Below are 55,388 nucleotides of genomic sequence, written 5' to 3'. Positions count from 1 at the left end.
ACGCCGTACTACGCGTTGACCGGCGAGGACGCGGCGCGCCTGAGCTATGTCGCCGAGATCAGCCTCCACGGCGAGGGCGTGCAGGACCTGCCGGTGGGCGTACCCGTCACCGCGACCTTCCCGGCGGCAGGCGAGGAGGCGGCGGAATGAGGCGCGAGTGCCTGCCTGCGATGCTGCGCGCGACCTCCACCCGCCGGGCCGCCCGCGTCGGGCGCCGTATCGTGCTGGAGCGGGGCCGCGAGCGTGAGGGGCGCCGGCGTCGCGAGGAGGCGAGGGCGCTGCCCCCCGTCCTGCGCCCGGGCGACGCCTGCTGACATGTCGAATTCCAATGCCGACGACGATGCCGCGATCGCGATCCGCGCCCGCGGGCTGACCAGGTCCTTCGGCGACCTGGTCGCCGTCGACGCGGTCGATCTGAGCGTGCCCCGGGCGCAGGTGTACGGCTTCCTGGGGCCGAACGGATCGGGCAAATCCACCACCATCCGCATGCTGTGCGGCCTGCTGATCCCGACCCGCGGCGACATTCGCGTTCTGGGCCTGGACATCCCCGCGCAGGCCGAGGCGCTGCGGCAGCGGATCGGTTACATGACTCAGCGCTTCTCCCTGTTCGAGGACCTGTCGGTCCGCGAAAACCTGGAGTTCATGGCTGCCGCGCAGGGCGTGCCGCGACGGCGCACGCGCGCACGGATCGACGAACTCGTCGAGCAGTACCACTTCGGCGACCGGCAGGCTCAGCTGGCCGGCACCATGAGCGGCGGGCAGAAGCAGCGCCTGGCGCTGGCCGCGGCGGTGATCCACGCACCCGAACTGCTGTTCCTCGACGAACCCACCAGCGCGGTGGATCCCGAGTCGCGCCGCGACTTCTGGGAGAAGTTGTTCGAGCTGGCCGACGCCGGCACCACCCTCCTGGTCTCGACCCACTACATGGACGAAGCCGAGCGCTGCCATCGCCTGGCCATCCTCGACCGCGGCGTGCTGGTCGCCGACGGCACCCCGGCCGAGCTCACCGCGCGGCTGGCCGGCCGCACGCTCGAAGTGCAATCGTCGCGACCGCGCCGGGCCAAGCGCCTGCTGGTCGACCTGCCGGGCATCCTGAGCGTCGCCCAGATCGGCAACGCATTGCGGGTGCTGGCGGGCGATGGCGAGGATGCGCAGGCGCGCGTTCGCGATGCCTTGCGCGAACAGGACGGCGACGCCGCGGTCGATCGGGTCGAGCCCAACCTGGAGGACGTGTTCGTCGACGCCACGCGCGGCAGCCCGACCCACCGCGAGCTGCATCCGGGGCCGGATGCGGGAGGCGGGGCATGAACGGGCGCCGCCTGTGGGCGATCGTGCTGAAGGAACTGCGGCAGATGGGCCGCGACCGCGTCACGCTGGCGATGATCATCGGCATCCCGGTCATGCAGCTGGTGCTGTTCGGCTACGCCATCAACCTCAACCTGCGCGGGCTGGACGCCGCCATCGTCGACGAATCGGGCACGCGCGCCTCGCGCGAGCTCGTCATGGACATGCTGGCGACCGGCGTGATCGAACCGGTCGCCCGCGCCGACACGCCGGCGGAACTGGTCGACATGCTGCGTCGGGGCGAGATCAGCGTGGGCGTGGCGGTCCCGCGCGACTTCGAGCGCCGCCGCATCGAGGGGCGCGAACTGGTGCAGGTGATGGTCGACGGCAGCGATACCGTGGTCCAGAGCGCCGCGGTGCAGCTGGCGCAGATGCCGATCGCGTCGCCGACGGCCGGCGCCGCCGCCGCACCCGGGCGCGTGGCGCCGATCGGGGTGGTGGCCTTCTACAATCCCGAGCGACGTTCGGCGGTGAACATCGTGCCGGGCCTGATCGGGGTGATCCTGACCATGACCATGGTGCTGTTCACCGGCGTGGCGATCGTCCGCGAGCGCGAGCGCGGCAACATGGAGCTGCTGATCGCCACGCCGATCAGCCGGGCCGAACTGATGATCGGCAAGGTGCTGCCGTACGCGGTGATCGGCCTGGTCCAGACCAGCGTCGTGCTGCTGCTCGGCGTCTGGCTGTTCAAGGTGCCCGTGCTGGGCAGCGTGCTCGACGTCTACGTCGCCTCGATCCTGCTGATCCTGGCCAACCTCACCCTGGGCCTGCTGATCTCGACGCGCGCGCGGTCGCAGTTCCAGGCCATGCAGATGACGTTCTTCGTGTTCCTGCCGTCGATCCTGCTGTCGGGCTTCATGTTCCCGTTCGCGGGCATGCCGCGGCCGGTGCAGTGGCTGGCGGAGGTGCTGCCGCTGACCCATTTCCTGCGGCTGATACGCGGGGTCATGTTGCGCGGCGCGAGCCTGTGGGAACTGTGGCCCGACGTGCTTGCGCTGCTGGCTTTCACCGCCGTGATGATGACGCTGGCGATCCAGCGCTTCCGCAAGCGGCTCGACTGAGGCCGTGCTTCAGTCGGCCGCCTTGCGCAGGGCGACCGCGTTCATGCAGTAGCGCAGGCCACTGGGCGGCGGGCCGTCGGGGAACACGTGGCCGAGGTGGGCGTCGCAGGTGTTGCACATCGTTTCCACCCGCTGCATGCCGTGGCTCTCGTCCAGCCGGTAGGCGATCGCCTCCACCGTCGCCGGCTGCGTGAAGGACGGCCAGCCGGTGCCGGAGTCGAACTTCTCGCCGGCGTCGAACAGCAGGCTGTCGCAGCCGATGCAGTGGTAACGACCGGGCTCCAGCAGGCCGCACATCGGATTGCTGAAGGCCCGCTCGGTACCGGCCTGGCGGGTAACGCGGTACTGTTCGGGGCTCAGTTGCGCGCGCCATTCGGCCTCGCTCTTCTCGACCCGGCGCGCGGGCCTGGGGTTGCCGTCGCGGGCGAATGCGATCACGTCCTGCCACTTGAGCATGGGGGTTCCTGTCCGGTGAAGGGCTCCCCACTACTTTGTCACAGCGTCCCGGTTACCGTGCATGCACCGCCGTCACCCGGGGCCCGCCGATGCCGCGCCAGAAGTTCGAGTTCGCCAACGCAGAGGGCCAGACCCTGGCCGGGCTGCTGGAGACCCCCCTGTCGGGGCGCCCGGAAGACTGGCGCTACGCGGTGTTCGCCCACTGCTTCACCTGCGGCAAGGACATCGCCGCGGCCACCCGCATCAGCCGTGGACTGGCCGCGCGCGGGATCGCCGTGCTGCGCTTCGACTTCACGGGCCTGGGCGGCAGCGACGGCGACTTCGCCAACACCGATTTTTCGTCCAACGTGGCGGACCTGCTGGCCGCCGCGCAGGCGCTCGAGGCGCATCATTCGGCCCCCAGCCTCCTGGTGGGCCACAGCCTGGGCGGGGCGGCGGTGCTGGTGGCCGCGCAGTCCCTGCCCGGCGTGAAGGCCGTGGCGACGATCGGAGCCCCGGCCACCGCCGACCACGTCAAGCACCTGTTCGCCGACGTGGAAGAGCGCCTGCATCGCGACGGCGAGGCGAGCGTCACCCTGGGGCCGCGCCGCTTCAACATCCGCCGGCAGCTGCTCGACGACCTCGACGCGCACGCGTCCGCCGGCCACATCCGCAGGCTGGGGCGCCCCCTGCTCGTGTTCCATTCCCCGCTCGACGAGGTGGTGCCCATCGAACAGGCGGCGCGCATCTACGAAGCGGCCCTGCATCCCAAGAGCTTCATCTCGCTCGATCGCGCCGACCACCTGCTGTCGCGGCAGGAGGACGCCGAGTACGTCAGCGCCACCCTGGCCGCGTGGGCCGGACGCTACCTGGGCCTGATGGCGCCACCCACGCGGCCTGCCGGGACGGTGGAGGAGGGCGAGGTGCTGGTCACCGAGCTCGACAAGCATTTCCTGCGCGGCCTCTACAGCGCCTCGCACGCACTGCTGGCGGACGAACCGCTGGGGATGGGCGGGGGCAACCGCGGCCCCACGCCCTACGACCTGCTGCTGATGAGCCTGGGCGCCTGCACCTCGATGACCCTGCGGATGTACGCCGATCGCAAGCGCATCCCGCTGGAGGACGTCGACATCGAACTCGTCCACGAGCGGGTACACGCCCGCGACTGCGCCGAGTGCGCCGAGCGCGACGGCCACGTCGAGCGCATCACCCGTCGCGTGCGCCTGGTCGGCGATCTCGACGCGGCGCAACGCGAGGACCTGCTGCGGATCGCCGATCGTTGCCCGGTCCACCGGACCCTGGCCAGCGCTCCGGTGATCGTGACGCACCTCGTCGACTGAGCCCCGACCGGCGGGCTCCGGGCGGGGGCTTGATCCGGCGCCCGCCGCTCGCGCACAGTCGCAGGCCTGTCCGGAGGGAGATCGAGGATGCGCATTCGTTGCCTGGCCCTGGCGGCCGCCCTGGCGCTGTCGACCAGCACCGTCCACGCCGCGGACGTGACCGTGCTGCGTGCACGCACCATCCACACCATGGAAGCGGATGCACCCCGCGTGCAGGCCATCGCCTTCGACGGGAGCGGCCGTATCCTCGGGACCGGTCCGGCCGAGGCGCTCGCGGCCCGCTATCCGGATGCCGAACCGCTGGACCTGGGCGAGGCGACCGTGGTGCCGGGGCTGATCGATGCGCACGGGCATGTCGCTGGCCTGGGGATGACGAAGCTGACCGCCGACCTCGTGGGCACGCGCGACAAGAGCGAGGTGCTGGCGCGGTTGCGCGCGTTCGCCCGCGACCTGCCTGCCGGTACCTGGCTCATCGGTCGCGGCTGGGACCAGAACGACTGGCCCGAGCGGGATTTCCCGACCGCCGCCGACCTCGACGCGGCATTCCCGGACCGCGCGGTCTGGCTGGAGCGGATCGACGGCCACGCCGGCTGGGCGAACAGCGTCGCCATGCGGGCCGTGACGCGCGACCTGGCGGGCGACTGGCAACCCGAAGGCGGGCGCATCGTCCGGGACGCCAACGGCCAGCCGACGGGCATCTTCGTCGACGCCGCCTCGGCACTGGTCGACGCCGCGCGGCCGCCGCTGGACGAAGCACTCGCCGAACGCGCGCTGGTGCTCGGCATGCAGGACGCCGTGGCGCACGGCCTGACCGGGGCGCACGATGCCGGCGTCGACCTGGCCGGGCTGGAGCGCTACCGGCGCCTGGCCGACCGCGGCGCGTTGCCGATGCGCATCACCGCGATGGCCGCGGGTGATGGCGACGCGCTCGCGGCGCTCTGCCGCGACGGGCTCTACCGGCATCCCTCCGGGCGCCTGCAGATGCGCACGGTGAAGGTCTACGCCGACGGCGCCCTTGGCAGCCGCGGGGCGGCCCTGCTGGCCGACTACAGCGACGACGCCGGCAATCGCGGCCTGATGGTGACCTCGCCCGAAGGGCTGCATGAGGTCGCCCGCAAGGCGATGGATTGCGGCGTGCAGGTCGCCACCCACGCGATCGGCGACCGCGGCAACCACGAAGTGCTCGAGGCCTATGCCGACGTGCTTGGGGATCGCCGCGACGGTGAGCATCGCTGGCGCATCGAACACGCGCAGGTGCTTGCCGCCGAAGACCTGCCGCGACTGGCCCGCATGCACGTGATCGCCTCGATGCAGCCGACCCATGCCACCAGCGACATGCCGTGGGCGGAGGACCGGCTGGGTCCTGCGCGCATCGTGGGGGCCTATTCCTGGCGCCAGTTGCGCGACAGCGGCACGCGCCTGGCCCTGGGTTCGGACTTCCCGGTCGAGTCGGTCGATCCGCGCCTGGGCCTGCATGCCGCCACCACCCGCAGCGACGCGCAAGGCCTGCCCGTGGGCGGTTGGCGTCCGGAGGAAAAGCTCACCGCCTTCGAGGCCTTGCGTGGCTTCACCTTGGACGCCGCGTTCGCCGGCTTCGCCGAGAACGAGGTCGGCAGCCTGGCCGCGGGCAAGCGCGCCGACTTCGTGGTGCTCGCCGAGGACCCGCTGGCGATCGCGCCTGCGGACCTGCGCGAGTTGACGGTGCTGGCGACCTATGTCGACGGGCAGGCGGTATACCGCCGGCCCGAGTAGGCCGAGCCGGTCCGCGCCCTCCGGCTCAGGGGCGCGACACGCCGGTCGCGACGGCGCCCGGCGCATCCGCGCGCCGCGCCCCCCAGAGCCCGGCCCACCACGTCCCGGCCAGCGCGGTGGCCGCGCCGCCGAGCATGTCGATGGCGTAGTGCTGGCCGGTAGTCATGATCGTGGGGAACAGCAGTGCCGGCAGCCAGATCCAGCGTCGCGATGCCGGGTGCTGGGCCGCGAAGGCGATCATCACCACGACCGGGATCGTGATGTGCCCCGACGGGAAGCAGGTGTAGGGCTCGTCCAGCGCGTACAGGAGCTCCCATGCCCAGCGCGTCGCGCCGTCCAGTCCGTCGGGAAGGGCATGGCGCACGATGCGGGTTGGCCAGGCCAGCCAGACCAGCATGTTCAGGCCCATCGCCAGTGCATAGGCCTTGAACGCGGCCCACAACACCGCCTTCGAGCGCAGGCCCAGGGCGAGGAAGGGGTTGACGCACAGCAACAGCCAGTACGGCCAGATCGTCCACGCATGCCAACCCACCGCCTGGTCGAGCGCGGTGACCGGCAGCAGCGTGGGCGGCCGCGTGGGATGGGCATTGATCAGCAGGTAGAGCGCGGTGTTCAGGCAGACCACCGCGACGACCGCCAGCAGGCGGTGGCGTACGGCCAGTTCCGCCTCCGCTGCGCTCGCGTCGTCCGTCATCGACGCGTGGCCTCAGGCGGTCGCGTCTTCGTCGACGGCGACGACCCGGCCGCGCAGGGAGTTGCTCAATGCCCCGGTGATGGCCACGTCGACGAAGCGGCCCAGCAGGCGCGGGTCGCCGGGGAAGTTCACCGAGCGCATGTTCTCGGTCTTGCCGGTCAGCTCGTTGGCATCCTTCTTCGATGCGCCAACCACCAGCACCTTCTGCACGCTGCCGACCATCGCCTCGGAGATGCGCTTGGCATTGGCGTTGATCGCGGCCTGCAGGCGCGACAGTCGGGCATGCTTCTCCTCGCTCGACACGTGGTCCTCGAGGTCGGAGGCCGGCGTGCCCGGGCGGCGCGAGTAGATGAAGGAGAATGACTGGTCGAAGCCCACGTCCTCGATCAGCTTCATGGTCTTCTCGAACTCCGCCTCGGTCTCGCCCGGGAAGCCGACGATGAAGTCGGAACTGATCGAGATGTCCGGGCGCACCGCGCGCAGCTTGCGGATCTTCTGCTTGAACTCCAGTGCCGTGTAGCCGCGCTTCATCGCCGACAGGACGCGATCGGAGCCTGACTGCACCGGCAGGTGCAGGTAGTTGGCCAGCTCCGGCACGTCGCGGTAGGCCTCCACCAGCGAGTCGCTGAATTCAAGCGGGTGCGAGGTGGTGAAGCGGATGCGGTCGACGCCGTCGATCTCGGCGATCGTGCGGATCAGCAGGCCCAGGTCGGCCACGTCGGCCTCGTCGCCTTCGCCGTACGGGCCCCGGTACGCGTTGACGTTCTGGCCGAGCAGGTTGATCTCGCGCACGCCCTGCGCGGCGAGGTCGGCGACCTCGACCAGGACGTCCTCGAAGGGGCGGCTGATCTCGGTGCCGCGGGTGTAGGGCACCACGCAGAACGAGCAGTACTTGGAGCAGCCCTCCATGATCGACACGAACGCGCTGGGACCTTCGGCGCGCGGCTCGGGCAGGCGGTCGAACTTCTCGATCTCCGGGAAGCTGATGTCGACCTGCGGCTGCCGCTGCTCACGCCGGGCGCGGATCAGTTCCGGCAGGCGGTGCAGGGTCTGCGGACCGAACACGAGGTCCACGTAGGGCGCGCGCTTGATGATCGCCTCGCCCTCCTGGCTGGCGACGCAGCCGCCGACGCCGATCAGGACGTCGCGACCGCCCTGCTTGAGGGCCTTCCAGCGGCCGAGCTGGCTGAACACCTTCTCCTGCGCTTTTTCGCGGATCGAGCAGGTATTGACCAGGATCACGTCGGCTTCTTCGACGTTCCGGGTCAGTTCCAGGCCGTCGGAGGCGGCCAGCACGTCGGCCATCTTGGCCGAGTCGTACTCGTTCATCTGGCAGCCGTGGGTCTGGATGAAGAGCTTGCCGGAGGGCCGGTCGGGCGCCGCGCGCACGGGCACGGAGGGGGCCGAGGCGGTCGGCAGGGTATGGAGGTCGGACATGGGGGATCCCGGGGGTTCGGTGGTTATTCCGTGCCGGACAGCACTGCAGGGGCGCTGATTGTAGCGGCCGGAACGGGCCGGAAGTCGCGTTTTGTCGGACAGGTATTGGCAATTCAGGCGATTTGGAGTGACACTCGCGCCCATGAAGGGGGGCTTCACACTACTGGGGATGATCTGCCTGCTCGCGGCCACGCCGGCCGTCGCGGGCACGATTTACCGTTGCGAAGGCGCCGACGGCGTCCCGAGCTATGTCAGCAAGAAGGTCGCCGGCGCCCGCTGCTCGGCGGTCACCAGCTACCGGCCGGGCCGCAGCGCGCCCTCGGTGCCGGTGACGACTTCCAGCCTCTCCCAGCCCTCGCGCCCGGCCACGGTGGGCAGTGCGACGCCCGCCAACCCGGTCGCCGGTTCCCCCGCATCGGGGACGGTCCAGGCCAGCGACAGTCCGGCGATGACCAACGCGGCCCCCATCCAGACCGTCAACCGGGGCTCGTCCGGCTCCCGCGTCGTGTCCGGCCAGGTGTACTCGTACATCAAGGACGGCGTCCGCCACTACACCAGCCGCAAGCCGGCCGGCGTGGCCAATGCCAGCGCGGTGCGGACCATCAAGTACAGCTTCATCGAGACCTGCTACGCCTGCTCGGCGAGCAGCGGCGTCAACTTCGGCTCGATCCGACTCAACACCGCGGCCTACAGCAACGAGATCGCGGCGGCGGCCCGCCGCCATGGCGTCGACGAGGCAATCGTGCGGGCGGTGATCCACGCCGAGTCGGCGTTCAACCCCAATGCACTCTCGCATGCCGGTGCCCAGGGGTTGATGCAGCTGATCCCCGCCACCGCCCGGCGTTTCGGGGTCAGCAATCCCTTCGACGCCAGCCAGAACATCGAAGGCGGCGTGCAGTACCTGGCGTGGCTGCTCAAGCGCTTCAACGGCGACCTGACCCTCGCCGCGGCCGGCTACAACGCCGGCGAGGGCGCGGTGGACAAGTACAACGGCGTCCCGCCCTACAGCGAAACCCAGCGCTACGTGCAGCGCGTGGGCGTGCTGGCCGAGCGCTACCGCGCGGCCACCCTGCAGCGCTGAAACCCCCTTGTCGTCGCGGGAAGGCCGTCGCAGCGGCCTTTGCGCCCGTCCGGGCGCGCGGCGGGAGCGTGACGGGCATCGCGGATGCATCCAAGGATTGTCGGCTCGTTAAGGCTTCCGTTACACTTTCCCGTCTTTATAAGCCGCGAGCCGTCGCCAGTGGCGCGCCCGCGGTGAACTTCGATATCAAGATTTGCGGAGTGCCGGATGGCCAACCAAGGGGTCAACGATCCTATCCATGAACCCGTCAACACCGGCCGCCGCCGGTTCCTGACGGCGACCACCGCCGTGGTCGGCGCCGTAGGCGCGGGTGTTGCGGCTGTGCCGTTCATCAAGTCCTGGAACCCCAGTGCGCGCGCCAAGCTGGCCGGCGCACCGGTGACCGCGGACATCACGGCGCTGCAGGAAGGCGAGCGCCTGGTGCTGGAATGGCGCGGGCAGCCGATCTGGATCGTCAAGCGGTCCAAGGCGATCCTCGAGGCGCTGCCGACCCTGGACAGCCACCTGCGCGACCCGATGTCGGAGAACCCCGAGCAGCAGCCGGCCTACGTGCTCGAGCAGGATCCCGAGCTGCGCTCGATCAAGCCCGAGGTCTCGGTGCTCGTCGGCCTGTGCACCCACCTGGGCTGTTCGCCCGAGATGAAGGCCGAGATCCGGCCCGAGCCGTTCGATCCGGAATGGAAGGGCGGTTACTTCTGCCCCTGCCACAAGTCGCGCTTCGACATGGCCGGCCGCGTGTTCGAGGGCGTCCCCGCCCCGACCAACCTGGTGGTGCCGCCGCACTACTACGAGAACGACACCACCATCGTCATCGGCGTCGATCCGCAGGGGGCCGCGTAAGCCATGTCCAACATCATCACCCGTACCGCCAACAACGTCTTCGACTGGGTCACCGCACGCGCGCCCGGCATGATGCCGGCCTACCGCAAGCACATGACCGAGTACTACGCGCCGAAGAACTTCAACCTCTGGTACTACTTCGGCTCGCTCGCGATCGTGGTGCTGGTCAACCAGATCCTGACCGGCATCTTCCTGACGATGCACTTCAAGCCGTCCGCGGCCGAGGCGTTCTCGTCGGTCGAGTACATCATGCGCGACGTGGAGTGGGGCTGGCTGATCCGCTACATGCACTCCACCGGTGCCTCGCTGTTCTTCATCGTGGTCTACCTGCACATGTTCCGCGGCCTGATGTACGGCTCGTACCAGAAGCCGCGCGAGCTGGTGTGGATCCTGGGCATGCTGATCTACCTGGTGCTGATGGCCGAGGCCTTCCTGGGCTACGTGCTGCCGTGGGGCCAGATGTCGTTCTGGGGCGCCAAGGTGATCATCTCGCTGTTCGGCGCGATCCCGGTGATCGGCGGCGGACTGGTCGAGTGGATCATGGGCGACTACCTGCCCGGCGACGCCACCCTCAACCGCTTCTTCGCGCTGCACGTCATCGCGCTGCCGCTGGTCCTGCTGCTGCTGGTCGTGCTGCACCTGGGCGCCCTGCACGAGGTGGGTTCGAACAACCCGGACGGCGTCGACATCAAGAAGGGCCCGAAGGGCAACCGCTGGGACGCGAACAAGCCGAAGGACGGCATCCCGTTCCACCCGTACTACACGGTCAAGGACCTGTTCGGCGTCGGCTTCTTCCTGATCATCGCCGCCTTCATCATCTTCTTCGCGCCGGCGTTCGGCGGCTGGTTCCTCGAGCACGACAACTTCGTCGAGGCCAACCGCCTGGTGACCCCGGAGCACATCAAGCCGGTCTGGTACTACACCCCGTACTACGCCATGTTGCGCGTCGTGCCGGACAAGCTGGGCGGCGTGGTCGTGATGTTCTCGGCGATCGCGATCCTGTTCCTGGTGCCGTGGCTGGACAAGGCCAAGGTCCGGTCGTACCGCTACCGGGGCGTCTTCTCCTGGGTGATGCTGCTGGCCTTCGCCTTCGCCTTCGTGTGGCTGGGCAAGATCGGCGCCGGCCCGGGCACCGATCCGGTCGAGACCATCGTCGGCCGCGTCCTGACCTTCTTCTACTTCGCTTTCTTCATCTCCATGCCGCTTTGGACCAAGCTCGACCGGACCAAGCCGGTGCCGGAACGGGTGACGATGCATGACTGACACCAACGCCAAGCACCGAACCGACCGAACCGACCGGACCATGACCATCGTGAAGAAGTTCACCCTGTCTCTTGCTGGCGTCCTCGTTGGCGCGCTGCTGGTTTCCGCCAGCGCCGCCGCCGCTTCGGGCGGCGCCGTCGAACAGGCCGGCACCGACCTGGGCGACCGTGCGTCCCTGCAGCGCGGCGCCCACCTGTACATGAACTACTGCTCGGGCTGCCACTCGCTCAAGTACCTGCGCTACTCGCGCATGGCCGAGGACCTGGGGCTCACCGAGGAAGAGGTGATGGAGAACCTCAACTTCACCGGCGCCAAGTTCGGCGAGCAGATCCAGGTGGCGATGACGGCCGAACACGCGAACGCCTGGTTCGGCAAGATGCCGCCGGACCTGAGCCTGATCGCCCGTTCGCGCGGCAGTGACTGGGTCTACACCTACCTGAAGTCGTTCTACCTCGACGAGTCGCGTCCGCTGGGCTGGAACAACAAGCTGTTCCCCAACGCCTCCATGCCGAACCCGCTGTGGGAGCTGCAGGGCCTGCAGCACGCCGAGTACGGCGAGCCCGACGAGAACGGCGAGCGCCACGTCACCGGCCTGAAGGTCACCGAGGCCGGCACGCTGGACACCGCCGGCTTCAACCAGGCGGCGCGCGACATCACTGCATTTCTCGAGTACGCCGGCGAGCCGGCCGCCCTCAAGCGCCACAGCCTTGGCGTCTGGGTGATCCTGTTCCTGACGGTGTTCACGCTGCTGGCCTGGGTGCTGAAGAAGGAATACTGGCGCGACGTGCACTGACCCGGGGGAACCGCCGGTGCGCCCTGGCCCCGGCCGGGCGCATCGCAGCCGTCGGGGGCTTTACTGACAGGCGGCGGGCAGGCAGTCTCGAGACCGTGGCGACCGACCACAAGGGGTGGGCGGCGTCTTGATGACGGGTGGGCGCGGCAGTGCCCGCCGGTCCCAGGAGAGGTCGATGATGGCGGCAAGTCCCCGTATGCGAAATGCCCTGACACTGTTTTCCTCGACCGACTGCGTCCTGTGCCATCGGGTCCGTCTGGTGCTGGCCGCCAAGGGTGTCACCTACGATCTGATCCCGGTGGACCCGCAGAACCCGCCGGAAGACCTGATCGACCTCAACCCCTACCACTCGGTGCCGACCCTGGTCGAGCGCGAACTGGTCCTGTACGCCGCCAGCGTGGTCAGCGAGTACCTCGACGAGCGCTACCCGCACCCGCCGCTGATGCCGGTCGACCCGCTGTCGCGCGCGCGGCTGCGACTGGCGATGCTGCGGCTGGAACACGACTGGGTGCCGCAGGTGCAGGCCATCCAGCTGGGCAACAAGGCCCAGGCCGATGCAGGGCGCAAGCGCCTGAAGGACCTGCTCACCGCCTCGGTCCCGCTGTTCAAGGCCAGCAAGTTCTTCCTGAACCCGGAAATGAGCCTCGCCGACTGCGCGATGGCGCCCATCGTCTGGCGCCTGCCGGCCCTGGGCGTTGCCTTGCCCAAGGACGCGAAGGCGATCGAGGACTACGGCAACCGCATCTTCCGCAGCCCCGGCTTCTCGCGCAGCCTGACCGAGGACGAGCGCAAGCTGAACGAATTGCCGGTCTGATCACACCGGCCCTGCGATGATCCGACGGGGCGTCGCATCGACGTCCCCGGCAGGCCTGCCTGCCGCGCTCCCCGTGCTGACGAAGGGGTAAGGATCATGAATACGCAGATGTGGCTGACCGGCCTGTCGTTGGCCGTCGTACTGGCGTTCGTGCCGGCCCATGCGGGCGTGCTCGACTCGCATTGCACGCCCGCCAAGGCCGCCAAGAGCGCCGCGGCCAAGGCGACGGTGGGCGTGGGCGGTCGTTGCGATGCCAAGGAAACCCTCAAGGACACCGCCGACGACGCCATTGACCTCGACCTGGATGCGGACGACGCGAAGGACACGCTCGAGGATGTCCGCGACAAGGCGGACGACGCCCACGACACGCTCGACGACGCCGTCCACGACCGGGGCGATCGCGACGACTGAGGTTCCGGGCCGATGCCCGCGCACCGGCCCGCCCCGTCCCTGGCATCGACAAGCGCCCCCCGGCCCTTCAAAGTAGCAGGGCCCGCGAGCGGGCGCGCGGCAACGTTTTTTCTCTGGACCCGGCAGTAGATGCGCAATGACTGATGACTCACCCGGCATGACCAGCCACCGCCCCTACCTGCTGAGGGCGCTGTACGAGTGGATCGCCGACAACGACATGACCCCGCACCTGCTGGTGGACGCCACCCGGCAGGGCGTGCGGGTGCCGTCCCACGCAGTCAGCGAGGGCAAGATCGTCCTGAATATCGCCCATCGCGCGGTGTCGCACCTGGAAATGGGCAACCACTCGATCGATTTCAGTGCGCGCTTTGGCGGCGTCAGCCAGGCCGTGTCGGTGCCGGTGAGCGCGGTGCTGGCGATCTATTCGCGGGAAACCGGCCAGGGCATGGCCCTGCCCGACGATTCGGCGATGGCGGGTAGCGGTGGCGACGCCGGCCCGGACGACGCCAGCGGCGACGCTGCCGGAGGCCCACCGTCACCCGCCCTGAGCGCGGTCCCCAGCGAGCGGGCACCGGAAGGTGATGGCGACGGCGACGACGATGGCCCGCCATCCGGACCGCGTCGCACCGGCCACCTGCGCGTGGTCAAGTAGGGCGGCGGCGCGCCTCAGTGCGTGGTGCGCCCGTCGGGCAGCGGTGGACCGCTGAACACGACGAGCCGGTCGCCTCGCAGCACCATCCGGCCAGTACGGCGGTCTTCGCCGTCCACCGAGTAGTCGAAGCGGAAACTCCGCTCCAGGCCGAGGTGCCCGTTCTCATGCCGGCACAGGCGCAGCCCGTGCGCGTGCACGGTCTGGTCCAGCCACTGCACGCCGGCCTTCCGGCAGGCCTCGCGTCCCAGGTGCTCGGCCTGCTCGGCCGCGGCGCGCGCGGCATTCCACCACGCATAACCGATGGCACCCAGCAGCATCAAAACGATCGCGGTCGGCATGCGGGTTCCAGGTCAATGCGGCGCGGGGCCGAGCTTGAGGGACAGGTCGATCGCGCGGACGTGCTTGGTCAGTCCGCCGATGGAAATGTAGTCGACGCCGTCCTCGGCGATGGCCCGCAGGCCCGCGAGGTCGACGCCGCCGGAGACCTCCAGGGGGATGCGGCCGGCGAACGGCGCGGCGCGCGCGATCGCCACCGCTTCGCGGCGCATCGTCGCCGTGAAATCATCGATCAGGATGCGGTCGCAACCTGCCTCGAGCGCCTCGCGCAGCTGGTCGATCGATTCGACTTCGACGATCAGCGGCAGGGCAGGGTGCATGGCGCGCGCGCCGTGGATCGCGGCCGTGATCGAGCCGGCGGCGCGCACGTGGTTCTCCTTGAGCATCACCTGGTCGTACAGGCCCATGCGGTGGTTGGCCCCGCCGCCGGTGCGCACGGCGTATTTCTGCGCCTGGCGCAGGCCCGGCAGGGTCTTGCGGGTGTCGAGGATGCGGGTGCCGGTGCCGCGCACCGCCTCGACATGGGCGGCAGTGACCGTCGCCGTGCCGCTCAGGGTCTGCATGAAGTTGAGCGATGCGCGCTCGGCGCTGACCAGGGCGCGGTTCCGCCCCTCCAGGGTCGCCAGTACCGTGCCGGCGCCCACCCGTTGGCCCTCCGCCACACGCCAGTCGATGCGCACGAGCGGATCCAGTGCCTGGTGGCAGGCGTCGAACCACGGTCGCCCGCAGACGACGGCCTCTTCCTTGCACAGCAGGTAGGCGACGTCCCCCGCGTCGGGGAGCAGGGCGGCGGTGACGTCGCCGCTGCCGATGTCCTCGGCCAGGGCCGCCGCCACGTCGGCCTGGACGGCTTCGATGGGCGGCGGCGCGACTTCCGTTGCGTTCATGCCGCGGCGAAGCCGGGAATGCCGTCGGTGGCGATGGCGTCCTCGGCAAGCAACACCGGGATGCCGTCGTCCACCCGGTACACCGTGCGGCGGTCGCGGGTGACCAGCGCCTGCGCCAGCGGCGCGGCCTGGGCGCTGCCGTCGCCGCGCAGGGCCGTGCCGGCCTCGACGGCGGCGTTCACGGCCTTCAGGCCCGCGTCGTCGAGGAGGGCGAGGGGCTGGCGTGTGGTCGGGCAGACCAGGAGGTCGAGCAGCTTGCGGTCCATGGCTTCACGTCGGTTCGGGAGGGAATGGGGCGGCAGGGCGGCGCTGAACTACTCTGGCCGTGCCAACCGGCCTAGAATACCGTTTTGACGTTGGGCCAAGCCATGACTGATAGCAAGGCCGCGACCGACGCCCAGCCGCTGGTGGGCATCGTGATGGGGTCGCGTTCGGACTGGGAGACCATGCAGCACGCCGCCGCGAAGCTCGAGGCGCTGGGCGTGCCGCACGAAGTACGCGTGGTGTCGGCGCACCGCACGCCGGACGTGCTGTTCGACTATGCCGCGACCGCACGGTCCCGCGGGCTGCGCGCGATCATCGCCGGGGCCGGCGGCGCCGCCCACCTGCCGGGCATGCTGGCCGCCAAGACGCCGGTGCCCGTGCTGGGCGTGCCGGTGCAGAGCAAGGCACTCAACGGCATGGACTCGCTGCTGTCGATCGTGCAGATGCCGGCCGGGATCCCGGTGGCGACCTTCGCGATCGGCAATGCCGGTGCCGCCAATGCCGCGCTGTTCGCCGCCGCGATGCTGGCGCCGACGCACCCGCCCATCGGCGAGGCGCTCGATGCCTTCCGCCGCAAGCAGACCGACGACGTCGCCGGCAACGACGATCCCCGCCAATGAGCGGCGACGCGATGACGACCGTGGGCATCCTCGGTGGCGGCCAGCTGGCGCGCATGCTGGCCCTGGCCGGTGCCCCGCTGGGGCTGCGCTTCAAGGTCATGGATACCTCGGCCGATGCCTGTGCCGGGCAGTTCGCGCCGATGGTCGTGGGCGACTACCGCGACGACGCCGCGTTGGCCGAGTTCGCTTCCAGCGTCGACGTGGCCACCTTCGACTTCGAGAACGTGCCCGCCGAATCGGCGCAATGGCTGGCCGAACGCATCCCGGTGTTCCCCAGCCCTCGTGCGCTGGCGGTGGCCCAGGACCGGCTCGCCGAGAAGACCCTCTTCCGCGAGCTCGGGATCCCGGTGCCGGACTTCGCGCCGATCGACAATCGCGAGGACCTCGACGCGGCGCTGGCGCGCGTCGGCGCGCCGTGCATCCTGAAAACGCGCCGCCTGGGCTACGACGGCAAGGGGCAGTTCCGCATCCGGTCGCTGGCCGACGCCGATGCCGCCTGGGCCGCGCTTGGCGAGCAGGCCGCCACCGTCGGCCTGATCCTGGAGGGCTTCGTGGCCTTCGACCGTGAACTCTCGGTGGTGGCCGTGCGCGGCCGCGACGGCGAGTTCCGCACCTGGCCGCTGACCGAGAACTGGCATGTCGATGGCGTGCTGTCGGCCAGCCTGGCGCCCGCCCTGGCCGACGACGTCCTCACCGCGACCGCGGTCGACTACGCCCGCGCGCTGGCCGACGCGCTCGACTATGTCGGCGTCTTCGCCCTCGAGCTGTTCAGTCGCGACGGGGAGTTGCTGGCCAACGAGCTGGCGCCGCGCGTCCACAATTCCGGCCACTGGAGCATCGAGGGGAGCGAGACCAGCCAGTTCCAGAACCACCTGCGCGCCGTGCTCGGCCTGCCTTTGGGCGACACGCGCATGGTCGGCCATGCGTGCATGCTCAACTGGATCGGCGCGATGCCCGATGCCGGCCCCGTGCTGGCCGAGCCGGGCGGCCACTGGCACGACTACGGCAAGTCGCCGCGCGAGGGTCGCAAGGTCGGCCACGCGACCTTGCGTGCCGACGGCGTGGCCGAGCTGGGCCATGCCCTGGAACGCGTCGGCCGCGCCCTGGGTCGCGAGCCGCAGGTCGCGCCGGTCATCGCCCGACTGGGCTGAGTCCGGCAGCCGCGTTGCCGCCCGCCAAAACGCAGGACGGCCGGGTTGCCCCGGCCGTCCTGGTGGTGCGTGTTCGCCGCCCGCTTACTTCATCTGCGAGGCGATGAACTCCCAGTTGACCAGGTTCCAGAACGCGTCCATGTACTTCGGGCGCGCGTTGCGGTAGTCGATGTAGTAGGCGTGCTCCCACACGTCGCAGGTCATCAGCGGGGTGTCCTCGCCGGTGAGCGGCGTGGCCGCATTGGAGGTGCTGACCAGGGCGACGGAACCGTCGGCGCGCTGCACCAGCCAGGCCCAGCCGGAACCGAAGGTGCCGACGGCGGTCTTGGTGAACTCGTCCTTGAACGTCGCGAAGTCGCCGAAGGCCTTGTTGATCGCCTCGGCCAGCTTGCCCGTGGGCTCGCCGCCACCGGCGGGGGACAGGCAGTTCCAGTAGAAGGTGTGGTTCCAGACCTGCGCCGCGTTGTTGAACATGCCGCCTTGCGACTTGCGGACGATCTCCTCCAGCGACAGGTCGGCGAACTCCGTGCCCTCGATCATCTTGTTGAGGTTGGTGACGTAGGTCTGGTGGTGCTTGCCGTAGTGGAAGTCGATCGTCTCGCCGGAGATGTGCGGTTCCAGCGCGGTGCGGTCGTAGGGCAGGGCAGGCAGTTCAATCGCCATGGGGGACTCCTTGTGGCTCGATTTGGTTGGCTGAAGGCGAACCCTGACGTGCCGGCGGCGGCCACGTCCAGGACTTCTTGAGGGATTACAATAGGGGCAGTCGGCGCCGGCGGGATCGGCCGCGAGCCTCTCGACTGACGCCCCATTCTATCCCCACCACGTGTTGGCGCACCGTCAAGCCGCGCAACAGCCCATTCCAGGAGTATCCGATGTCCGTGCTCGAACGGATCCAGGCCGAGGTCGAAGGCCACCCGGTCGTGTTGTTCATGAAGGGGACGCCGCAGTTCCCCATGTGCGGGTTCTCAAGTCGCGCGATACAGGCGCTGACCGAGGCCGGCGCGACGCAGTTGCACACCGTCAACGTGCTCGAAGACCCCGAGGTCCGCGCCAACCTGCCGCGTTTCTCCAACTGGCCGACCTTCCCGCAGCTGTTCATCCATGGTGAGCTGATCGGTGGCTGCGACATCACCGTCGAGCTGTTCGAGTCGGGGGAACTGGCACGCATGATCAGCGAGACGCAGGCATCGTGAGCGACGCATCGCCGCAGGCGCCCGACGCGGCCGCGCGCCTTGATGGCCGTGTCGTGCTGGTCACCGGCGCCCATGGCGGCCTGGGCAGCGCCGCCGCCCGGGCCTGCGCCGAGGCCGGTGCGACGGTCGTGCTGCTGGGTCGCAAGCTGCCCAAGCTCAACCGCGTGTACGACGCCGTGGCCGCCGTCGGGCCCGAGCCGCTCCTGTATCCCTTCGACCTGGAGGGCGCGGTGCCGGACGACCACGCCGAATTGGCGGCGCGGATCGAATCCGAACTCGGCCGGCTCGACGGGCTGTTGCACTGCGTCGCCGAGTTCCGCGGCCTCACCCCCTTGCCGCAGACCGACCCGGCGCAGCTCGCCCGCGCGATCCACGTCAACCTCACCGCGCCCTTGTGGCTCACCCAGGCTTGCCTGCCGGTGTTGTCGAAGGCTGCCGACGCGGCGGTTGTGTTCACGCTCGACGCGCCCGAGCGCGTCGGCGGGGCCTACTGGGGCGGCTACGGCCTGGCCCAGCACGGACTCGCGGCCGCGGTGGGCATGCTCCACCACGAGCTGATCGGTTCGAACGTCCGCGTCAGCGGCCTGCGCCCCGGCCCGATGCGCACGCCGCTGCGCTCGCGTGCCTATGCCGACGACAGCGACCCGCGCACGCGCGATCCGGCGGTCTACGCGCCGGCCTGCGTGACCCTTCTGTCGACGCGGGGCAGCGTGCACCGCGGCCACGTCTGGAGTCCCCCGGCATGACCATCGCATCGGCGGCGCTGTTGCTGTTCCTGATCCTCGACCCGCTCGGCAACATCCCGATCTTCCTGAGCCTGCTGCGCAGCCTGCCACCCAAACGGCAGCGCATCGTCCTGGCCCGGGAGCTGCTGATCGCGCTGGCGGTGCTGATGATGTTCCTGTGGGGCGGCAAGTACGCGCTGGAGCTGATGCACCTGCGCCAGGAATCGGTGTCCATCGCCGGTGGCATCGTGCTGTTCCTGATCGGCATACGCATGATCTTCCCGCGCCCGGAAGGCCTGATGGGCGAACTGCCCGACGGCGAGCCGTTCATCGTGCCCATGGCCATCCCCCTGGTGGCGGGACCCTCGGGGATGGCGGCGGTCATGCTGATGGGCAGCGACGACCCCACCCGGCTGGGCGACTGGAGCATCGCCCTGCTGATCGCCTGGGGCGCCACCGCGGCGATCCTGTTCTCGGCGACGCTGCTCTACAAGTTGCTGGGCGGACGGGCGCTGTCGGCCATCGAACGCCTGATGGGCATGCTGCTGGTGGCGATCTCCGTCCAGATGTTCCTCGACGGTCTGGGAACTTACCTGCAGATCGCTGCACCTTGACCGAAGTTGGTCGCGCGTGGCGCCCATGTCGCGGGGCATGGGCCAATTCGATGACTTTGTTCACGATACTGTAACGTAGGGATCGTAGCGTGTTAAAGTGCCGTTAACCCGGAGGGGCGCACTGCGCCAGCCGGGCTCTAGCGGATGCACTTTGCTGATCGATGCGGGCGAGGCTTTCCGCTGCAAGGAAGCGTTCGTCTGCCAGAACTCCACGTTACTCGAGGCCCCGCCATGACCCATCCGAACCGTGTCCGGCTGTCCAGGCTTACGCTTGGCCTGCTCGCCGTACTCGCCACCGCCCCTGTCTTCGCGCAGGCCACCTCCGCCGGCGTTGCCGGTCGTGTCGTGGCGGCCGACGGCCAGCCCGTCGCGGGCGCGCAAGTCACCATCACCCATGAAGAATCCGGCACCGTGAGCCGTGCCGTGACCGGCCCCGACGGTCGCTACAACGCCCGCGGCCTCCGCGTGGGCGGTCCGTATTCCGTGTCCATCAACGCGGCCGGCGAGGGCGTGGGTGGCCAGGAAGGGATCTACCTGAACCTGGACAAGGTCAACCAGGTCGACGTGACCCTGGCGGGCGATTCGGTTACTACGCTTGAGTCGGTGGAAGCGGTCGCCGGTGTCTACGGTTCGGAAGTCTTCAGTGCGACCAAGATGGGCGCAGGCTCGAACGTCACCCGCGAGCAGATCGACGCGTTCCCCTCGATCGAGCGCAACCTGCAGGACTACGCGCGCCTCGACCCGCGCGTCGCGCAGACCGACAAGTCGCGCAACGAAATCTCCATCGGCGGCCAGAATCCGCGTTACAACGCGATCCGCGTGGACGGCATCAGCACCAACGACGCCTTCGGCCTGGAGTCGAACGGACTGCCGACGCCGAAGCAGCCCTTCTCGATGGATACCATCCAGGAGATCTCGGTCGACGTCGCCAACTACGACGTCACCATCAATGGCGGCGTGGGCGGCGTCATCAACGCCGTCACCAAGTCCGGCACCAACGAGTTCCACGGCTCCGTCTACGGCACCTACCGCGACAACAGCATGGTGCGCGAGAACGAGGACGGCAGTGATTTCTCCGGCTTCGAGGACGACTTCCTCTACGGCGTGACCGTCGGCGGTCCGATCGTCAAGGACAAGCTGTTCTTCTTCTTCAACTACGAGAAGCAGGAGACCGGCGCCCCCGGTCCGACCTTCGGCCCCGTGGGCTCCGGCGCGTCCAACATCGTCGAGGACATTTCCGACACCGATATCCAGCGCGTCCGCCAGATCGCCCAGGGTTACGGGTTCGAGGCCGGCGAGTACGGCGTCGGCGGTGCCGACACGACGGCCGAGGAGTACGGCCTGAAGATCGACTGGAACATCAGCGACAACCATCGCGCCAACTTCCGGTACGGCACCACCGACCAGAGCATCGCCAACTTCCCGGGCTTCGGCAGCAACCAGATCGCGCTCAACACCTATTCGTACCAGCGTGACTTCGAGCTCGACACCTATACGGCCCAGCTGTTCAGCGACTGGACCGACGTGTTCTCCACCGAAGCCAAGGTGTCGTACCGCGACTATTCGGCCGTCCGTACCCCGCCCAGCGCGCTGCCCGCGATCGCCATCGACATCGGCGACGCCACGCTCAACTTCGGCACGGAAGAGAACACGCACGCCAACGTGCTGGAGACCGAGACCTGGAACGCCTTCTTCGCGGGCAACCTGTTCATCGGCGACCACACCCTGAAGTTCGGTGCCGAGTACGAGAAGAACGACATCTACAACCTGTTCGGTCGTCGCAGCAACGGCGTCTACTCGTTCGACAGCATCGACGACTTCGAGGCCGGCACCCCGAGCTTCTATCGCTACTACCATCCCCGCAACGGCAATCGCGACAACGCCGCCGCCGCGTGGGGCCTGGAGAACTGGGGCCTGTTCGTGCAGGACACCTGGGCCGTCAACTACAACCTCACGCTGAACTTCGGCCTGCGGTACGACGTGCCGGTCGTCGACGACGAGCCGCTGTACAACGCCGCTGCCGAAGCCGCCTTCGGCTACGACAACTCGGCCACGATCGATGGCAACGGGCTGATCCAGCCGCGCTTCGGCTTCAACTACACCTTCGACAGCGAGCGCCCGAGCCAGCTGCGTGGTGGCTTCGGCCTGTTCCAGGGCGCCGCCGCCAACGTGTGGCTGTCCAATCCCTTCACCAACACGGGCTTCGGCTACACCGACTACACCTTCTTCACGGGCCTGCCGGTGTCGCCGGCGATCGACTGCAACACGCCCGACGGCCGTTGCTTCGTCGCCGACCCGGACGGTCAGCTGGTCCTGGTCCCCGCGAATGCGTCGCAGGGCACCCAGTCGATCGATTTCGTCGATCCCGAGCTGGGCCAGCCCGCGGTGTGGAAGGCGAACCTGGCATTCGACGCCGAACTGCCGTGGCAGGGCATCGTCGGTGCGGCCGAGCTGGTCCTCACCCAGGTCAAGGAAGCGATCTACTACCAGCACCTGAACCTCGGCGCGCCCACCACGTATGGTCCGGACGGTCGCCCGATCTTCTGGAACGCCGCGGGCCTGGACCCGAACAACTGGAACCAGTCGGGCAACAGCTCCAACGGCGCGAGCGCTCGCGCCAATCGCGATCGCGCTTTCGGCGACGCCATCATCGCCCGACCCACCAGCAAAGGCGAGTCGCAACAGCTGACCCTGTCGTTGAACAAGCCGTTCAACGACAGCGACTGGATGTGGCAGCTGGCGTATACCTACACCAACGCCAACGACGTCAGCCCGTTGACCAGCTCCACCTCCGGCTCGCAGTGGGGCAACAACGTGTCCCTCGATCCGAACGCGGAAGTGACCGGGCGTTCCAGCTACGAGATCCGCGACCGCATCACGGCCGCAGTGACCTGGAAGCACGCCTTCTTCGGTGACTACAACACCAACGTGTCGATGTTCTACGAAGGCCGCAGCGGTCGCCCGTACAGCTACGTCTTCGACAACGACGCCAACGGCGACAACCGTTTCGGCAACGACCTGCTCTACATCCCGTCGGGCCCCGGCGACGTCATCTTCGGCAGCCCCGCCGAGGAAGCGGCGTTCTGGGACTTCGTCGCCGGCGACGAGTACCTGAGCTCGCATCGCGGCCAGCTCGCCGAGCGCAATGGCGCCACGTCGCCCTGGGTCAACCAGTTCGACCTGCGCATCTCCCAGGAACTCCCCGGCTTCTGGAGCGGCCACAAGTCCGAGATCTGGCTCGACGTCCTCAACGTCGGGAACCTGCTCAACAAGGACTGGGGACAGATCGAGGAAGTCGGCTTCCCGTTCGGTCGCGGCGTCGTCGAGTACGGCGGCATCGATGCGGCGACGGGCAAGTACGTCTATCGCTTCAACAACCCGGACGAGCTGAGCGTCTACGACGACCGCGGCATCTCGCGCTGGTCGCTGCAGGTGGGTTTCCGCTACAAGTTCTGATCCCGGTGACAACCGGATCCAGAGCGACGGCCGGGGTGAATCCCCGGCCGTTTTTTTTGTGCGCCCTCCTGCGCTAGAGTCGGTGGGACGGACCAGACAAGAACAACGAAGAGAACACACCGATGAGCAAGCCCCCGCAGGATGCACTCCCCACCGTCAACGCGCGCATCCACCCCAGCGGTGCCCTCGACATCCTGTCCCGCGACGAGGTCGCCCGCCTGCGCGACGCTTCCACCGGCATGCACGACCTGCTGCGCCGCTGCGCCCTGGCCGTGCTGACCACCGGCAGCGTGTCCGACGATCCGCGCGCCGCCCAGGCGCAGTACGCGGACTTCGACATCCAGGTGCACCAGCAGGACCGCGGCCTGCGCATCGACCTGGCGAACGCGCCCGCGATGGCGTTCGTCGATGGCGAGATCATCCGCGGCGTGGCCGAACTGCTGTTCGCGGTCGTGCGCGACCTGGCTTTCACCGCGATCGAGCTGGGCGAGGCCTGCGGCCGCGACCTCAACACCAGCGCGGGCATCACCGACGGCGTCTTCGACCTGCTCCGCAACGCACGCATCCTGCAGCCCACCGATCCCCGCCTGGTGGTGTGCTGGGGCGGACACTCGATCTCGCGCGACGAGTACATCTACACCAAGCAGGTCGGCTACGAGCTGGGCCTGCGCGGGCTGGACATCTGCACCGGTTGCGGCCCGGGCGCGATGAAGGGACCGATGAAGGGCGCCAACATCGCGCACGCCAAGCAGCGGCGCGAGCACCCCCGCTACATCGGCGTGACCGAGCCGGGCATCATCGCCGCCGAGTCGCCCAACCCGATCGTCAACCACCTGGTGATCCTGCCCGACATCGAAAAGCGCCTGGAAGCCTTCGTCCGCATCGGCCACGGCATCATCGTGTTCCCCGGCGGCGTCGGCACCGCAGAGGAGATCCTGTACCTGCTGGGTATCCTGCTGCGCGAGGAGAACGCCGGCCTGCAGTTCCCGCTGATCTTCACCGGCCCCACCGCGTCGGCGGCGTACTTCGAGCAGATCGACCGCTTCCTGCGCCTGACGCTGGGCGAGGCGGCCACTTCGCGCTACGAGATCATCATCGCCGATCCGGCCGCGGTGGCCCGGCGGATGACCGCGGGCATCCGCAAGGTGCGCGAGCAGCGCATCGCCCAGAAGGACTCGTTCTTCTTCAACTGGTCGATCGACATCCCGCTGGAGTTCCAGCAGCCGTTCCGGCCCACCCACGAGGCGATGGCGGCGCTGGACCTGCACAAGGGCCGCAAGCCGCACGACCTGGCGGCCGACCTCCGCCGGGCGTTCTCGGGCATCGTCGCCGGCAACGTCAAGGAGGACGGCATGCGCCGCATCGATGCGCACGGGCCGTTCGAGATCCATGGCGACCCGGAGATGATGCAGTCGCTCGACGCATTGCTGCGTGCGTTCGTGGAGCAGAGGCGCATGAAGATCGACGGCGACTACCACCCCTGTTACCGCGTCGTGGCCTGAGGCCTCCCGCCAACCGCTCGACACCCGGGACCGGGCGAAGACTCAGCGCTCGCTGACCGGGAGGCGCACGGTGGCGACGTAGAGGTCGCCTTCCCGTGAGGTGGTGACGCTGCCCTTGCCCTGGGTGAGCGCCTCCACGCGTTCCTGCGCGGCATTGAGGCCGACGTTATGCCCGGGCCGGGCTTCACGGCTGCTGCCGGGCAAGGGGTTGCTGATGCGCACGATCACGCGCTCGTCCGACGTCGTGACCGCCACCTCGATCGTACCGCCCTTGGGCAGGCGCTCGATGCCGTGGCGGATCGCATTCTCGACCAGGGGCTGGATGGTGAGTGCCGGCACGGTGACGTCCGGCAGCGCACGGGGCAGCTTCCAGGTTACCTGCAGGCGCTCGCGGAACCGCAGGCCCTCGATTTCCAGATAGCGTCGAGCCAGGTCCAACTCGTCCTGCAGGGGAATCTGGTGCGGACCGGCGAGCGCGGCCCGGAACAGGTCCGCCAAGTCCAGCAGCAGCTGCTCCACCGCCTCGGGGCGCTGGTGTACCAGGGCTGCGCCGGTGTTGAGCGTGTTGAACAGGAAGTGCGGCCGGATGCGCGCCTGCAGCGCCTCGAGTTCGGCCTGCTTGGTGCGCAACGCCCATTGGCGCGCGCGCCAGTAGTTCTGGAACGCGGCAAGCCCGAGCATGCCCACTGTCAACGCCAGGCCGCTCAGGCGCAGGATCAGCGATCGCCAACCGCCGTGCGCCATCAGCCACAGGTCCTGCAGCAGGAACCACGCGCCTCCGCTGACCACCCAGGTGCTGGCCATCAGCGCGACCAGCGCGGCGTATGCAAGCTGCACCGGCGTCAGGCGGGCCAGTCTGCGGCGCGCCCAGTACAGCGTCGACATCGTCAGCAGGGATATCCACTGCAGCAGGATCGAGGTCAGGCCGAAGTACACCCATCGGTCCCCGCTGCCGCCAGGCGCGAGTGCCAGCACGACGGCCAGGCCTTCACCGGCGATCAGGACCCAGACCAGGGTCCTGGGCTGCCAGAGGGTGTCGAGCAGGGCCTGGGTCTCTTTGGGTCCGTTCATCTCACGCGATTGGTGGGCGGTTTCGGGGCGGGCGTCATCATGACAGCAGTCCAGCCTGTCTGTCCGTCTGCCGCTGGGCCCGGCGTGGGCTCCGCTGGTCGGATCCCGCTGGAGGCCGCAAAGGCGGCCCGTTAAGGTGGAGCATGTGGATTCTCATGGGGATACGGGATGCGGCACGCGAATGATCGACGACGGGGCGGGCTGGCAGGCCCGGCACGGGGCTTCACGCTCGTCGAGCTCATGATCACGGTGGTGGTGATGGGCGTACTGCTGGCGATCGGCGTGCCGAGCTTCCGTTATGTCCAGAACTCGGCCCGGATCAGCGCGCCTGCCAACGAGCTCGTCGCCAGCGTCCAGCTGGCGCGCGCCGAGGCGATCCGGCGGAACGGGCGCATGGCCCTGTGCAGCTCGTCCGATGGTGCCACCTGCGCCGCCGGCGGCGCATGGAATGGCTGGATCGTCTTCGCGGACGCCGACCGCAATGGCGCGGTGACGGCGGGCGAGGAAATCCTCCGCCGCCATGTCGTGGAGGCGCCGGTGGTGGTGGAGGCGAGCCCGGCCCTGGCCGACGGCGTGCTCACCTTCCGCTCCGATGGTTTCGCGCGTGATTCCGCCGGCGATCCCGTCACCGCGGCCATCGGCGTGTGCGTCGCGGCGACCATACCGACGGACAACGTCCGCAACGTCACCCTTGGTGCCGGCAGCCGGGCGTTCATCGAGCGCACCAGCGGTAACGGCGCCTGCGCCCAACCGGCCGACCCCTGATGAAGTACCCAACCAAGAACGCGGGACGCGCGCGATCCATCCAGACCATCATGAAGACATCTCCAAGACACGCGGCCGGAATGAGCCTGCTCGAAGTCATGATCGCGGTCCTGATCCTGGCCATCGGGCTGCTGGGCGTGGCTGCCTTGCAGGCCACCGCCCTGAAGAACAGCCAGGGCTCCCTTGCTCGCAGCCAAGCCATCATGGACAGCTACGCCATGATGGATTCCATCCGGGCGTCGATCCCGGTGGCGGCCATCAACGATCCCGTTGCCAAGGCCAACGCGATCGCGCTGTACGAAATGGCACGTACCTGCGTTGTGCCGGCGGCCGGGGCGAGCCTCGCGGAGAACGATCGCCGTGAATGGATCCAGACCATGCACTCGACGCTGGGGCAGGGGTCATGCGGGACCATCGATTGCGAGGACACGGTCTGCACCGTGACGGTCGAGTGGGACGAGTCGCGGACGACGGGCGGTGAGCAGAACTTCTCCATCAGCACGGTGAGCCAGCTATGAGCGCGCACGTCTTGAAAGTGGCACTGGCCCGTCGCCAGGCGGGCGTGACCCTGATTGAAATGATGGTTGCGATGTTGCTGGGGCTGCTCGTGGTCGGCGGTGCGATCAGCATGTTCATGGCCAATGGCCGGGTCTACAAGGCCACCGAGAGCCTTGGGCGTATCCAGGAAAATGGCCGCATCGGCTTCGAGTTGATGGCGCGCGATATCCGCGAAGCCGATGGCACGCCCTGCCGCCAACCCCAGACGCAGCCCGCGCTGCCGCAGTACGGCAAGATGCTCCCGATCGCCAATGTCCTGACCTCCGGCGCCTGGTGGGCGAACTGGGGGAGTGGCGTGCAGGGGTACGAGAACGGCGCCCTGGCGGGCAGCCTCGCCGGTACCGATGCCATCGAACTGCACTCGGCCAATACCAGCGCGGTGACGGTGCAATCGTTCGCCGGTGGCAACTTCGTCCTGAGCAGTGCCTTGCACGATATCGGCAGCAACGACGTGGTGCTGGCCTGTGACGGCAACCAGGGATCGATCTTCCAGGCCGGAACGGTCGCCGGGACCACCGTCCCCGTCGCCAGCGCCGGCAACTGCGGGACCAATCTGGGGCTCGGTGGCACATGCGGTTCGGTTCCTTATGCCTATGCGACCGCCACGAACGGACAGGCCAGCATTGCCCGCGTCCACGCCGTGCGCTGGTACGTGGCCCAGAATGCCCGGGGCGGTAACTCGCTCTGGTTGCAGGACATGGCAGCGGCGCCCACGGAAATCATCGACGGGGTACGTGATCTTGAATTGACCTACCTGTTGCCGGGCGCGGCTTCCTATGTGAACGCAACCGGTGTCGGCACCCGCTGGAAGGACGTCACCGCGGTGCGCATCGCGCTTGAGCTTGAGGGCCAACAGGGCAATCAGGAAGATCGCATCAAGGTCGGCACGGACGGGCAGGGTCTCCGCCGCCAGATCACCCATGTCGTCACCCTGCGGAACCGCAGCATATGATCAGTACACCCACTTCTTCCCGCATCGCCACCCGGCGCCGTCGTGGCCAGTCCGGCGTGGCGCTGATCGTCGTCCTCATCCTCCTGCTGATCATGACCCTTCTCGGGCTTGCCAGCCTGAGGGGTACCCTGCTCGAGGAAAGGATGGCCGCCAATCTTTTCGACCGGAGCCTGGGCTTCCAGGCAGCCGAAGCGGCGCTCCGCCAGGGGGAGGTGGTCGCGATGGGCCTGGCCTCGCCGCCCGCCGGCAATGCCTGTGCCGCGGGCGTTTGCGGGCCGCCGCTGAACGGCCTGAACCGGGCGCTGGGCAACGCCGACTGGGTCAATGCGACCGAGCTCGACGACAACACGCTCGCGGTCCCCAACGCCGCCGACCTCCAGTACATCGTCGAATACCTCGGCGAGTACAACACCACGCCAAAGTGCGACCTGATCACCGGCCCCAACGGGCGCCCGAAGGATCCGCTCTGCAAGGCCTACATGTATCGCGTCAGCTCGCGTTACGTGGCCCAGGGGCGCTCCAGCGTGATCCTGCAATCCATCGTACGTAGGCCGTCACCATGAGCAGGGACGAAAAGATGAACACTTCCAGGTCCGGTAGCGCCCGCAAGCGTTCCGTCGGTCAGCGATTGACGGCGCTCATGTGCGCATTCGCCACCACCATGCTGAGCTTCCCCAGCGCGGCGGCGCTCAACGTGCCTGCGGTGCCTCTGCAGGTCGGCACGCCGTTGCCGCCCAACATCATGTTGATCCTGGATGACTCGGGGTCCATGGAGTGGGATTTCATGCCGGGACCTTTCGCGACCAGTGCGAACGCGCTCGAGATCGCTACGAGTCCAGTTGCGTTCGGTCTGAGGACGTCGAGCCAGAACACGCTCTACTACGATCCGTCCATCGACTACGAGCCCTGGCTGAAGGACGACGGCACGCGCTACACCGGTGGACGTTCTTTGAACGCGGTGTATACGGACGTGGAAAGACTGACTAGTTCTACGGACCTGAGGGGCTATTTGCATCCTTATTACGTCCTCAGGTCGCCCACGCTGGACAAGGCCAACTCCGCCAATTACGACAGGTATACGATCGCGACGGTGAGTGGGGCCCAACGTGTCATAAAGGGCGGCGTGACGTCGCTCGCCTCCTGGTCGAATCGAACGATCTACGAGGGCGATAACGACTATACGATCACCGTGCCGAATGGAGCACAGGGCTTCGAGGTGATCACCCGGAATGGCTACAACAACAACGGATACGAAGTATCCGTCAGTATTCGGCGCAACAATACGACCTACTGTGCCAGCGATGCGGGAAGCAATAACGAGTACTGCTCGATTTCCTCCCCTCAGTCCGGGCAGTACACGGTCCGGGTGACGGCTCCATCCGGTGGCGGTGATCGATCCGTCCGGGGCGTAGACATCCAGGTCAACGTCCTGAGTGGCAACAATTTCACCACGCCAAATGGCCGTACCGAAGCCGCGGAAATTACCAATTATGCGACGTGGTACTCCTACTACCGAACCCGAATGAAGTCCGCCAAGGCAGGCGCCGGCGCGGCATTTGGGGACCTCAATGGCGGCAACTATCGGGTAGGTTTCACCACGATCTGGGGCCCCAATGCCGCCTCGCAAAATGAGGAATTCCTGATCAATGTCGGCTCCAACAATGGACTGTTTGAGAACAGGAACGGCTCTGTCAATCGGTCCACTTGGTTCAATCGTCTTTATGAAGCAAGGGCGACCAACGGCACCCCTTTGCAGAGTGCTCTCAATCGGATGGGCAGCTACTACAGTGACGATCTGTCGGGCTACTCGGGCGCGACAGGCCCCTACGGCCCTGAATCCACCCCACTTGCCTGTCGGCAGAACTTTTCAATCCTGACGACGGATGGCTATTGGAACAGCGGAGAAGTCGACAAGGGCAATTCCGACGGCCAGGACGGACCAACTTACGTGGACGAGGACGGCAACAGTTACGGCTACACCGCCTCGGCGCCCTATACCGACGGCAGGAGCAGGACCCTGGCGGACGTCGCCATGCATTACTGGAAGACGGACCTGATGCCCAACATGGACAATATCGTCCCGGCATCCACGTTGAATCCGGCTTTCTGGCAGCACATGGTCACGTTCGGCGTTTCGCTCGGCCTCAAGGGTACGCTTCCGCAGACCTCGGTTGCCGACGTGCTGCGCGACGGTGCGTCGGGTTTCAACTGGCCGGATCCGACCGACAACGAAGACGACCACCGAATCGACGACCTGTTGCATGCCGCGGTCAACGGTCACGGTGCGTTCGCCGCAGCCAGCAATCCGGTAGAGTTCGCGAATGCGCTGCGCTCGGCACTGGCCACGATTGACGAGCGCACCAGTTCGGGTTCGAACATCGCGTTCAACAGCTCGACGCTGACCAATGGCACCGTGTCGTATTCGTCCAATTTCGTCGCCGGACAGTGGACGGGTGACGTCATTGCGTACTCGACCGCCAGCAGCGGCGTCGTGACGCCTCCTCTTTGGAAGGCCTCGACGGGGATTCCCACCGGTTCGCGCAACATCCTCACCTACGGCGGCACCACGGGTACGCGCACCGGGACGACGGCCTTCCCGACCACCGCCCAGGAAACGGTGCTGACCACGCCGATTGCCAACTACATCAAGGGCAACCGGGCGGGCGAGGGTACGACCTACCGGGCGCGCAGCAGCCTCTTCGGCGACATCGTGAATTCTTCCCCGGTCTACGTCGAAAGCGGCACCGACAAGACGATCTACGTGGGTGCCAACGACGGCATGCTGCACGCGATCAATGCGGTGGATGGCACCGAGCGCTTCACGTACGTGCCCAGGCTGCTCGACATGTCGCGCCTCAAGGAACTCAGCCGCCGCGTCGACTTCGTTCACCAGTACTTCGTCGATGGCCCGGTGGTCGTGTCGACCCGCACGCAGACCCCTGGCAAGAACCTGCTGGTGGGCACGCTGGGCCGGGGTGGCCGGGGCGTCTATGGTCTTGATGTCACCAATCCGACCACCTTCGCCAGCACTGGCAGGTCGTGGGAGTACGCCGGCGACAACGACATGGGAATGGTCCTGGGCAAGCCCTTGATCGCCAAGGTCAACCTGAGCGGGACCGACACGATGGTGGCGATCGTCGGCAATGGCATCAATAGCCCGAACGGACGTTCCGCATTGTTCGTCATCAACCTCGAGACGGGCGCCCTGGTCCAGAAGATCGCCACGAACACCGAGGTCGACAATGGCCTGTCGATGCCTTCCGGCGTCGACGCCAATGGCGACGGCAGGATCGACACGGTCTATGCGGGCGACCTGCAAGGCAACGTCTGGCGCTTCGACCTGTCGGCGACCACCAGCTCGACCTGGAGCGCGTCGAGGCTGTTCACGGCCACGTACAGTGCGGACCCCACCCGGCGGCAGCCCATCACCGGTGGCATCACCGTTGCCTACAACCCTGCCACGTACAACCCCTGGGTGTTCTTCGGCACGGGGCGTTACATTCTGGAAACCGACCCGTCGGACGTGAGCGTCCAGACCTGGTATGGCATCGAGGACAGCGGTACGGCGGTCACCGGGCGCTCGGCGCTCAAGGAGCGCTCCATCGAGCTCGCCGGTGTGCTGGGAGGCAACCCGGTGCGCGCGTTCGGCGAGTCGGTGGCAGGAGACATGAACACGCTCAAGGGCTGGTACGTGGACCTGTTGACACCGCCCTCGGATACCGCGGAAGGCGAAAGGATGATCGGCGACCAGTTCGTGGTCTCGGGCAACGTCCTGGTGGCGTCGAGCATCATCCCGGTCAGTGACGGCTGCGATACCACGGGCCGGGGCTATCTGAACTTCATCGATGCCTTCACCGGTGGCGCGGTCGGCAGTCCCTTCATTGACGCCAACGGCGATGGCGTCATCGACGAGAACGATACCCTCGGCTCCGACACCGATGGCGATGGCACGAACGACGCCACCACGCCGGTGGGCTCGATCGACCTGGGCCTTGGCATGCCGACTGATCCGGGCGCCCTGATCGGGTCGGGGGGCGAGGCGGTCTTCTGCGCCAACGGCTCCACCGGTGCGCCGGGTTGCGTACCATTCGAATGGGGGCCGGGTTTCGGCCGTATCTCCTGGCGCGAAATTCTGAGGGACTGATCCATGGCGAAGATTTCTCGTTCCACCGTCCGCAACCGCAAACACGTCGCCCTGGGGCGACGCGTCGGGGCGGCGGGTTTTACCCTGATCGAACTGATGATCGCGGTCCTGGTGATCGCGGTGCTGGCGGCCATCGCCTATCCGGCGTACCAGAACCACACGATCAAGACCCGTCGGGCCACGGCCGGTGCCTGTGCGCTTGAGGCGTCCCAGTTCATGGAGCGCTTCTACACGACGAACCTGCGCTACGACCAGGACCAGGGGGGAACTGCCGTCGCCCTGCCCGCGTTGCAGTGCATGACCGACATGGGCGGGCAGTACGCGATCCAGCTGGCCGCCTCGACCGCGTCGACCTACAGCATCCGAGCGGTGCCGCAAGGTCGGCAGGCGACCAAGGACACCAAGTGCGGCACCTTGACGATCGACCACACGGGCCAGAAGACCGTCAGCGTTTCGGGTACGCCCGTGGCGGAATGCTGGTAGCACCGGCCCGCTGTCGGGCGGCAACAAAAAAGGGTCCGCGCATGCGGACCCTTTTCTGTTTCGATCTTCTTGAATCTGGCGCCCGAAGTTGGACTCGAACCAACGACCCCCTGATTAACAGTCAAGTGCTCTAACCAGCTGAGCTATTCGGGCGGGGACGTGAATTGTAAGGCCTCCAGAGCCGGGGTCAAGCCCTTCGCCGCCGACTCATTCACCCGGGGCAGGGCGTATGCCGGGACAGGTGCTCTATACGCGGCCGCCCGGCATTGTTGAGCACGAGGCGGCGGCGCGCGCCGTGCCGTCGGCCGCATAGTTCGACGGTCAGATTGTGGCCCGCGGACCAGCCCCTCGGGTTGAAGCGTACGTGGGTGCGATGATTGGAGCTCAGCACAGAGATGCCGTTTCCGGCGCCCTCCGAGGCCTCCAGGACGTCCGACGCGGCCACGGGGTTGGCCTGCTTTCCCGGGTCGGCATAGACGATCCAGCCCTCGTCCCAAATGCCATCCTGCGTGCATTGCGTTCCGTCCCGGCTGGGGCAGACCGTGACCGGATGCCCGCGTTTGATGGCGGCAATGCGGGCGAGGGCCAACGAGGTGGTGAGCCGATGGCTCGTCCCTGAGGCCTTGAATGACTCCAGCAAGCGGCCGAGCGGCGGCGAGGCCACTGCCAGCAGGGTGCCCAGCACCGCCATGATCGCCAGCAGCTCCATGAGGGTGAATCCGCGGTTCAGTGAGTTCCTGTCCATGCTTGCCTCCCGGGCCTTCGCTGGAGGCAGACTAGGTGCGCGCGCGGGGTGCGTCTGTCAGCAGATCCCGGGCCCGGGGGTAGGAAAAGTCCGCGGCGTCCCCATTCCTTTGTCTGACTACAATGGAGCCGACACCGCGATCGCCATGACTGACGCCTCCCCCGACAACCGTGTCGCCGATGCCGCCGCCGGGCTCGAGTCCCGCGGCTTCCGCCTGGTCGCGCCCTATACACCGGCCGGCGACCAGCCCCAGGCCATCGAGCGCCTGGTGGCCGGCTTCGAGGGCGGCCTGGCCCACCAGACCCTGCTGGGCGTGACCGGGTCCGGCAAGACCTACACCATCGCCAACGTGGTCCAGCAGGTGCAGAAGCCGACCCTGGTGATGGCGCCCAACAAGACCCTGGCCGCCCAGCTGTACGGCGAGTTCAAGGCCTTTTTCCCCGACAACGCGGTCGAGTACTTCGTCAGCTACTACGACTATTACCAGCCCGAGGCCTACGTGCCCTCGTCGGACACGTTCATCGAGAAGGACAGCTCGGTGAACGAACACATCGAGCAGATGCGGCTGTCGGCGACCAAGGCCCTGCTGGAGCGCCGCGACGCCCTGATCGTCTGCACGGTCTCGGCGATCTATGGACTGGGCGACCCGAACGAATACTTCCGGATGGTGCTGCACATGGTGCGGGGCGAGCGGATCGACCAGCGCGAGTTGATCCGGCGCCTGACCGAGATGCAGTACACCCGCAACGACACCGAGCTGCGGCGCGGTACCTACCGCGTGCGCGGCGAGGTCATCGACGTGCATCCGGCCGAAAGCGATGCCGAGGCGCTGCGCATCGAGCTGTTCGACGGCGAGATCGAGCAGCTGACCCTGTTCGACCCGCTGACGGGCGAAACCCTTGACAAGGTCCAGCGCTACACGATCTACCCCGGCTCTCACTACGTGACGACCCGCCGGACCGTGCTCGACGCCATCGAGACGATCAAGGAGGAGTTGCGCGTCCGCCTGGAGCAGTTGTACGCCGACAACAAGCTGGTGGAGGCCCAGCGCCTGGCCCAGCGCACCCAGTTCGACCTGGAGATGCTGGCCGAGGTGGGCTACTGCAACGGCGTGGAGAACTATTCCCGCCACCTGACCGGGCACATGCCGGGCGAGCCGCCGCCCTGCCTGTTCGACTACCTGCCGCCCGATGCGCTGCTGGTGATCGACGAGTCCCACGTCACCGTTCCCCAGGTGGGTGCGATGTACAAGGGCGACCGCTCTCGCAAGGAGACGCTGGTCGAGTTCGGCTTCCGGTTGCCTTCGGCGCTGGACAACCGCCCGCTGAAGTTCGAGGAGTGGGAGGGCCGGTCCCCGCGCGCGATCTTCGTCTCCGCCACACCGGGGCCCTACGAACTCAAGCACTCCGGCGACGAGGTGGTGGAGCTGGTGGTGCGGCCCACCGGCCTGATCGACCCGGAGGTGGAGATCCGCCCGGTCGGGACCCAGGTCGACGATGTGCTGGGCGAGATCCACGAGCGCGTGAAGCTCGGCGACCGCGTGCTGATCACGACGCTGACCAAGCGCATGGCCGAGAACCTCACCGAGTACCTGGCCGAGCACGGGGTCAAGGTGCGCTACCTGCACTCGGACATCGACACCGTCGAGCGCGTCGAGATCATCCGCGACCTGCGCCTGGGCAAGTTCGACGTGCTGGTGGGCATCAACCTGCTGCGCGAGGGCCTGGACATGCCCGAGGTCTCGCTGGTGGCCATCCTGGACGCCGACAAGGAAGGCTTCCTGCGCTCGGCCGGTTCGCTGATCCAGACGATCGGGCGCGCGGCCCGCAACGTGCGCGGCAAGGCGATCCTGTATGCCGACCGGATCACCAATTCCATGCAGAAGGCGATCGACGAGACCGACCGCCGCCGCCATAAGCAGGTCGAGCACAACGCCGAGCACGGCATCACCCCGACCTCGGTCAACCGGGCGGTGATGGACATCATGGAGGGCGCGCGCACCGAGCCCGACGCAGCGCGAAGCCGCGGCCGCGGCCGCAAGGTGGCCGACGACACGCCCGACTACGAGGCGATGGAGCCGCGCCAGGTGGCCGCCCGGATCAAGGCGCTGGAGCAGCAGATGTACCAGCATGCCCGCGACCTGGAGTTCGAACAGGCCGCGTCGGTGCGCGACCAGCTGCGCCAGCTCAAGGAGCGCGGGTTCGCCGGCTGAGCCCGGGAGTCGGCCCGAATGCGACGAAACCTATTGTCGGACGACGCGGGCTGGGATACACTGCGCGCCCCTCGTCGGGTGGTTCGACGACGAATGGGCGGTTAGCTCAGCGGTAGAGCACTACCTTGACATGGTAGGGGTCACAGGTTCGAACCCTGTACCGCCCACCAGATTTGGTGAAGAAAGCCCCCGGTCTCCGGGGGCTTTCTGTTTATGGCGCCCGCGGGCGCGAGCGCGGGCCTCAAGGCCGCAGGCGCAGGGCATGCAGGCGTTCGTAGGCGGGCCGGCAGGCCTCGGCGACCGCGCGCGCCGCAGGAGCCAGTTCGATGTCGCGGGGCCGGGGGCGCTCGAACCCCGTCGATCTCCAGACACTGTCGTACCAGTAGGGCGCCCAGATGCCGTCGCTGTCGCGCGGGCCGGCGGGCCAGGCCAGCATGCGCGCGCTGAAGGCGATCCCCAAGCGGTCGCACAGGGCCCTGAGGTGGGCCTCGGGGGCCTGCAGGAAGTCGGTGGCATCGATCACAGGCGGCGCGGCACCCGCGGCGGTGAGCTCGGCATGCAGGCGATCCTGCTGCAGCAGGCCGATGTCTTCGGGGGTCACCGTCGCCCGCGACTTCAGGTAGGACGCCACCACTTCGGCGGGGTCGCGCACCAGGAAGACGTTCGCCAGGTCGTGGATCCAGGCATGGTCCATCTCCGGCAGCAGGTGGTGGCTCATGTGCTTCTGGTACCACAGGGGCGCGCCGCCGGGGATCGGCCCGACCAGCGCCCGGCTGACCTGTCGCCAGTCGGTTTCGCCGGCCGCGATCACCGCCGCGGCCCCCGGGTGGTCCAGCCCGGTGCGCGCCAGGTAGGCCGCGTACAGGGGCTCGTCGCTGACCACGCAGTCCTCGCGGTTCTCCCAGGCACGCATCATTGCCGTGGAAATGTTGCGCGGGCCGCTCCACATCGCGATCCGCAGCCTGGTCATGCGAGCCGCTCGCCCGCGCGGAAGGCGATGTCGCGGGCCACGCGCTCGCGGTAAAGCGCCTGCAGGCGCTCGACCATCGGTCCGGGGCGGCCGTCGCCCATCACCCGTCCGTCGACCTGGCGCACCGGCACGACGCCGGCGAAGGTCCCGGTGACGAAGGCCTCGTCGGCGCCATAGACCTGGGTCAGGCTGAAGTTCTTCTCGAACACCGGGATGCCGGCGTCGCGGCAGGCGCCGATGACGTTCTCGCGGGTGATCCCGCCCAGGGAGTAGTCGCCGGTCGAGGTCCAGACCTCGCCCTTGCGGACGATGAAGAAGTGGGTGGAGTTGCAGGTGGCGACGAAGCCGTGCGGGTCGAGCATCAGGCCTTCGTCCGCGCCTGCCTCGGTGGCCTGGATGCAGGCGGTGATGCAGTTGAGCTTGCTGTGGCTGTTGAGCTTCGGGTCCTGCACGTCGGGGAAGCCGCGCCGCACGTGCACGGTGAACAGGCGCAGGCCCGTCGCCAGCGTCTCGGGCTTGGCGACCTTGTGCTCGGGGATGATGACCACCGTCGCCGGCCCGACGGTCACCCGCGGGTCCTGGTAGGGCGTCCGCTTCACGCCGCGGGTCACCATCAGGCGGACATGCACGCCATCGTGCATGCCGTTGGCCGCCAGGGTCTCGTAGAGCGCGGCGGTCAGCGCCCGCCGGTCCAGGCCGATGTCCATGGCGATGGCGCGGGCGCCCTCGTAGAGCCGGTCCAGGTGGGCGTCGAGGAAGACCGGATGGCCGCCGACGATGCGCAGGCCCTCCCAGACCCCGTCGCCGAGGACGAAGCCGCTGTCGAACACCGACACCGTCGCTTGCGCCCGGGGCTTGAGCTGGCCGTTGATCCAGATGCGGATGTCGGCGTTGCGCGGGTCGTCGTGGAACTCATGGATGCTGTGGGCCATGCGGCGTGCCTCGGGTCCGGTCGATGGCGGGGCTTATCGGCGGGCGCCGTCTTCCACCGCCTGCCACGCGCGCAGCAGGTTGCCGCCCAGCAGCTTGCGGATGTCGGCATCGGAGTACCCGCGCGCCTGCAGGCCGGCGACCAGGCGGGGATAGTCGGCCACGGTCTTCAGCCCGGTGGGCAGGTTGCCGCCCACGCCGTCGAAGTCCGAACCGATGCCCAGGTGGTCGATGCCGACCAGGGCCACGCCATGGTCGACCTGGTCGAGGACGGCGTCGATGGGCACGGTGCGGTTGGGGTGGGACGCCTCCCATTCGGCGTCGAACTCGGCCTCGGTCTGCACCGGCTGGCCGGCGGCCGCGCGCGCGGCGTTGGCCTGTTCCCAGGCTTCGGCGGCGACGAAGTAGTCCTGCAGGTCCTGCGCCGAGGCCGGATCGACGAAGCCGTTGCCGAAGGCCAGCTGGACGACGCCGCCCTTCGCGGCGAGCTGCCTGGCCAGCGCGTCGCTGATGTTGCGCTCGAAGCCCGGGGTGAAGTGGCGGAAGGCCGAGTGCGAGGCGATCACCGGCACGGCGCTCAGCTCGATGGCCTGCGCGGCGGCATCGTCGGAGAGGTGGGACACGTCGACCATGATGCCCAGGCGGTTCATTTCGGCCACCGCCTGGCGCCCGAGCGGACTGAGGCCGTTCCACTTCTTGTCGCGCTGGTAGGACGAGTCGGCCAGGGCGTTGTTGGCGCTGTGGGCGAGGGTGATGTAACGGATGCCACGGTCGAAGAAGAAGGCGATGTTCGACAGGTCCTTGCCGATCGGCGCGCCGTTCTCCATGCCCAGCGGCAGCAGCACCTTGCCGCCCTTGCCCAGGCGCGCCACGTCGCCGGGCGAGCGCAGCAGCGCGAACTTGTCGGGATGGCGCTGCACCAGTGCCTCGACCGCGTCGATCATCTGGTTGGCCACGCCCCACGCGGTGCCGGCCTCGTCCTGGCCGGCCGAGGTGTAGATCGACATGAAGGCCACGTCCAGGCCACCGGCGCGCGCGCGCGGGTAGTCGAACTCGCGATCGGGCGCCTCTTCGTCCAGGTCGGCCCACTTCGACATCAGTTGCCCGGGGGCATCGATGTGGGTGTCGACGATGACCGCGTCGCGCGCCAGCTTCTCCGCGGCCGGCGTGGCCTCGGCCGCGGCGGCGTTCGAGATCGCCAGCCAGCCGATCGCCAGTCCCAGTGGAATGCTCAAGCCTGTACGCATACGGGTGGTTCTCCAGTGTGAAGGGATGCCGGGCCCCCGGCGGGTGGTCCCCAATGTAGCGGTCCGCGCGCCCGGATGCAGTCCCGCCCCCGCGCCCGGCCCCGTGGAACACCACCCCGGCAGGCGCGGGCATGCCCGTTTCATTGACTTGCGGCCCCCGGGCCACTAATTTGACGGTCCCCACGAGCAGAACAGGTGGCCCGCGGCAACCCGCCGGCCGAGCGTGCGACATGAGCACTACCACTGCCCATCGCTGAACCGCCCGAGGCCCCTGCACGCGCCGGCGCCCTCGTGGCGCTTTTTTTGTGCCTGTCCTTTTCGCCGCCACATATGTGATCCGTGATTCCAGACGCTTGATCGCGCTTGCCAATCACGAATATCCAGTCACCAATAACGGTCCCCGTAATGATCACCATCACGCTCCCCGACGGCAGCCGCCGCGAGTTCGTCAATCCCGTGTCCGTCATGGACGTCGCCCAGTCCATCGGCCCGGGGCTGGCCAAGGCCACCATCGCCGGCGCGGTGGACGGCAAGCTGGTCGACGCCAGCGACGTCATCGACCACGACGCCGCGTTGCGCATCATCACCGCCAAGGACGAGGAGGGCGTGGAGATCATCCGCCACTCCTGCGCCCACCTGGTCGGCCACGCGGTGAAGCAGCTGTACCCGGACGCCAAGATGGTGATCGGCCCGGTCATCGACGAGGGCTTCTACTACGACATCTACAGCGAGCGCCCCTTCACCCCCGAGGACATGGCCGCGATCGAGCAGCGGATGAAGGAGCTGATCGACCAGGACTATGACGTCATCAAGAAGATGACCCCGCGCGACGAGGTCATCCGCGTGTTCGGCGAGCGCGGCGAGGACTACAAGCTGCGCCTGGTCGAGGACATGCCCGACGAGGCGCAGATGGGCCTGTATTACCACCAGGAATACGTCGACATGTGCCGCGGCCCGCACGTGCCCAACACGCGCTTCCTGAAGGTGTTCAAGCTCACGCGCATCTCCGGTGCGTACTGGCGCGGCGACTCCAAGAACGAGCAGTTGCAGCGCATCTACGGCACCGCGTGGGCCGACAAGAAGCAGCTCAACGCCTACATCGAGCGGATCGAGGAAGCCGAGAAGCGCGACCATCGCAAGATCGCCCGCCAGCAGGACCTGTTCCACCTGCAGGAAGAGGCTCCCGGCCTGATCTTCTGGCACCCCAAGGGCTGGTCGATCTGGCAGGTGGTGGAGCAGTACATGCGCCGGGTCTACCGCGACAGCGGCTACCAGGAGGTGCGTTGCCCGCAGATCCTGGATGTCTCGCTTTGGAAGAAGTCCGGCCACTGGGACAACTACCAGGAGAACATGTTCTTCACCGAGTCGGAGAAGCGTACCTACGCGCTCAAGCCGATGAACTGCCCCGGCCACGTCCAGGTCTTCAACCACGGCCTGCACAGCTACCGCGACCTGCCGATCCGCTATGGTGAATTCGGCGCCTGCCACCGCAACGAGCCCTCCGGGGCGCTGCACGGCATCCTGCGCGTGCGCGGCTTCACCCAGGACGACGGCCACGTGTTCTGCACCGAGGGCCAGGTCGAGGCCGAGGTCACCGCCTTCCATGCCCAGGCCATGCAGGTCTACGCCGACTTCGGCTTCAGCGACATCCAGGTGAAGCTGGCCCTGCGGCCGGAATCCCGCCTGGGCGACGACGACACCTGGGACAAGGCCGAGGACGCCCTCCGGGCGGCCCTGCGCGCGGCCGGGGTGGAGTGGGAGGAACTGCCGGGCGAGGGCGCCTTCTACGGCCCGAAGATCGAATACCACCTGCGCGACGCCATCGGCCGGACCTGGCAGCTGGGCACGATGCAGGTCGATTTCATGATGCCGGGCCGGCTCGGGGCGGAATATGTCGACGAGCACAGCCAGCGCCGCCATCCGGTCATGCTGCACCGGGCCATCGTCGGCTCGATGGAGCGTTTCATCGGCATCCTGATCGAGCACCACGCCGGCCAGTTCCCGGCCTGGCTGGCCCCGGTCCAGGCCGTGGCCATGAACATCACGGACGCCCAGGCAGACTATGTGGATGGCGTTCGGAAAACCCTTTCAAATCAAGGCTTCCGGGTCCAGTCCGATTTGCGGAACGAGAAGATCGGCTATAAGATTCGCGAGCACACGCTGCAACGGGTGCCTTATCTGCTGGTGGTCGGCGACCGCGAGCGCGAGAATGGCATGGTCGCAGTGCGGACGCGAGGAGGGGAGGACCTGGGCACGATGACCGTCGCCGAGTTCGCCTCACGTTTGCGCAGTGAGCAGGTCGGCGCCGCTGGCGAAGGCTGACCCCGCAGTAGATTCACGGCACCGCTCCCGGCATGAACGCCGGGGCCGGCCCAACCCTCATTGGAGATCGCACAATCAGTACCCCCGACAAACCGAACCGCAGAAACCATGAAATCCGCGTGCCCCGCGTGCGCGTGATCGGTAGCGATGGCGAAATGATCGGCGTGCTCACGCGCGACGAGGCCCTCGGCCGCGCCGAGGACGAAGGCATGGACCTCGTGGAGATCCAGCCCAACGCCGATCCGCCGGTCTGCCGCATCATGGACTTCGGCAAGTACAAGTTCGAGTTGCAGAAAAAGGCCAACGCGGCCAAGAAGAAGCAGAAGCAGGTCGAGATCAAGGAAGTCAAGTTCCGCCCCGTCACCGACGAGGGCGACTACCAGATCAAGCTGCGCAAGATGCGCGGTTTCCTGGAGGAAGGCGACAAGATCAAGGTCAACATCCGCTTCCGTGGCCGCGAGATGAGCCACCAGGAGCTCGGACGCGAGATGGCGGCCCGGATCGAGGCCGACCTGGGCGAGGACATCGTCATCGAGTCGCGCCCGCGCCTGGAAGGCCGCCAGATGGTGATGATGATCGCGCCGAAGAAGAAGCAGTAGCGCCCGGCCGGCGCCTGGCTGAACCGCCTGGCGCCGCCAAAGCCACTGATTCGCAAGGAAAACATTGCAAGCCCGGCGAGCACCCGTCATACTAGGCGGCCCGGTTCGCCGGGTTTGTTGTTTCCGGTGGCCCCGTGCCGCCGGTTGACGACGTTCAGGACCTGTCACTGATCCGTTTTGGATCAATGACTTACAAGCCGGCAAGGGCAGGACGGAAAGCGTGGCGCAGCCACCGCCCAGGCCAGTGACAAACATTCCGAAAGGACCCCGTTATGCCCAAGATCAAGACCCACCGGGGAGCGGCCAAGCGTTTTCGCAAGACCGCTTCCGGCAAGTACAAGGCTGGCCACGCCAACCGTAGCCACATCCTCACCAAGAAGGCGACCAAGCGGAAGCGCAACCTCCGGCAGACGAACCACGTTCGTGCCGAGGACGCAGGCCGTCTGGACCGCATGTTGCCGTATCTCTGAGGAGGACTGAAAAATGGCACGAGTCAAGCGTGGCGTCACTGCACGACGCCGTCACAAGAAGATCCTCAAGCAGGCCAAGGGCTACTACCACGCGCGCCGCAAGGTGTTCCGCGTCGCCAAGCAGGCCGTCACCAAGGCCCTGCAGTACGCCTACATCGGCCGCAAGCAGAAGAAGCGCAACTTCCGCTCGCTGTGGATCACCCGCATCAACGCCGCGGCCCGCATCAACGGCCTGAGCTACAGCCGCTTCATGAACGGCCTGTCCAAGGCCGGCATCACCCTCGACCGCAAGGTGCTGGCGGACATCGCCGTGCACGACGCGGCGGGTTTTGCCGCGCTGGCCGAGAAGGCGAAGGGCGCGCTCGCAGCGTAATTGTCACCGAAGGGCGCCCGCGCACCGCGCGGCCGCCTGGCCGGACAATGCAGTACACGCATGGGGAAGGGCGCAAGTCCTTCCCCATGTTCGTTTTTGGCGCGGGTGGATAGATGACTGGAATCGAATCACTGACAGAGCAGGCGCTGGCCGAGATCGCCGCCGCCGACACTTCGGCCGCGCTCGAGGCCCTTCGCGTGGGCCTGCTGGGCAAATCCGGCAGCGTGACCGCGCAGCTCAAGCAGCTGGGCGCCCTGCCGGCCGACGAGCGCAAGGCCGCGGGCGAGGCGATCAACCGTGCCCGCGACGGCCTGGCGACCGCCCTGGCCGCGCGCAAGGCCGAGCTCGACGCCGCCGCACTGGAGGCGCGCCTGGCGACCGAGACCGTGGACGTCACCCTGCCGGGCATCGATGCCGGCCGCGGCGGCCTGCACCCGGTCAGCCGCACCCTGGAGCGGATGGCCGAGATCTTCGGCCGGCTCGGCTTCGAGCTGTCCGACGGACCCGAGATCGAAGACGACTGGCACAACTTCGAAGCGCTCAACTTCCCCCCGCACCACCCTGCGCGGGCGATGCACGACACCTTCTACATGGCCCCCGACGGCACGGGCATCCCGCGCCTGCTGCGCACGCACACCTCCGGCGTGCAGGTGCGCTACATGAAGGAGCACGCGCCGCCGCTGCGCATGATCGCGCTGGGCAAGGTCTACCGCAGCGACAGCGACCAGACCCACACGCCGATGTTCCACCAGTGCGAGGGCCTGCTGGTCGACGAGCACGCCAGCTTCGCCGACCTCAAGGGCACGCTCACCGAGTTCGTCCGCGCCTTCTTCGAGCGCGACTTCGAGATGCGCTTCCGCCCCAGCTACTTCCCCTTCACCGAGCCCTCGGCCGAGCTCGATATCGCCTGGCAGCAGGCCGACGGCACGACGCGCTGGCTGGAGGTGCTCGGCTGCGGCATGGTGCACCCGAACGTACTGCGCAACGTCGGCATCGACCCGGAGAAGTACACCGGCTACGCCTTCGGCATGGGCGTCGAGCGCCTGGCGATGACCCGCTACGGCGTCGACGACCTGCGTGCGTTCTTCGAAAACGACGTCCGCTTCCTCAGGCAGTTCGCTTGACGGCCGTGATGGGTGATGGGTGATTGGTGACTCGTGGTTTCACGAGTTGAATGCCAGTCCGCTTCTCCCCGTTGCGCCCCTCGAATCACTCATCGCGAATCACGCATAACGGCTTCGATACATGAAATTCAGCGAGAACTGGCTGCGCCAGCACGTTCCCACCCCCGCCGACCACGACAGGCTGGTGGCCACCCTGACCGCGATCGGCCTGGAGGTCGAAGACGTGGTGTCGATGGGCGATTCGCTCGACGGCGTGGTGGTGGCCTGCATCGTCAGCGCCGAGAAGCATCCCGAGGCCGATCGCCTGCAGGTCTGCCAGGTCGACACCGGCGACGGTCGGGTGCAGATCGTGTGCGGGGCGCCCAACGCGCGGCCCGGCCTGAAGGCGCCGCTGGCGAAGGTCGGCGCGGTGCTGCCGGGCGGCATGGCGATCAAGCCGGCCAAGCTGCGTGGGGTGGAGTCGATTGGCATGCTGTGCTCGGCCAAGGAGCTGGGTACCGACGTCGATGCCTCCGGCCTGCTCGAACTGCCGGCCGACGCACGGGTCGGCCAGCCGATCGCCGAGTGCCTGGGCCTGCCCGATGCCAGCATCGAGATCAAGCTGACCCCCAACCGCGCCGACTGCTTCAGCGTGCGCGGGATCGCCTATGACGTCGCCGCCGCCCTCGGCGGCCAGGTCGAACCGCTCGAGGCCGCGCCAGTGCCGGCGGCCAGCGCGGTCGCGCCCCAGGTACGCCTGGAGGCTGGCGAGAAGGTGCCGCGCTTCGTCGGACGCGCGATCGACGACGTCGACGCCGGCGTCGCCACGCCGCTTTGGATGGCCGAGCGCCTGCGTCGCAGCGGCGTGCGGCCGATCAGCTTCCTGGTCGACGTCACCCAGTACGTCATGCTGGAGCTGGGCCAGCCGATGCATGCCTTCGACCGTGACCGCCTGGTCGAGCCGGTCGTGGTCCGCCCCGCGAACGCGGGCGAAGCCCTGAAGCTGCTTGACGGGCGCACGGTGGACCTGGACGGCGACTTCCTCGTGGTCGCCGACAGCCAGGGCGGCGAGGGCGCCCGCGCGGTGGCCCTGGGCGGCATCATGGGCGGCCACGACACCCGCGTTACCGACAGCACGCGCCGGGTCTTCCTGGAGGCGGCGCACTGGGTGCCCTCGGCCATCATCGGCCGCAGCCGGCGCCTGGGCCTGCACACCGACGCCGGCCACCGCTTCGAGCGCGGCGTCGACCCCGAGCTGCCGCGGATCGCCGTGGAATACGCCACCCGACTGATCCTCGACATCGCCGGCGGCACGCCCGGCCCGGTGGTCGAAGTCGCGCGCGAAGGCGACATCGCCCGGCCCGAGGCCGTCGTCCTGCGCCGCGAGCGCCTGGCCCGCGTGCTCGGCGTGCGCGTGCCCGACGACGAAGTCGAGCGCATCCTGCGCGCGCTCGGCCTGGCAGTTGAGACAGTGGACACCGGTTGGCGCGTGGTCGCGCCGAGCCGGCGCTTCGACATCGCCATCGAGGAAGACCTGATCGAGGAGGTCGTGCGCATCCACGGCTACGACGCCGTGCCGACGACCTTGCCGGCGGGTGCGTCGCGCCTGGCGGCACCGGGCGAGGGCCGGGTCGACCTGCCCACGCTGCGCCGCCACCTGGTGTCCCGCGACATGCTGGAGGCGATCAACTACGCCTTCGTCGATCGCGGCCTGCTTGAGGCCTGGTCGATGGACGCGGGCGCCGTGCCGCTGGCCAACCCGCTGAGCGCCGAGCTGGGCGTGATGCGCACCGCCCTGGTCCCCGGCCTCGTCGCCGCGCTGGGGCGCAATGCCGCGCGCCAGCAGTCGCGCGTGCGCCTGTTCGAGGTCGGCAATGTATTCGCCGCCGACCCGGCGGGCGGTGCCCTTGAGACCCTGCGCGTGGCGGCCGCGGTCTGCGGCAGCGCCGGTGCCGAGCAGTGGGGCCAGCCCGAGCGTCCGGTCGGCTTCCACGACCTGAAGGGCGACCTGGAGAGCCTGGCGGCCCTGTCGGGCGCGCGACTGTCCTTCGTCGCTGCGCAGCCGGCCTGGGCCCACCCGGGCCGTTGCGCCGACGTCCTGCGCGATGGCGTGCGGATCGGCTGGCTGGGCGAGTTGCACCCGCGCCTGCGCGATGCCCTGGAAGTGGACGTGCCGGTGCTGGCCTTCGAGGTCGACCTCGTGCCCCTGACTGAACGGGCGATCCCGCGCGCGGGACGCATCTCCAAGTATCCGTCCGTCCGCCGGGATCTTGCGTTCGTCGTCGCCGAAGGACTGGCCTGGGCGACGGTTTCGGCCTGCGTGGAAGCCGCCGCGGGCCCGGTGCTGCGGGATCTGGTGCTGTTCGACCAGTACCAGGGCAAGGGGGTGGAATCAGGATTCAAGAGTCTCGCTATGGGCTTGATTCTGCAGGATGAATCCCGCACTCTCACAGACCGTGACGTTGACGGGATCGTGGCCGCGGTGACGGCTTCGCTCCAGCGCGAACACGGCGCGGTCATCCGCGGCTGAGGCAGAGGCAGGGGATAGAGATGGCATTGACCAAGGCGGAAATGGCCGAGCGACTGTTCGACGAAGTCGGCCTCAACAAGCGCGAGGCGAAGGAGTTCGTCGATGCATTCTTCGACGCGCTGCGCGAAGCGCTCGAGCAGGGACGCCAGGTGAAGCTGTCGGGTTTCGGGAACTTCGACCTGCGCCGCAAGAACCAGCGGCCGGGACGCAACCCCAAGACCGGCGAGGAAATTCCGATTTCGGCCCGCACGGTGGTGACCTTCCGCCCGGGCCAGAAGCTCAAGGAGCGTGTGGAGGCCTATGCTGGATCCGGGCAGTAATCGCGAGCTACCGCCGATCCCGGCCAAGCGCTACTTCACCATCGGTGAGGTCAGTGAGCTGTGCGACGTGAAGCCGCACGTGCTGCGTTACTGGGAGACCGAGTTCCCGAGCCTCAACCCCGTCAAGCGCCGCGGCAACCGTCGCTACTACCAGCGCCACGAGGTGCTGATGGTCCGCCAGATCCGCGCGCTGCTCTACGAGCAGGGTTACACCATCGGTGGCGCCCGGCTGCGGCTGGAAGGGGACTCGGCGAAGGAAGAGTCCGCCCTGAGCGGCCAGATCATCAAGCAGGTGCGCATGGAACTGGAGGAAATCGTCCAGCTGCTGCGCCGCTGAGCGCGCCGCCGGCCGCGCCGGCCCGCAAAAAAACATCGAAGGGATCGTTCCGGGCATGGCCGGAAGTCCCGACACTGGTTATACTTGCCGCCCGCTCGACCCAAGCGTCGGCGGCCGAAGCAGCATTCGGGGTGTAGCGCAGCCTGGTAGCGCACCTGTCTGGGGGACAGGTGGTCGTCGGTTCGAATCCGGCCACCCCGACCAAATCTGAATGAGCGACCAACAGCCGGGACTTCCGGCTGTTCTTGTTTGCGGGGCGCTTTGCTGTACTGCGCCGCATCCCCCCTGCAAGGACGTCGGCATGCGCATCCGTTCCCCGTTTCCCACCGCCCTCGTGTTGGCGGCCTTGCTGCCCATGGCGGCCAGCGCGCAGGACGCGGCCTCGCGGACCGTGCCCGCCGCCGCGCCGGCCGAGGCGATCCGCGACATCGATGCGGTGGTCGTCAGCGGGGTGGTGCCGGGTCCGGGCCTGTGGCGCGTCAGCCGCGACGGCCGCGAGATGTGGGTGCTGGGCGTGCTGTCGCCGCTGCCCCGGCGGATGGAGTGGGAAGGGCGCGACGTCGAGGCGGTGGTGGCCCGTGCCAGCGAGGTCATGCTGGCGCCGAACGTGGACGTCGAGGCCGACGTCGGCTTCTTCAGCGGACTGGCGCTCGCGCCGCGGCTGATCGGTGCGCGCAGGAACCCCGGCGACAAACGCCTGGAGGACCTGGTCCCGCCCGCCGATTACGCGCGCTGGCAAGCCCTGAAGGCGCGTTACATCGGTCGCGATGGCGGCATCGAGCGCTGGCGCCCCATGTTCGCCGCGCTCAAGCTGTACGTCGAGGCGGTCGAGGACGTGGGCCTGGAAAGCGAGCCGGACGTCGCCGACCGCGTCGAGCGCATGGCCCGGACGCATGGCGTCACCCTGAGCAAGCCCGGGGTGGAGGTGCGCATCGACGACCCCAAGGCCGCGATCGAGGAGTTCAAGCAGGGCCGCATCGACGACCTGGCCTGCTTCACCCGCACCCTGGACCGGCTGGAAACCGACCTGGGCATGATGCGCGAGCGCGCCAATGCCTGGGCGGTGGGCGACATCGAGGGCCTGCGCGCCTTGCCCTATACCGACCAGTTCGAGGCTTGCCGCGACGCTGCCCGCAGCATCGAAGCCCTGCGCAGCCGCGCCGGCGACATCGGCGGCCGCCTGCGGGCGGAGTGGCTGCGCGAGGCCGAGCGGGCCTTGTCGGCCAATACGACCACCCTGGCCCTGCTGCCGATGCGCGAACTGCTGTCCGACGACGGCCTGGTCGCGGCCCTGCGCGAACGCGGCTATCGCATCGAGTCGCCCGACGAGATCGCCGCTGCGGCGGCTGCTCAGGAGGCCGTGGAGGTGTCGGCGGAGCCGGTGGAGGCGGCGGAGGCGGCCGCCACGGCCGACTGAGCGAGGGCCTCGCGCTGCGCGCGCAACTGCACCAGCAGGCCGTGCAGCATCTCGGTGGACAGACCGTGCAGGGTCAGGCGGAAGCCTGCGCGCAGGGTCGACATGGGGACCAGCGGGTGGCGATTGTTGAGCAGCACCAGGTGGTCGCGGGCATCCAGCAGGGTCGCCGCGTACAGGCCGATCGTCTCGTCCAGTTGCAGCGAGTTGGTCGCGCGCCAGAAGTCGCTGTCGGTGAGCAGCAGCTGGTAGATCGGGGTGAACAGCTCGATCGAGCTCTGCAGGTCGAGGAAGTTGCGCCGCCGTCGCGGCATGTCTTCCAGCGACAGCGCCGGCTGTTCGATCATCGACAGGTCGGGGTCGTCGACGCGGCCCAGGTGCTGGCCGGCGTCGCGCAGGCCCTGGTTGAGCCGGATGATGAAGTTGTACAGGTTCAGGTCGTGGACGAGGAACATCTCCTCGCGCACGTCGCTGATCCGCGCCGGCGTGAGCGGGTTCGTCGGTACCTCGACCGGCGCGTTCTTCGCGATGAAGCCCAGGACCTGCGAGCCCAGGTGGAAGTGGCGCAGGATCAGCCAGTTGGCCTCCGGGCGGATGAAGTTCTCCATGCCCCAGGCCAGCAGCCGGTGCAGGAAGCGCGAGAACGCCAGCTTGCGCGGGGTGAACACCTTCAGCACCTGGATCAGCACGATCAGGGTGCGCGCCAGCGGGCGCACGAAGGGCAGGATGTACTGGCGCGAGGCCGAACTCGAGTCGGCCAGCCAGGCACGCTTGACCGCCTCGTCGATCGGCGTGCTGCGGTCCAGGTACATCGCCAGCCAGGGGTTGGGGTCGCGCGGGTCGTGTGCCAGGTCGAGGAAGTCGGGGGCGTGCTTCATGCGCGTGCGCTACTCCGGGTCGATGGCGAGGTGGTCGAACTGCATCAGGTACAGCTCGGCGGTGCGGCGGGCGGTGTCGATGATCGCACGCGCGCCGCGGCCGTCGGCGTCGTGCTCGAACACGATCTCGACCGCGCGCAGCCAGCGCGCCAGGTGGTGCGCATCGTTCTCGCCGTGGTACTCGAGGAAGCGGAAGGCGTCGGCCGGTAGCGCGAGGCTGGCCTTCATCAGCGGCAGCAGGGCGGGGATGATGCGTTGCCCGGTGCCCTCGATGATGTAGATCGCGCCGAGCAGGCCCAGCGGGTTGGGCGTCGCGGCGAGTGCATGCAGGTAGCTGTTGAGGGCCTCGCCGCCGGGGTTGCGGCGCAGCGCGTCGAGTTCGGCCACCTCGCCGCCCGCCTTGCGGTAGTCCTCGAACAGGATCATGTAGTCGTCCTGCTCGTCGCCGGCGTGGGTCTCGATCAGGCCGGCCAGCGCGTCGTACGGTGCCCGCACCGAAGCCGCGCCCTCGCGCATCCACTTGCTGCCCTCGCGGACCTGCGGGATCCAGTGCTGCATCCACTGCCGGTAGTCCTCGATGCCGAAACGGCGTTCGCGCAGCTTGCGGATCATCGGCGTGCGCCACGCGCGCGAGCGGTAGTCGTGCCAGATCGTGGCGAGTTCGCCCAACAGGTGGCGCAGGGCCGCCGGGGCGTCGGCGGGGTCGTGCGGCGGCGCGATCCCGTCCGGGGCCGGACGCGAGGTGCTGGACGGGGGACTGCGTTCGGCCGGTGCCTCGTCGGCAGCCTCGACCTCGAGCATCACGAAGGCAACGGTGAATCGGCCGGACTCCGGGATGAAGCACAGGATGCGCTCGCCCGGCGTCAGCGCGTGGGTGCGGCGGAACTCGTCGAGCATGACGAAGATCGAGGCCGCGCCCGTGTTGCCGCGTTGCGTGAGGTTGCTGTACCAGCGCTCGCGCGGGATGGCCAGGCCGGCCTTGGCCATCAGTTCCTCCACCACCGGGGCGAAGCGTTCGGACGAGTAGTGGCACAGGAAGTGGTCGACGCGATCGGGCTGGATCCAGCCCGCGTGGCAGAGCGAGGCGTACTCGTGAACGCCGACGTCGAACAGGTGCGGCAGCAGGCGGATGTCCTGGCGCAGGAACAGCGCGCCGTCGGCCTCGGCGTCGCGCCACGCGGCATAGTCCAGGTGCGAGCGCGCGCGGTCGGGGGTGAGCCCCAGTTGCATGCACACCGGATAGTCGCCGGCGAAGGAGCGCTGGTGCATGAAGCGCAGGCGCAGGCGGACGCCGTCATGGCGCGGCGCGGTCGAGGTCAGCTGCAGGGCGCCGGCACCGTCGGACAGCATCCAGCGAAGGAAGTGGGCATCGAAGTCCGCGTCGTAGTCGCGCCCGGCGTAACGCGAACGCTTGAACAGCCGCGAAGGCATTTCCGCCGCGGCGACCAGTGCGCGTTCGTGCGCGCCCAGTTCGACCGCCGCCGCCGCGCTTTCCCAGGCCGCCACGCCCGAGGCGCAGATGCCATGGCTGGAGTGCACCTGCATCGGCGGGGCAGCCAGTTCGCCGTGGACCATGCTGGCGAAGCCGGGCATCAGCGCATCGCCGCCCGAGCTGCCGCAGGCCAGCAGGCCGATGTCGGGCAGGCGACTGCCGGCGTCGGCCAGGCAGTCGTGGATGGCGCGGACCGCCATCCCCGCGCAGGAATGCACCGTGCGCCCGTCCGCGTCGATCGCGTAATGGCGCGACTGGATGCCGTTCTCGGCGAGGATGCGGCGCTTGATGCGCCCGGAAATCCGGTTGAGCGGCGCGATGTAGGCATCCATGGCCGTGTTGTCGACGGCAGCGCCGGGGAGGAAGCGTCCGGTGCCCTGGAGCCAGGTGCGATGGAAGACGGTGGGCATCAACAATCCTTGTGGGGTCGGGGCGCCGTCGTCGTGGCGAGGCGCAACGAGCGCGAACGATAGCGCGGCATGAATGGCGCCAGCAGGAACACGCGGGCGACGTAGGCGGGGAACGAGGGCTCGAGCAGCCGCGGATCGATGCGCGCGCGGTACTGGCGGTGCAGTCCGGGGAGCTGCGACCAGTGCGCGCGCGCATGAGCGTGGTGGGCGGTGTGCAGGCCGATGTTGAACAGCAGCGGGTTCAGCACGCCCTCGAAGTTGCGCGCGCGGGCCAGCGGTTCGCGATCGTCGGCGTGCGCGTGCTGCAGGTAGTTGGCCGCGAGCAGCCAGTGCAGGCCGAACAGTTGCGGGACGATCACCAGCAGCAAGGCCTTGCCCGGGTCGAGCAGGAGCAGGGCGGCCCAACTGCCGATCCAGGCAAGGTATTGCAGGGCATACCAGCGCCACGCGCCGGGATGGCGTCCGTGCAGGCGGCGCAGCCATGCCAGCACCAGGGGGTAGACCGGCGTCAGTGCCTGGAACGGGTGCAGCATCCAGCCGCCCAGATGGTTGTGGTCGCCGAACCGCCAGGTGCGGGCGACGTCGCGCGGGCCATGGTGGTGGCGATGGTGGTTGAGCCGGTGCGCGGGGTGCATTGCGCAGGTCGGGTGGCCCTGCAGCAGGGTGATCGCAAGGTCGGTCGCGCGATTGAGTCCGCGCCGCGTCCACATCGGCAGGTGCGCGTGGTTGTGGTGGATGACGGTGATGCCGACCGCCAGGAACAGGCTGGCGGCGAAGACCACCGGATGGAAGCCGTGGCGCCATTGCCAGGCCATCGCCAGCGCCTGCATCGCGAGATAGGCCAGGCTGCGCAGGTCGTGCCGGTCGCGTAGTGGCCCGATCGGTTGCAGGCTCATGGGCGACGTGCCCCGGTGTCGCTTGCCCGCTGGCGCGCGATCACGGCGTCGGCGGCGTCGAGCGGCAGGACGCTGCCGAACATTCGGTCGAAGACCTCGAGCAGGAAGCCGTAGTTGCCGTGGTAGCACGCGTGATGGAGATGGTGGCGCCGGCTGGCGGCGCGCCAGCCACGTGCCGGTGCGCGCGCGCTGGCTTCGTAGTTCGCGTGGCCGAGGTTGTTGAGCACGATGCTCAACACCGGCAGCGTCATCAATGCGGCGAAACTGAAATCGTGGACCAGCATCGGCAGCAAGGGCACGCTGCCGAGCATCGCCGCTTCCACCGGGTGGAAGGCATAGGTCGACCAGGGCGTCGCCACGTGCGAGCGGTGGTGCATGACGTGGAAGCGGCGCAACGCGCGCGTGTGCAGCAGCCGGTGGCAGGCGTAGAAGTGCAGTTCGTTCCAGAAGAACAGCAGCACGATCTCCAGCGCCACCTGCCAGCCGCTGGGCGCCACCGCGAGCCCGGCCCAGCCCAGGCGCAGCATGCCCCAGGGCACGACCAGGCCGAGGCCGAACACCAGGATCGAGCTGCCGGACGCGCCCAGTTCGCGCCGTAACTGGGCGCCGGTCACCGGTCGCGGGTCGAGGCGGCGGCCGTAGCCGAAGCGTTGCATTACGGCCGCGAGCAGGATGGAGAGGGCGCCGGTCCCGAGGTAGAGCAGGCTGAACCAGGCCACGCCGACGGCCATCACGACCCAGGCATCCTGCGCGACGAACCATGTCCCCATTGACCGCTCCTGCCCCGATGGATGCCGGACCGCACCGGCGTGGCCGCCCCCGCGGGTGCGGGAGCGGCGCTGACTCAGATGCCTGGACTCAACGCGACGCGCTCTGCAGCGGCGGCGTGCCCAGCTCCGGCCAGCGTGCCAGCACCGCGGCGCGGATGCCCGCCGCATCCAGGCCCGATTCGGCCAGCAGTTCCTCGCGGCTGGCATGGTGCTGGAAGGCGTCGGGCAGGCCGAGGTGGACGATCGGCAGGCTCACGCCCTCGGCCGCGAGCAGCTCGGCGACGCCCGAGCCGGCGCCGCCGGCGACCACGTTGTCTTCGATGGTGACGAAGCCCTGGTGGTCGCGCGCCAGCTCCAGCACCAGCTCACGGTCGAGCGGTTTCACGAAGCGCATGTTGACCAGCGTCAGGCCAAGCGCCGCCGCGACCTCGGCGGCTGCCGCCACCACCGCACCGAACGCCAGCAGGGCCACTGGGCCGCCGCGCTGGCGCAGCTCGGCCTTGCCGATCGGCAGGGTGTCGAGGGTGTCGCGGACGGCGACGCCCGGCCCGGTGCCGCGTGGGTAGCGGACGGCCGCGGGGCCGTCATGGTGGTGGCCGGTGGAGAGCATCAGGCGGCACTCGTCCTCGTCGGCGGGCGCCATCACCACCATGTTGGGCACGCAGCGCAGGTAACTCAGGTCGAGGTTGCCGGCGTGGGTGGCGCCGTCGGGTCCGACCACGCCGCCGCGGTCGATCGCGAACAGCACGTCGAGCTCCTGGATGGCGACGTCGTGCACCAGCTGGTCGTAGCCGCGCTGCAGGAAGGTCGAATAGATCGCGCAGACCGGCTTGGCCCCTTCGCAGGCCATGCCGGCGGCCAGGGTGACCGCATGCTGCTCGGCGATGGCGACGTCGAAGTAGCGCTGTGGATGGGCCTTGCTGAAGCGCACGAGGCCCGAGCCCTCGCGCATGGCGGGGGTGATGCCCATGAGCCGGGGGTCGGCATCGGCCATGTCGCACAGCCAGTCGCTGAAGACGTCGGTGTAGGTGGGCTTCTTCGCCCCGGCCTTCTTCACCATGCCCTGGGCGGGATCGAAGGGGCTGACCGCGTGGTAGCCGATCTTGTCGCCCTCGGCCAGCTCGTAGCCCTTGCCCTTGGTGGTGATGATGTGCAGCAGCTGCGGGCCCTTGAGGGTCTTGAGCGTCTTCATCGCCGCCAGCAGCGAGGGCACGTCATTGCCGTCGATCGGCCCGGTGTAGTGGAAGCCCAGCTCTTCGAAGAAGGTGGAGGGCACGAACATGCCCTTCCAGTGCTCTTCCCAGCGCCGTACGAAGCGTGCCGGCGCGCCGTGCTTGTCGCCCAGCAGTTTCTTGCCGCCTTCGCGCAGGGCATTGAGCGTGCGGCTGCCGGTGAGGCGGCCCAGCATGCGCGTGACGCCGCCGACGTTCTCCGAGATCGACATCTGGTTGTCGTTGAGCACCACCAGCAGGTTGGGTTCGGGGGTACTGCCGTCGTCGCCCATGCCGCCGGCGTGCGCGAGCGCCTCGAACGCCATGCCCGCGGTCATCGCACCGTCGCCGATCACGGCCACCACCTTGCGGTCGTCGCCCTGGCGCTGCAGCGCGATCGCCATCCCCAGCGCCGCCGATATGCTGGTCGAGCTGTGGCCGACGCCGAAGGTGTCGTACTCGCTCTCCTCGCGCTTGGGGAACGGCGCGACGCCGTCCTTCTGCTTGACCGTGTGAATGCTGTCGCGGCGGCCGGTCAGGATCTTGTGCGGGTAGGTCTGGTGGCCGACGTCCCAGACCAGGCGGTCGACCGGGGTGTCGTACAGCCAGTGCAGGGCGACGGTCAGTTCGATCACGCCGAGGCCGGCGCCGAAATGGCCGCCGACGCGCGCGACCTGCTCGATGAGGTAGGCGCGCAACTCGTCGGCGATGGCGGGCAGTTCCTCTTCCGGGAACTGGCGCAGGTCGGCGGGGACCTGGATGCGGGACAGGCGCGGGTAGCGTTGCGGATCGATCATTACGACGACGGCTTCCTCGCTGCGGCATGCAGCGCGTCCGTCATTGTCCTGCGGTCATACGGGAGGGGCAAGCGCGAGCGTGAACGCGCCATGGGTGCCCGCGGGGCGGGGCGGGCACGGGACCTGCCCCGGAGGCGCTCAGCGCCCGCGAAGCCGGCCGAAAAGGCCCGACTTGGCCTGCTCGGCTTCGGGTTCCGGTTCGCGGTATTCCTCGGCGAAGCCGGTGGCCAGGTTGGCATTGATGAAGTCGGCCACGTCGGCCTCCGGCACGCCGCTGGCGGCGGCGATCTCGCCCAGGGTGGCCGGGCCCTTCATCATCACCGTCGAGATGCGGAAATGCTTGGGGTACTCGCGCTCGGTCTGCGGCCACTTGACCATGTGGAAGCGGCTGTCGATGCCGTATCCACCGACGACGCGGCCTTGTCCGGCGAGCAGGCCGCCAAGCCAGGCGAGCCGCGTGAGCGGCTGGGCTTCGCCGGCGTCTGCGACCGCGTCGCGCCAGGCGGCATCGTCCAGCGCCTGGAAGTCGCTGGCCGACACCGGGCCCTCGAACAACGGCGCCAGTGGCTTGAGCGCCGTGCCGGCATGGTACTGGCCGGCCGGCGCGTCGATCAGCACGCTCTGACCGCCGCGTTCCAGGCGGACGCGGCCCTGGACCCGGTTGTCGACCAGCCATACCGCCAGGCTGTCGGCGGTCGCGGTCGCGGTCGCGGGCTCGGGGGCG

The 55,388-nt window shown here is 68.4% G+C and carries 54 protein-coding genes and 3 tRNA genes (1 of these 57 running past the window's edge); 38 read left to right on the top strand and 19 right to left on the bottom strand.

Features of this window, described 5'->3' with window-relative positions; genetic code table 11:
* The 4 genes in view from FKV25_RS00855 to FKV25_RS00845 are tightly spaced (at most 40 nt apart) and all read left to right on the top strand, a layout consistent with a single transcriptional unit that may run on beyond the window.
* Nucleotides 1-150, top strand: the 3' end of a protein-coding gene (locus FKV25_RS00855) for an HlyD family secretion protein (RefSeq protein ID WP_141516889.1). It extends 825 nt beyond the left edge of the window; 150 of the gene's 975 nt are visible here — the last part of the coding sequence; its start codon lies off the left edge, out of view; the stop codon is at nt 148-150.
* A complete protein-coding gene (locus FKV25_RS16065; protein ID WP_170218455.1) occupies nt 147-314 on the top strand; it encodes a hypothetical protein in 168 nt (55 codons plus the stop codon). Before FKV25_RS00855 ends, FKV25_RS16065 begins: the two co-directional genes overlap by 4 nt.
* 40 nt (nt 315-354) lie before the next feature.
* Nucleotides 355-1,308 carry an ABC transporter ATP-binding protein gene (locus FKV25_RS00850; RefSeq protein WP_141516919.1) on the top strand — a complete coding sequence of 318 codons (954 nt, stop codon included), beginning with the start codon at nt 355-357 and terminating at the stop codon, nt 1,306-1,308.
* On the top strand, nt 1,305-2,405 hold the full coding sequence (locus tag FKV25_RS00845; RefSeq protein WP_141516888.1) for an ABC transporter permease: 1,101 nt from the start codon (nt 1,305-1,307) through the stop codon (nt 2,403-2,405). The genes FKV25_RS00850 and FKV25_RS00845 overlap by 4 nt, the downstream gene beginning before the upstream one ends.
* 9 nt (nt 2,406-2,414) lie before the next feature.
* Here FKV25_RS00845 and msrB read toward each other — a convergent pair whose 3' ends face one another.
* On the bottom strand, nt 2,415-2,861 hold the full coding sequence (msrB, locus tag FKV25_RS00840) for a peptide-methionine (R)-S-oxide reductase MsrB (protein ID WP_141516887.1): 447 nt from the start codon (nt 2,859-2,861) through the stop codon (nt 2,415-2,417).
* An 89-nt stretch (nt 2,862-2,950) separates the two neighbouring features.
* On the opposite strand from msrB, the gene FKV25_RS00835 reads away from it, so the two are divergent.
* Nucleotides 2,951-4,180 carry a bifunctional alpha/beta hydrolase/OsmC family protein gene (locus tag FKV25_RS00835; RefSeq protein WP_141516886.1) on the top strand — a complete coding sequence of 410 codons (1,230 nt, stop codon included), beginning with the start codon at nt 2,951-2,953 and terminating at the stop codon, nt 4,178-4,180.
* Nucleotides 4,181-4,267: 87 nt separating this feature from the next.
* Entirely contained in the window at nt 4,268-5,932 is a 1,665-nt protein-coding gene (locus FKV25_RS00830) for an amidohydrolase (RefSeq protein ID WP_141516885.1), read from the top strand.
* A 25-nt stretch (nt 5,933-5,957) separates the two neighbouring features.
* Here the strand turns inward: FKV25_RS00830 and FKV25_RS00825 are convergent, their stop codons facing one another.
* Nucleotides 5,958-6,626 carry a phosphatase PAP2 family protein gene (locus FKV25_RS00825; RefSeq protein ID WP_141516884.1) on the bottom strand — a complete coding sequence of 223 codons (669 nt, stop codon included), beginning with the start codon at nt 6,624-6,626 and terminating at the stop codon, nt 5,958-5,960.
* 12 nt (nt 6,627-6,638) lie between these two features.
* Nucleotides 6,639-8,063, bottom strand: a complete 1,425-nt coding sequence (miaB, locus tag FKV25_RS00820; RefSeq protein WP_141516883.1) for a tRNA (N6-isopentenyl adenosine(37)-C2)-methylthiotransferase MiaB — start codon at nt 8,061-8,063, stop codon at nt 6,639-6,641.
* A 142-nt stretch (nt 8,064-8,205) separates the two neighbouring features.
* On the opposite strand from miaB, the gene FKV25_RS00815 reads away from it, so the two are divergent.
* The 7 genes from FKV25_RS00815 to FKV25_RS00785 all read left to right on the top strand — a co-directional run bounded on the left by FKV25_RS00815 (nt 8,206) and on the right by FKV25_RS00785 (nt 13,917).
* On the top strand, nt 8,206-9,144 hold the full coding sequence (locus tag FKV25_RS00815) for a lytic transglycosylase domain-containing protein (RefSeq protein ID WP_141516918.1): 939 nt from the start codon (nt 8,206-8,208) through the stop codon (nt 9,142-9,144).
* 207 nt (nt 9,145-9,351) lie between these two features.
* Nucleotides 9,352-9,984 carry a ubiquinol-cytochrome c reductase iron-sulfur subunit gene (gene petA / locus FKV25_RS00810; protein WP_141516882.1) on the top strand — a complete coding sequence of 211 codons (633 nt, stop codon included), beginning with the start codon at nt 9,352-9,354 and terminating at the stop codon, nt 9,982-9,984.
* A gap of 3 nt (nt 9,985-9,987) precedes the next feature.
* A complete protein-coding gene (locus FKV25_RS00805; RefSeq protein WP_141516881.1) occupies nt 9,988-11,247 on the top strand; it encodes a cytochrome b in 1,260 nt (419 codons plus the stop codon).
* A gap of 40 nt (nt 11,248-11,287) precedes the next feature.
* Nucleotides 11,288-12,040 carry a cytochrome c1 gene (locus tag FKV25_RS00800; RefSeq protein ID WP_141516917.1) on the top strand — a complete coding sequence of 251 codons (753 nt, stop codon included), beginning with the start codon at nt 11,288-11,290 and terminating at the stop codon, nt 12,038-12,040.
* A 178-nt stretch (nt 12,041-12,218) separates the two neighbouring features.
* Nucleotides 12,219-12,854 (top strand): glutathione S-transferase N-terminal domain-containing protein, encoded by a 636-nt coding sequence (locus FKV25_RS00795; RefSeq protein WP_141516880.1) that lies wholly within the window; start codon nt 12,219-12,221, stop codon nt 12,852-12,854.
* A 96-nt stretch (nt 12,855-12,950) separates the two neighbouring features.
* Entirely contained in the window at nt 12,951-13,265 is a 315-nt protein-coding gene (locus FKV25_RS00790; protein ID WP_170218452.1) for a hypothetical protein, read from the top strand.
* A 136-nt stretch (nt 13,266-13,401) separates the two neighbouring features.
* Nucleotides 13,402-13,917: a ClpXP protease specificity-enhancing factor gene (locus tag FKV25_RS00785; protein ID WP_141516879.1), complete on the top strand. Its 516-nt coding sequence runs from the start codon at nt 13,402-13,404 to the stop codon at nt 13,915-13,917.
* A gap of 14 nt (nt 13,918-13,931) precedes the next feature.
* On the opposite strand, the gene FKV25_RS00780 is transcribed toward FKV25_RS00785, so the two are convergent.
* Genes FKV25_RS00780 through FKV25_RS00770 form a run of 3 tightly spaced genes read right to left on the bottom strand, consistent with a single transcriptional unit; the run spans nt 13,932 to nt 15,406 of the window.
* A complete protein-coding gene (locus FKV25_RS00780) occupies nt 13,932-14,255 on the bottom strand; it encodes a DUF3301 domain-containing protein (protein ID WP_141516878.1) in 324 nt (107 codons plus the stop codon).
* Nucleotides 14,256-14,267: 12 nt separating this feature from the next.
* On the bottom strand, nt 14,268-15,140 hold the full coding sequence (gene nadC / locus FKV25_RS00775; protein WP_141516877.1) for a carboxylating nicotinate-nucleotide diphosphorylase: 873 nt from the start codon (nt 15,138-15,140) through the stop codon (nt 14,268-14,270).
* A complete protein-coding gene (locus FKV25_RS00770) occupies nt 15,137-15,406 on the bottom strand; it encodes a Trm112 family protein (protein ID WP_141516876.1) in 270 nt (89 codons plus the stop codon). The genes nadC and FKV25_RS00770 overlap by 4 nt, the downstream gene beginning before the upstream one ends.
* Before the next feature lie 102 nt (nt 15,407-15,508).
* Between FKV25_RS00770 and purE the strand changes: the two genes are divergently transcribed.
* Both purE and FKV25_RS00760 read left to right on the top strand, forming a co-directional pair.
* Entirely contained in the window at nt 15,509-16,024 is a 516-nt protein-coding gene (gene purE / locus FKV25_RS00765; protein ID WP_141516875.1) for a 5-(carboxyamino)imidazole ribonucleotide mutase, read from the top strand.
* Between the two features lie 11 nt (nt 16,025-16,035).
* On the top strand, nt 16,036-17,175 hold the full coding sequence (locus FKV25_RS00760; RefSeq protein ID WP_141516915.1) for a 5-(carboxyamino)imidazole ribonucleotide synthase: 1,140 nt from the start codon (nt 16,036-16,038) through the stop codon (nt 17,173-17,175).
* Between the two features lie 84 nt (nt 17,176-17,259).
* Here FKV25_RS00760 and sodB read toward each other — a convergent pair whose 3' ends face one another.
* A complete protein-coding gene (gene sodB, locus FKV25_RS00755) occupies nt 17,260-17,838 on the bottom strand; it encodes a superoxide dismutase [Fe] (RefSeq protein ID WP_141516874.1) in 579 nt (192 codons plus the stop codon).
* A 209-nt stretch (nt 17,839-18,047) separates the two neighbouring features.
* On the opposite strand from sodB, the gene grxD reads away from it, so the two are divergent.
* From grxD to ppnN, 5 genes are all read left to right on the top strand, one after another.
* Complete coding sequence (gene grxD, locus FKV25_RS00750) at nt 18,048-18,368, top strand: Grx4 family monothiol glutaredoxin (RefSeq protein ID WP_141516873.1); 321 nt, start codon at nt 18,048-18,050, stop codon at nt 18,366-18,368.
* On the top strand, nt 18,365-19,114 hold the full coding sequence (locus tag FKV25_RS00745) for an SDR family NAD(P)-dependent oxidoreductase (protein WP_246071806.1): 750 nt from the start codon (nt 18,365-18,367) through the stop codon (nt 19,112-19,114). The genes grxD and FKV25_RS00745 overlap by 4 nt, the downstream gene beginning before the upstream one ends.
* Complete coding sequence (locus FKV25_RS00740; protein ID WP_141516872.1) at nt 19,111-19,707, top strand: YhgN family NAAT transporter; 597 nt, start codon at nt 19,111-19,113, stop codon at nt 19,705-19,707. The genes FKV25_RS00745 and FKV25_RS00740 overlap by 4 nt, the downstream gene beginning before the upstream one ends.
* Before the next feature lie 231 nt (nt 19,708-19,938).
* Nucleotides 19,939-23,163: a TonB-dependent receptor gene (locus FKV25_RS00735; RefSeq protein WP_141516871.1), complete on the top strand. Its 3,225-nt coding sequence runs from the start codon at nt 19,939-19,941 to the stop codon at nt 23,161-23,163.
* Nucleotides 23,164-23,285: 122 nt separating this feature from the next.
* Complete coding sequence (gene ppnN / locus FKV25_RS00730; protein ID WP_141516870.1) at nt 23,286-24,665, top strand: nucleotide 5'-monophosphate nucleosidase PpnN; 1,380 nt, start codon at nt 23,286-23,288, stop codon at nt 24,663-24,665.
* 42 nt (nt 24,666-24,707) lie between these two features.
* On the opposite strand, the gene FKV25_RS00725 is transcribed toward ppnN, so the two are convergent.
* Complete coding sequence (locus FKV25_RS00725; RefSeq protein WP_141516869.1) at nt 24,708-25,736, bottom strand: sensor histidine kinase; 1,029 nt, start codon at nt 25,734-25,736, stop codon at nt 24,708-24,710.
* A gap of 168 nt (nt 25,737-25,904) precedes the next feature.
* Here FKV25_RS00725 and FKV25_RS00720 point away from each other — a divergent pair, with 168 nt between their 5' ends.
* From FKV25_RS00720 to FKV25_RS00695, 6 genes are read left to right on the top strand one after another with little or no spacing between them, the layout of a single operon-like run.
* Nucleotides 25,905-26,501: a GspH/FimT family pseudopilin gene (locus FKV25_RS00720; RefSeq protein WP_141516868.1), complete on the top strand. Its 597-nt coding sequence runs from the start codon at nt 25,905-25,907 to the stop codon at nt 26,499-26,501.
* Nucleotides 26,501-27,019, top strand: coding sequence for a type IV pilus modification protein PilV (pilV, locus tag FKV25_RS00715; protein ID WP_425462592.1), 519 nt, complete (start codon nt 26,501-26,503; stop codon nt 27,017-27,019). Before FKV25_RS00720 ends, pilV begins: the two co-directional genes overlap by 1 nt.
* Nucleotides 27,016-28,011, top strand: coding sequence for a PilW family protein (locus tag FKV25_RS00710; protein ID WP_141516867.1), 996 nt, complete (start codon nt 27,016-27,018; stop codon nt 28,009-28,011). Before pilV ends, FKV25_RS00710 begins: the two co-directional genes overlap by 4 nt.
* Entirely contained in the window at nt 28,008-28,574 is a 567-nt protein-coding gene (locus tag FKV25_RS00705; RefSeq protein WP_141516866.1) for a pilus assembly PilX family protein, read from the top strand. Before FKV25_RS00710 ends, FKV25_RS00705 begins: the two co-directional genes overlap by 4 nt.
* Nucleotides 28,571-32,155 carry a pilus assembly protein gene (locus FKV25_RS00700; protein WP_141516865.1) on the top strand — a complete coding sequence of 1,195 codons (3,585 nt, stop codon included), beginning with the start codon at nt 28,571-28,573 and terminating at the stop codon, nt 32,153-32,155. Before FKV25_RS00705 ends, FKV25_RS00700 begins: the two co-directional genes overlap by 4 nt.
* Nucleotides 32,156-32,158: 3 nt before the next feature.
* Nucleotides 32,159-32,638: a type IV pilin protein gene (locus tag FKV25_RS00695; protein ID WP_141516864.1), complete on the top strand. Its 480-nt coding sequence runs from the start codon at nt 32,159-32,161 to the stop codon at nt 32,636-32,638.
* Nucleotides 32,639-32,714: 76 nt separating this feature from the next.
* Here the strand turns inward: FKV25_RS00695 and FKV25_RS00690 are convergent.
* Both FKV25_RS00690 and FKV25_RS00685 read right to left on the bottom strand, forming a co-directional pair.
* Nucleotides 32,715-32,791, bottom strand: a tRNA-Asn gene (locus FKV25_RS00690).
* Nucleotides 32,792-32,849: 58 nt separating this feature from the next.
* On the bottom strand, nt 32,850-33,383 hold the full coding sequence (locus tag FKV25_RS00685) for a GspH/FimT family pseudopilin (RefSeq protein WP_141516912.1): 534 nt from the start codon (nt 33,381-33,383) through the stop codon (nt 32,850-32,852).
* Between the two features lie 145 nt (nt 33,384-33,528).
* Between FKV25_RS00685 and uvrB the strand changes: the two genes are divergently transcribed.
* The gene (uvrB, locus tag FKV25_RS00680) at nt 33,529-35,595 is read left to right on the top strand and encodes an excinuclease ABC subunit UvrB (RefSeq protein WP_141516863.1); all 2,067 of its coding nucleotides are present in this window, start codon (nt 33,529-33,531) and stop codon (nt 35,593-35,595) included.
* Between the two features lie 95 nt (nt 35,596-35,690).
* Nucleotides 35,691-35,765 (top strand) — tRNA-Val (locus FKV25_RS00675).
* Between the two features lie 71 nt (nt 35,766-35,836).
* Here FKV25_RS00675 and FKV25_RS00670 read toward each other — a convergent pair.
* The 3 genes from FKV25_RS00670 to FKV25_RS00660 are packed head-to-tail and all read right to left on the bottom strand — an operon-like array spanning nt 35,837 to nt 38,730.
* Complete coding sequence (locus tag FKV25_RS00670) at nt 35,837-36,565, bottom strand: sulfotransferase-like domain-containing protein (protein WP_141516862.1); 729 nt, start codon at nt 36,563-36,565, stop codon at nt 35,837-35,839.
* A complete protein-coding gene (locus FKV25_RS00665; protein WP_141516861.1) occupies nt 36,562-37,497 on the bottom strand; it encodes an aminotransferase class IV in 936 nt (311 codons plus the stop codon). Before FKV25_RS00665 ends, FKV25_RS00670 begins: the two co-directional genes overlap by 4 nt.
* Before the next feature lie 33 nt (nt 37,498-37,530).
* The gene (locus FKV25_RS00660; protein WP_211345331.1) at nt 37,531-38,730 is read right to left on the bottom strand and encodes a dipeptidase; all 1,200 of its coding nucleotides are present in this window, start codon (nt 38,728-38,730) and stop codon (nt 37,531-37,533) included.
* Nucleotides 38,731-39,147: 417 nt separating this feature from the next.
* Between FKV25_RS00660 and thrS the strand changes: the two genes are divergently transcribed.
* The 10 genes from thrS (at nt 39,148) to FKV25_RS00610 (ending at nt 48,213) form a co-directional block, all read left to right on the top strand.
* A complete protein-coding gene (gene thrS / locus FKV25_RS00655; protein WP_141516859.1) occupies nt 39,148-41,064 on the top strand; it encodes a threonine--tRNA ligase in 1,917 nt (638 codons plus the stop codon).
* A 59-nt stretch (nt 41,065-41,123) separates the two neighbouring features.
* Nucleotides 41,124-41,663 (top strand): translation initiation factor IF-3, encoded by a 540-nt coding sequence (gene infC, locus FKV25_RS00650; protein WP_170218456.1) that lies wholly within the window; start codon nt 41,124-41,126, stop codon nt 41,661-41,663.
* A 272-nt stretch (nt 41,664-41,935) separates the two neighbouring features.
* Nucleotides 41,936-42,133 (top strand): 50S ribosomal protein L35, encoded by a 198-nt coding sequence (gene rpmI / locus FKV25_RS00645; protein ID WP_024889803.1) that lies wholly within the window; start codon nt 41,936-41,938, stop codon nt 42,131-42,133.
* Nucleotides 42,134-42,146: 13 nt separating this feature from the next.
* Nucleotides 42,147-42,506, top strand: coding sequence for a 50S ribosomal protein L20 (rplT, locus tag FKV25_RS00640; RefSeq protein ID WP_141516857.1), 360 nt, complete (start codon nt 42,147-42,149; stop codon nt 42,504-42,506).
* Nucleotides 42,507-42,619: 113 nt separating this feature from the next.
* Nucleotides 42,620-43,630: a phenylalanine--tRNA ligase subunit alpha gene (gene pheS, locus FKV25_RS00635; RefSeq protein WP_141516856.1), complete on the top strand. Its 1,011-nt coding sequence runs from the start codon at nt 42,620-42,622 to the stop codon at nt 43,628-43,630.
* 121 nt (nt 43,631-43,751) lie between these two features.
* On the top strand, nt 43,752-46,139 hold the full coding sequence (gene pheT, locus FKV25_RS00630; RefSeq protein WP_141516855.1) for a phenylalanine--tRNA ligase subunit beta: 2,388 nt from the start codon (nt 43,752-43,754) through the stop codon (nt 46,137-46,139).
* Between the two features lie 20 nt (nt 46,140-46,159).
* Nucleotides 46,160-46,459 carry an integration host factor subunit alpha gene (locus FKV25_RS00625; RefSeq protein ID WP_115858637.1) on the top strand — a complete coding sequence of 100 codons (300 nt, stop codon included), beginning with the start codon at nt 46,160-46,162 and terminating at the stop codon, nt 46,457-46,459.
* The gene (locus FKV25_RS00620; RefSeq protein WP_141516854.1) at nt 46,440-46,796 is read left to right on the top strand and encodes a MerR family transcriptional regulator; all 357 of its coding nucleotides are present in this window, start codon (nt 46,440-46,442) and stop codon (nt 46,794-46,796) included. The genes FKV25_RS00625 and FKV25_RS00620 overlap by 20 nt, the downstream gene beginning before the upstream one ends.
* 127 nt (nt 46,797-46,923) lie before the next feature.
* Nucleotides 46,924-47,000 (top strand) — tRNA-Pro (locus tag FKV25_RS00615).
* 97 nt (nt 47,001-47,097) lie between these two features.
* Entirely contained in the window at nt 47,098-48,213 is a 1,116-nt protein-coding gene (locus FKV25_RS00610; protein ID WP_170218454.1) for a TraB/GumN family protein, read from the top strand.
* Here FKV25_RS00610 and FKV25_RS00605 read toward each other — a convergent pair.
* From FKV25_RS00605 to FKV25_RS16060, 6 genes are all read right to left on the bottom strand, one after another.
* Nucleotides 48,147-49,088, bottom strand: a complete 942-nt coding sequence (locus tag FKV25_RS00605) for a DUF6999 family protein (RefSeq protein WP_141516852.1) — start codon at nt 49,086-49,088, stop codon at nt 48,147-48,149. The two genes, FKV25_RS00610 and FKV25_RS00605, sit on opposite strands and share 67 nt — an antisense overlap.
* A gap of 9 nt (nt 49,089-49,097) precedes the next feature.
* Nucleotides 49,098-50,990 carry an iron-containing redox enzyme family protein gene (locus FKV25_RS00600; RefSeq protein WP_141516851.1) on the bottom strand — a complete coding sequence of 631 codons (1,893 nt, stop codon included), beginning with the start codon at nt 50,988-50,990 and terminating at the stop codon, nt 49,098-49,100.
* Complete coding sequence (locus tag FKV25_RS00595) at nt 50,990-51,886, bottom strand: fatty acid desaturase (protein WP_141516850.1); 897 nt, start codon at nt 51,884-51,886, stop codon at nt 50,990-50,992. The genes FKV25_RS00600 and FKV25_RS00595 overlap by 1 nt, the downstream gene beginning before the upstream one ends.
* Complete coding sequence (locus FKV25_RS00590; protein WP_141516849.1) at nt 51,883-52,656, bottom strand: sterol desaturase family protein; 774 nt, start codon at nt 52,654-52,656, stop codon at nt 51,883-51,885. The genes FKV25_RS00595 and FKV25_RS00590 overlap by 4 nt, the downstream gene beginning before the upstream one ends.
* A gap of 88 nt (nt 52,657-52,744) precedes the next feature.
* Complete coding sequence (dxs, locus tag FKV25_RS00585) at nt 52,745-54,664, bottom strand: 1-deoxy-D-xylulose-5-phosphate synthase (RefSeq protein WP_141516848.1); 1,920 nt, start codon at nt 54,662-54,664, stop codon at nt 52,745-52,747.
* Between the two features lie 138 nt (nt 54,665-54,802).
* A partial coding sequence (locus tag FKV25_RS16060; RefSeq protein ID WP_170218453.1) for a cupin domain-containing protein occupies nt 54,803-55,388 on the bottom strand: 586 nt, incomplete at its 5' end.

It is taken from the genome of Marilutibacter aestuarii, assembly GCF_006546775.1.
In the GTDB taxonomy this organism is placed as follows: Bacteria; Pseudomonadota; Gammaproteobacteria; order Xanthomonadales; family Xanthomonadaceae; genus Marilutibacter; species Marilutibacter aestuarii.
The sequence above is the reverse complement of the archived record's forward strand: the minus strand, read 5'-3'. Positions and strand labels throughout refer to the sequence as shown.

What these genes read in the sequence shown, in the direction of transcription:
- FKV25_RS16065 (WP_170218455.1), top strand. Translation starts at nt 147, where the DNA reads ATGAGGCGCGAGTGCCTGCCTGCGATGCTGCGCGCGACCTCCACCCGC.
- FKV25_RS00845 (WP_141516888.1), top strand. Translation starts at nt 1,305, where the DNA reads ATGAACGGGCGCCGCCTGTGGGCGATCGTGCTGAAGGAACTGCGGCAG.
- msrB (WP_141516887.1), bottom strand. Translation starts at nt 2,861, where the DNA reads ATGCTCAAGTGGCAGGACGTGATCGCATTCGCCCGCGACGGCAACCCC.
- FKV25_RS00835 (WP_141516886.1), top strand. Translation starts at nt 2,951, where the DNA reads ATGCCGCGCCAGAAGTTCGAGTTCGCCAACGCAGAGGGCCAGACCCTG.
- FKV25_RS00830 (WP_141516885.1), top strand. Translation starts at nt 4,268, where the DNA reads ATGCGCATTCGTTGCCTGGCCCTGGCGGCCGCCCTGGCGCTGTCGACC.
- FKV25_RS00825 (WP_141516884.1), bottom strand. Translation starts at nt 6,626, where the DNA reads ATGACGGACGACGCGAGCGCAGCGGAGGCGGAACTGGCCGTACGCCAC.
- miaB (WP_141516883.1), bottom strand. Translation starts at nt 8,063, where the DNA reads ATGTCCGACCTCCATACCCTGCCGACCGCCTCGGCCCCCTCCGTGCCC.
- FKV25_RS00815 (WP_141516918.1), top strand. Translation starts at nt 8,206, where the DNA reads ATGAAGGGGGGCTTCACACTACTGGGGATGATCTGCCTGCTCGCGGCC.
- petA (WP_141516882.1), top strand. Translation starts at nt 9,352, where the DNA reads ATGGCCAACCAAGGGGTCAACGATCCTATCCATGAACCCGTCAACACC.
- FKV25_RS00805 (WP_141516881.1), top strand. Translation starts at nt 9,988, where the DNA reads ATGTCCAACATCATCACCCGTACCGCCAACAACGTCTTCGACTGGGTC.
- FKV25_RS00800 (WP_141516917.1), top strand. Translation starts at nt 11,288, where the DNA reads ATGACCATCGTGAAGAAGTTCACCCTGTCTCTTGCTGGCGTCCTCGTT.
- FKV25_RS00795 (WP_141516880.1), top strand. Translation starts at nt 12,219, where the DNA reads ATGGCGGCAAGTCCCCGTATGCGAAATGCCCTGACACTGTTTTCCTCG.
- FKV25_RS00790 (WP_170218452.1), top strand. Translation starts at nt 12,951, where the DNA reads ATGAATACGCAGATGTGGCTGACCGGCCTGTCGTTGGCCGTCGTACTG.
- FKV25_RS00785 (WP_141516879.1), top strand. Translation starts at nt 13,402, where the DNA reads ATGACTGATGACTCACCCGGCATGACCAGCCACCGCCCCTACCTGCTG.
- FKV25_RS00780 (WP_141516878.1), bottom strand. Translation starts at nt 14,255, where the DNA reads ATGCCGACCGCGATCGTTTTGATGCTGCTGGGTGCCATCGGTTATGCG.
- nadC (WP_141516877.1), bottom strand. Translation starts at nt 15,140, where the DNA reads ATGAACGCAACGGAAGTCGCGCCGCCGCCCATCGAAGCCGTCCAGGCC.
- FKV25_RS00770 (WP_141516876.1), bottom strand. Translation starts at nt 15,406, where the DNA reads ATGGACCGCAAGCTGCTCGACCTCCTGGTCTGCCCGACCACACGCCAG.
- purE (WP_141516875.1), top strand. Translation starts at nt 15,509, where the DNA reads ATGACTGATAGCAAGGCCGCGACCGACGCCCAGCCGCTGGTGGGCATC.
- FKV25_RS00760 (WP_141516915.1), top strand. Translation starts at nt 16,036, where the DNA reads ATGACGACCGTGGGCATCCTCGGTGGCGGCCAGCTGGCGCGCATGCTG.
- sodB (WP_141516874.1), bottom strand. Translation starts at nt 17,838, where the DNA reads ATGGCGATTGAACTGCCTGCCCTGCCCTACGACCGCACCGCGCTGGAA.
- grxD (WP_141516873.1), top strand. Translation starts at nt 18,048, where the DNA reads ATGTCCGTGCTCGAACGGATCCAGGCCGAGGTCGAAGGCCACCCGGTC.
- FKV25_RS00740 (WP_141516872.1), top strand. Translation starts at nt 19,111, where the DNA reads ATGACCATCGCATCGGCGGCGCTGTTGCTGTTCCTGATCCTCGACCCG.
- FKV25_RS00735 (WP_141516871.1), top strand. Translation starts at nt 19,939, where the DNA reads ATGACCCATCCGAACCGTGTCCGGCTGTCCAGGCTTACGCTTGGCCTG.
- ppnN (WP_141516870.1), top strand. Translation starts at nt 23,286, where the DNA reads ATGAGCAAGCCCCCGCAGGATGCACTCCCCACCGTCAACGCGCGCATC.
- FKV25_RS00725 (WP_141516869.1), bottom strand. Translation starts at nt 25,736, where the DNA reads ATGAACGGACCCAAAGAGACCCAGGCCCTGCTCGACACCCTCTGGCAG.
- FKV25_RS00720 (WP_141516868.1), top strand. Translation starts at nt 25,905, where the DNA reads ATGCGGCACGCGAATGATCGACGACGGGGCGGGCTGGCAGGCCCGGCA.
- pilV (WP_425462592.1), top strand. Translation starts at nt 26,501, where the DNA reads ATGAAGTACCCAACCAAGAACGCGGGACGCGCGCGATCCATCCAGACC.
- FKV25_RS00710 (WP_141516867.1), top strand. Translation starts at nt 27,016, where the DNA reads ATGAGCGCGCACGTCTTGAAAGTGGCACTGGCCCGTCGCCAGGCGGGC.
- FKV25_RS00705 (WP_141516866.1), top strand. Translation starts at nt 28,008, where the DNA reads ATGATCAGTACACCCACTTCTTCCCGCATCGCCACCCGGCGCCGTCGT.
- FKV25_RS00700 (WP_141516865.1), top strand. Translation starts at nt 28,571, where the DNA reads ATGAGCAGGGACGAAAAGATGAACACTTCCAGGTCCGGTAGCGCCCGC.
- FKV25_RS00695 (WP_141516864.1), top strand. Translation starts at nt 32,159, where the DNA reads ATGGCGAAGATTTCTCGTTCCACCGTCCGCAACCGCAAACACGTCGCC.
- FKV25_RS00685 (WP_141516912.1), bottom strand. Translation starts at nt 33,383, where the DNA reads ATGGACAGGAACTCACTGAACCGCGGATTCACCCTCATGGAGCTGCTG.
- uvrB (WP_141516863.1), top strand. Translation starts at nt 33,529, where the DNA reads ATGACTGACGCCTCCCCCGACAACCGTGTCGCCGATGCCGCCGCCGGG.
- FKV25_RS00670 (WP_141516862.1), bottom strand. Translation starts at nt 36,565, where the DNA reads ATGACCAGGCTGCGGATCGCGATGTGGAGCGGCCCGCGCAACATTTCC.
- FKV25_RS00665 (WP_141516861.1), bottom strand. Translation starts at nt 37,497, where the DNA reads ATGGCCCACAGCATCCATGAGTTCCACGACGACCCGCGCAACGCCGAC.
- thrS (WP_141516859.1), top strand. Translation starts at nt 39,148, where the DNA reads ATGATCACCATCACGCTCCCCGACGGCAGCCGCCGCGAGTTCGTCAAT.
- rpmI (WP_024889803.1), top strand. Translation starts at nt 41,936, where the DNA reads ATGCCCAAGATCAAGACCCACCGGGGAGCGGCCAAGCGTTTTCGCAAG.
- rplT (WP_141516857.1), top strand. Translation starts at nt 42,147, where the DNA reads ATGGCACGAGTCAAGCGTGGCGTCACTGCACGACGCCGTCACAAGAAG.
- pheS (WP_141516856.1), top strand. Translation starts at nt 42,620, where the DNA reads ATGACTGGAATCGAATCACTGACAGAGCAGGCGCTGGCCGAGATCGCC.
- pheT (WP_141516855.1), top strand. Translation starts at nt 43,752, where the DNA reads ATGAAATTCAGCGAGAACTGGCTGCGCCAGCACGTTCCCACCCCCGCC.
- FKV25_RS00625 (WP_115858637.1), top strand. Translation starts at nt 46,160, where the DNA reads ATGGCATTGACCAAGGCGGAAATGGCCGAGCGACTGTTCGACGAAGTC.
- FKV25_RS00620 (WP_141516854.1), top strand. Translation starts at nt 46,440, where the DNA reads ATGCTGGATCCGGGCAGTAATCGCGAGCTACCGCCGATCCCGGCCAAG.
- FKV25_RS00610 (WP_170218454.1), top strand. Translation starts at nt 47,098, where the DNA reads ATGCGCATCCGTTCCCCGTTTCCCACCGCCCTCGTGTTGGCGGCCTTG.
- FKV25_RS00605 (WP_141516852.1), bottom strand. Translation starts at nt 49,088, where the DNA reads ATGAAGCACGCCCCCGACTTCCTCGACCTGGCACACGACCCGCGCGAC.
- FKV25_RS00600 (WP_141516851.1), bottom strand. Translation starts at nt 50,990, where the DNA reads ATGCCCACCGTCTTCCATCGCACCTGGCTCCAGGGCACCGGACGCTTC.
- FKV25_RS00595 (WP_141516850.1), bottom strand. Translation starts at nt 51,886, where the DNA reads ATGAGCCTGCAACCGATCGGGCCACTACGCGACCGGCACGACCTGCGC.
- FKV25_RS00590 (WP_141516849.1), bottom strand. Translation starts at nt 52,656, where the DNA reads ATGGGGACATGGTTCGTCGCGCAGGATGCCTGGGTCGTGATGGCCGTC.
- dxs (WP_141516848.1), bottom strand. Translation starts at nt 54,664, where the DNA reads ATGATCGATCCGCAACGCTACCCGCGCCTGTCCCGCATCCAGGTCCCC.